A 55,693-nucleotide genomic window follows, 5' to 3' on the forward strand; every position below is an offset into this window, starting at 1 on the left:
TGGATGGGGTCGAGCGACTTCCCGGCGCTCCCGTGCGTCTTCACCTGGTCCGACGGGAGACCGCCGGTGGAACTACCGCGTGTCGATCCCGACGACTACGTGATCTGGATCGGCGCAGAGCAGCGTGATGTGACTGTTTTGGTCAGTCATTGACCAAAATGGTCACCTAGTGCTACGTTGTTGAGGTGCGCAAGACGTCGGGCGAGATCAACGACGACATCGTCGATGTGGCGGCCGGCGTCTTCGCACGGCACGGCTTCCGTCAGGCCACCGTTCAGGAGATCGCGGCAGCGGCGGGGTATTCGAAAGCCGCAGTGCTGAAGAGGTTCTCGTCCAAATATGCTCTTCAAGAGGCTGCGTTGGCGGCGGCCGCACGGGATGTCGGCGAACTTCATGACGCGCTTCGCGGCATGCCGCGAGGCGCGGCGCGCGACAGGGCGGGTATCGAGTACCTGGTGGACCTGAGCGCGCGGCGCCCCGGAGTGGTGGCGCTGGCGTTGAGTGCGGTCAGTGTCACCAACGACGCCGAGGTCACCAAGCATCTACATGTTCCGGTGGTCGATCGCATCTTCGCCGCGTTCGGGGCCGAGGCGACCGACCTTCCCCGAGTCCTTCGGCTGACGGCGGCGTTCGGCGCGTTGGCGGTCACCACGTTGGCGCTCGGCCACCTTCCCGTTCACGAGACCAGGGGCGAGGTCATCGCGATCTGCTGCGCGACTCTCGCGACGCCGACTACGCCGTCCTGATCCGCCGGGGAGCGGGGCCGACACCTCGCTCGAACCGGCCTCCATTTCGAGCGACCCCTTCGGAGAATCATGAAGTTCGATCCACGCGCCCCACGTCCGTCATTCTTCGGGGGACGACCGGCCTCCTGGTCCGACCTCGCTGACATCGCGATCATCGGAGAGGAGCGTTCATGAACATCACCGTCATCGGCGCCGGCGTCATCGGGATCTCCTGGTCGGCTCTCTTCCTGGCCAACGGCCACACTGTGACCGTCTACGACGTCGCCGACGATGCCCCACAACGGGTCCGGGACGGGATCGCCCAGTGCGAGCCGACCCTCCGGTCGCTGGGCTACGACACGACGGACATGACCGCGCGGTTGACGTTCTGCGACGACCTGGACGAGGCCGTCCGCGAGGCCGATGTCGTGCAGGAGAACGGCCCCGAGCGGCGCGATTTCAAACGCCGCCTCTGGGCGCAGGTCGAGAAGGCGGCGAAACCCACTGCGCTACTACTGTCGTCGAGCTCGGGTATGACGGCGACCTCGCAGTCGGCGCTGATGACCGACCCTGGACGCATGTTGATCGGCCATCCGTTCAACCCACCGCACATGATCCCGTTGGTCGAGGTCGTGCCGGGGGAGAACACCGCACCGTCGGCGGTCGACGAGGCGATGCGGTTCTACGCGGCGCTCGGCAAGACCCCGATTCGGCTCCGGCGGGAGATACCGGGTTTCGCCGCGAACCGGCTGCAAGCGGCGCTGTTCAAGGAATCGGTCGCGCTGGTCCGTGCGGGCATGGTCACCGTCGAGGAACTCGACGAGATCGTGGTCAACTCGATCGGGCTGCGGTGGGCCACCGCCGGTCCCTTCCAGTCCTTCCACCTGGGCGGCGGACCGTCTGGCTTCCGGGGCTACCTCGACCACTTCGCCACAGGCGTGCAACTGCTCTGGCTGCATGCCGCCACCAGACCGGTCGTCCTGACCACGAGGCTGAAGAATCGGCTGGTCAGGCAGATCGACGACTCGTTCGGCGCCCGTCCGATCCAGGAACTCGAGGCCGAGCGCGACGCGAAGCAGCTGGCGGTGCGCGCCGCACTCGCGCCGCATCCGCGTTCCGGTGACGGAGATGGTGACCGTTGAGCGAGCTCGACGGCGTTCCGCGACCGCGCCCCGCACGACACGTAATGTCATAATGTAGATTATCGGCATTGATGCACCCAGCGCGATCCGGTTCGCCGGCGGGACGTCGTCGTACGGATTGTCCGTTCTCAGTCTTGGTGACACACTCTCACTCGAGTTGACGCATCCGCGTGATCCCTCTCAACTTCTCGACGCATCTGGGTGTGGTTCTCAGGTTGGTGACGTAGTCACCGGCGTGCCCACATGACTCCGGGCGCGGTTTGGTCTACGTTCGGTGCATGCAGGCGCTGCCGGCTACGACCTCTCTGGTTGGATCCATGTCTGCCACAATGCGCGATTCTGTCACTGTGACGTATCTGCAGGCGGATGGTTCCCGTGTTTGCGCGTCGTTGTCCAGTTTGGCGGATTCGGGCGCGTACGGGTTGCAGAGTGTTCGACGCCCTCGGTCGTACAAGGGGCAGCGGAACTTCACCGGTGAGTGGTGGTCTACCACGATGGGCGCTCAGATCGCCTTCGAGTCGTGGGTCGAGCGCGACTGGTTGATGGTGTTCGACCAGGCAGCGGACGTCGTCGAGATCGTGAGCCAACCTTTCGAATTGTCTATCATCGCTGATGGTCGGCGGGTTTCGCATACTCCCGACTTCCTGGTGCGCCAGTACGGGGGCGGACTGTTGGTCGTCGACGTGCGGCCCGATGAGAGGGTCGACCAGCATTCGGCGGCGGTGTTCGCTGCGACGGCAACGTGTTGCGCTGACGTGGGCTGGGACTATCAGAGAGTCGGTACCGTCGACGAGATCGTTGCGGCCAATCTGCGGTGGCTCGCCGGGTACCGGCTCCCGCGATGCCGAGACGAGAATGTTGCTGCGACCGCGATCGCCCAGTTGGCGAACGGGCCGATGCCGATCCGGGTTCTTGCCCGCTGCCTGGGGGCGCAGATGGCAGTGCTTCCGACGGTGTTTCACCTCATATGGATTGGTGCGATCACGGCAGCCACGGTGGACCAGCAGGTCCTTGATCTGGACAGTGTGGTTTCCGCCGCGGGTGGCGATAGGACATGAGAGCCGGTGATCGCCAGATCCGCATGGGCAGCCGCGTGCGGTTCCGCGATCATGTGTACGACGTGGCGGGCACCGACGGATCATCGGTCTTCCTGACTGGCGTCGGTGGCGCGGCGCCGCTCACGATTTCCGCGACGGACCTATTGGTCGACAGGACGTTCTCGCTGGAGTCCGCCGAAGGTCGCCCGATCGCACCGCCGGCGTTGTTCGACCTTCTGCCGGTGGATGTGCGTGATGTCGCGCGGGATCTCGAGCGCCACATCACGGAGGTCCTCGACGGTGTTCCGCTCGGTTCACCGGCGGGGACGCGACCGCGTCCAGGGTATGACGTTACGTCGACGACATTGCGTCAGCGAGAGATGGCCAAGGTCGCTGAGCTCAAGGCCGCTGGCGGTCCGGTGACGTCGCTGCGGATGCTGCAGCGACGCCGGACCGCGTATCAAGCGCGTGGGGTTCTCGGCCTCGTGGACCGCCGGTCGCTGCAGCGGCGAAACCCTGCGGGGCGCACTGATCCACGCGTGATTGATGCATTGCTGCGCGTGCTGGAAGCGAACACGCACGGTTCGTCGGGCACCGTCGATCGAATCCGGCGAGCGGTAGTGCGCGACCTCGAGGAAACCCACCCTGGCGAGAGCGTGCCGGTGCCCTCGATGCAGACGTTCTACCGGATGTTGAGCCGGCTTGCTGAGGGACGCCACGCGACGGGCTCCGCCCGAACACGACGAACGTTAGCGCAGCAGCCCGACGGGCCGTTCAGCACCGTCAGGGCGATCCGTCCGGGCGAGCTCACGCAGATCGACTCCACTCCCCTCGACGTCGCGGTGATCCTTGCCGATGGGGTGATCGGGCGGGTTGAACTGACCGCGCTCGTCGATGTCGCGACGCGAACCATCGGCGCTGCAGTGCTGCGCCCGACGACGAAAGCCGCCGACGCGGCCTTGCTCCTGGCCCGGGCGATGACTCCGGAACCGATGCGACCAGGCTGGTCTGAGGCTGTGCGGATGACGCACTCGGCGTTGCCGTACCACCACCTCGTGGAGATCGATGAGCGGCTACGTGATGCCGCCGCACGACCGGTGATCGTCCCTGAGACGATCGTCTTCGATCACGGCAAGGTGTTCGTCTCCGATACCTTCAGGTCGGCGTGCCGAACCTTGGGGATCAGTCTGCAACCAGCGCATCAGGACACTCCGACGGACAAGCCGATCGTCGAGCGCACCATCCAGTCGATTGGCACCCTCTTCGCGCAGCATGTTGTCGGGTACCTCGGGTCGTCCGTCGAACGCCGCGGTCGGACGGCCGAGCAGGACGCGGCGTTCACGGTCCTCGAGCTGCAGAACCTCCTCGACGAGTGGATCGTGACCGGTTGGCAGAACCGCCGTCATGACGGGCTACGGAACCCGCTGGTGGCAGGTGAGGTCCTCACCCCGAACGAGAAGTACGCCGCGCTGCTGTCGGTTGCCGGGTACGTCCCGGTGCCGCTGTCCGACGACGACTACATCAGGCTGCTGCCTACCTGTTCTCGGGTGATCAACTCGTACGGAATCAAGATCGATCACCGAATCTACGACTGCGAGCAACTCAATCCACTGCGCAGGCAGAAGTCGCCGATAGGTGCGCTCAATGGGCGGTGGCTGATCCACTACGACCCGTACGACGTGAGCCGAGTGTGGATTCGCACCCCAGAGGACGATGCGTGGATCACCGCGTACTGGCGCCAATTGCACGCTGCACCACAGCCCTTCGGTCGCGACGCGTGGGAGCACGGACGAAGGATCGTCGCCGACCGCGGCGCGAAGGTCACCGAGCAGGCGATCACCGAAGCCGTCGACTCAGTCCTCAACCGCGCAGCCACACCCGACCGTAGTCCCGGCTCAGGCCGCAGACGACGCCGCGACGCCCGGATTGCAGCACGAACCACCGCCACCACCAAAGCGCAACTGGTCCCGCTCCCCTCACCTGCAGCCGCACCTCCTGCCCGCGCGAAACCGACGCTCGACGACGAAGAGGACGAAGTCGCCGACGTCATCCCACTTCCCGTCTTCGACCCCGAAAGCGAAGCGAAATCATGGTGGTAGCCGACGACGATCCCGGCGCGGAAAATCGCCGCCTCCCCACCGTGACCCTGGACGGCTGGCGTCAATTCGTCCAAGAGAAGCCCGCGACACTAACTCTGTCTCCACGCGCGGACATCGACGGCATGGACATTGCCGACCGGGAGGCCTACGACGAGCGGCGCATCGCCTACCACTCCGAGCTGGTCGTGGTCGAGACCGCTCAAATGCGGGCGATCATCAACCGGGGCCGGATGCTCACCCTGCTCAATCAGCGTGAGATCAGTGCCCGCCGCTCACTGATAGTCGACGGCCCGTGGGCCAGCGGTAAATCCACGACCATCAAGATGCTGGGAAAGGTCCACGAGCAGACTGTGCGTCGCCGCTGGCCGGGCCAGGACCGGATCCCGGTCGTCTACATCACCACTCCGCCGAAGGGATCACCACGCAAACTAGCGAGCGAGTTCGCACACTTCCTCGGCATTCCCAGCCGCGCCCGATTCAACACCAGCGACATCGCCGATGCCGTCTGTCACGTCCTCACCGAGGCCCGCACCGACCTGGTGATCGTCGATGAGATCCATAACCTCAACCTGGCCACTAGCGCCGGCGAGGACATGTCCGATCACCTGAAATACTTCACCGAGCACATGCCCGCCACGTTCGTGTACGCGGGCATCAATGTTGAACGCTCCGGGTTGTTCACCGGTGTTCGCGGCAAACAGATCTCCGGACGTTCGGTGCTGATGCGCACGGGCACCTTCGCCTGTGATGACGAATGGCGCGGCCTGGTCGCCACCCTCGACACCGCCCTGCGCCTCTACGAACACGCCCCCGGCACACTGACCCGCAATGCGAAGTTCCTGCACCGCCGCACCGGCGGCAGTATCTCCAGCCTCTCGCAGCTGGTCCGCTCGGCGGCGTTGACGGCGATCATGACCGGCAGCGAAGCCGTGACCCGGCAACTCCTCGAAGAAACGCCCGTCGACCACGCCGCCGAGCAGGTCACCCCTCGCGACGAGCGCCCGGCACGATGATGATCGCCGGCCGCCCACTGCAAGTAGTTCGTAGGCTGCCACGCACCACCCCGCCGTTCCCTGACGAAGTCGTCCTCAGCTACCTGAGCCGCCTCGGACAGATCAACAGCTTCCCCGACGGCCTTCTGATGAGCCTGTGGATCACCGAGAATGATCGGCAGACCGCGCTGATCTCAACTCTCAGTGGCTACCGCATCCCGGTCCTACAATGCGCCCTGCCTGAGCTTCGCCTGAAGTCACCACAGATGATGGGTCCGTCCTGGTACACCCATGCTCCGTGCTACCGATGCGCCGCCCGACGAGCACCCGGACAGAGCGTCAACGCATGGCACCGGCGGAGGGTTCGCCTGTGCCCCATTCACTGGGTCTGGATGGGAAACAGCCGCTACCCCCTACTGACCGGCCGCAGACCCGATATCCACGCCGCCTACCGCCGCCACCGACGCCTCGAAGCACGATTCGGTCGACAAGCTACCGAGACGGCCTTCACCGCCGCGAGCAACATCGTCACCAAATGGGCGGAGATGAACGTCCTCGTCCTCCCGTCTTCGGAAGACCTTCCTGCCGCGCCCGCCACGGGCACCGCATCACCCCGCGAGAAATGGGCTACACGCGCCAGCGCGCACCAGTACCCCGCAACAGTGGCGCTCACAGCACTACTTGCCGATCCGGCATGGACCGAACAAGCTCTCGCCGCGCGAACGTGGGACCAGTTGCGGCCCACCTTCGCGCACCTGGTCAGCGTCAGTTACAACCCCGAAGGAATGAGTGATCCATTGCACCGCTGGCGCAGAGACGCCCGCGACCAGCAATACTTCTCCGTACCCTAAGCGTCTGAAATCTTTCGATCAGCTTCGTTCAACATACGCTTCATCGCTGAGCGACGGCGAACGGATAGGTCCTGCACCTGCAGGCGCAATACCTGGTGCGCAGTAAATGACGCCCAGCCGTACGCGTTCACGAGTATTGCCGCCGCCTCTTCGATATCATTTGCGCCGTCCACGAGGGCGCAAACCTCTGCCCAATGATCGACCGCATACAAGACGCCTTCAGCTATCTGCTTCTGGCCCTGCGGCGAGCTTGCAATACCTTCAGATGGCATTCCTAGTCACCTTTCTTGATCGCTTCTAGGCGTCCTATCACGGCGTGGGGATGCCGTCAGCGTTGGTTCGCCACACTGGCGATTGATATGTCAACTGCTTCGGGATACGTAAACCTACGCCGTGCTCGATAGCTTCCTGCTGGCCGGTGCGAATAATGAAGTTGATCTTCACGAACTGCTCCTGATTAGGAGGGAGGTCGCTTACATCGGAGGTGAGAATAACTTCGCTGCGGGTGTCGTAATGCGGCGTGCAATTCGGGAATCGCCCAACCACTGAATCGAACCACAGTCGCTCGTCCCGTTTTACCTCACACATGTAGCTCGCATTTGCGGGCTTGTACACATCGAATCCCGTTCCCTTGTCGGTCTTAAGCTCACCCCACAGAAGAACTTCGCTCGTGAATGCCGTCAACGAGGCGGTAAGGTCAATGTTCAGCTTGTCATACTCAGTACACCCTCCTCCCTTGCAAGTGACCATCGACTCCGTTGCATCTACGATCCAACGGCGCGTCTCGTCCCACCCGCCTGCAAATAGGGGCGCCGGAGGTGCGGATTCGACCTTCAATGCTGCGTCGAGTTCAGCGTTGCGCGCCGTGCTTCGCTTGTCACGGTTCTTCTGCACGAAAGCGCGAGCTACATCATTCCTACCGGCTCGTACTGCCGACTTGACTAGAGATGTCATCGGCTCCTCGCCTTGAGCCACGATCCCTGATATGCACTCGCCTGCCAGGGACTCGGCTTCAGAACATGAGATCCTGGGATCAGGATCCGCTGATGCTACGGGAGGCGCGACGACGGCTGCGACGGCCACGAGACAGGGCGTTGCAATAAGTGCCAGGGTCAGGCGCGGCGTGACTATTCGTTGCACTGAACTTCTCCCTAGATGATCGATTCGAATTTCGAGAATGGCTGCCTGTGAGTCTGCGAATCTCATCGCACGGTCAAAGCTCCGATTTGCTCGCCGGACTCAGACACGATCGGGAGGCTGGTCCCGGAAGGTAGCCCCTTAGAAATTCTGGCGGACGATACATACCCGAGCTTACCGTCGTCAGTGAATGCGGCCACAAAGTCGGGCTCGTTGGGGCTACCTTTAGAATTGTCATGCGGTCCGTATGTCTTCCCGTTAACAGTGGACGTGCGGTCGGGAATCTTGGCTGATGCTGCAGTCAGCCCGCGTGCGGACGAGCCGCCCGCGTAGTTGATGGGGTTCGAGGGGAAGGTTGGGTACTCGAATACGCCCGCATTGGAGGTATGGACCTTGACAAATCCGTGACTGTTGTAGGATCCGCTACCGCAGTCCGCGTTGGTCGACACCTCCTGGGATGCGGACCACGAAGGATTGAAGGTGTACCCGACCGCTTGGCAAAGGGCTCCGCTCTTGAAAAGCCTTGGAGCCGACGCGATCTTGTTGGGAGCGACATCCTGGCCGCTGGTCGACCAGATCTTGGTTCTTGCTACGATCCCCGAATCGTTGCTGACGGAGGAGTTATGTAGATAGACCACACCCTCATGGATGCTCGTTGGTCCGGTCCATCCGGCTACGGTTTCCGCCCAAGCGAGATTGGGCGTTGCCGACCAGAGTAAGATGCCGAGCGTTGAAGCCGCGGTCACGGCTCGTGTCCTTGAGTTCATAAAGCTCTCCCCACTGTTCTATCGAGTAATTACCCATGCGTCACGAGCGTAACCCGCTGGCAATGGACTTGCTCGAAATCGGCAAAAGACAATGCCTCTAGCGGTAATGACTGGTAAAGTAAGCTTACTGCGACGCTGGTGGTGCTTCTTTGTTGGCGGCGTTGCGAAGAACATCTTCGCCCCACGACATCAGGCCTTCACGTCTGCACCCGACGTGTGCTCGTCGAGGAGGTCCCGGGGTTTCGGCGGGGCGGCGGAACACGACTCGGCTGTGTACCCAGATCGGTGTGAAGTCGGCGAGATCGCCCGATCGATGGTTGAGGTCGCGGCGTCGCCGCATGTGTCGCGGCCGACCGGGCGCGCCGTGTTCGTCGAGCTCGCCAGTACGGTAGCGCCGGCTACGGTGCTAGAGATCGACGAGACCTGCCGCGGCAAGCCCCGTTGGATCCGGGAGGCGATATCGGACAGTGGGTGCGAATCGATCCATCGGATACCCGGCCTCGTCGACCTCGGCGGCGATCAGGCCTGCTCGGAACGGACCACGAAGACCGCGCCGTAGAGCGTGGCTCGCCACCCGGCCGACCCAGTGATGCCGGTGCCCGCCGCTAGGCTCGGGACGTGCTCGAACACTTGGTCCACCCGCCCGCGGGAATACTCGCACTTGAGGCCCTGCTGATCTCCGGCGCCGGTGACGTGCTCACGCCGAGGGGCACTACGCCGTGAGTGACGTCAACGCGAACTCAACCGCAACCGAACCTAGAAATTCCATGGTTTGCGTCAAGTAAGTTGAGAAATTCTGCGCCCGCCACTCTCTCAATCGATCTGACGCATTGCAGGTCACGCCCCATGCGGTGCGTCAAGTCGGTTGAGAAGGGACACGGATGTCGCGGTGAGCTGCAATTGCCTCGTCCGCGCCTGAGCCGGTGCCGCTTCCATGACTCGAGGTCCGCGGCATTTCGGCATCCCCGTTCGACGGTGCCGTGCTCGGCGATCGGATCGCACGCCCGGTCGTGTGCGACGGCCATCGTGCCCCGTTTCGTACGTGCACGCCTGCTTCTTATCCTCACGGCACGGCCGTATATACGTCACAGTGACGTATATACGGGCGTTGGGCTGGTCGTTCCCGGGTGCCGCCTCGCCGCTCACCCTGGCCAATGCGAGCTCGCGGAGCTCGACCCGCCGACCGCGGCCGGTTGTTCGGTCGGGCGTCCCCCTCAAGCGCGGGCGCCAATACTTTTCATTGCGAACGATCATTGCAGTCGCAAGTATTCTTCTCCTACTCTTGTGACGCGTGTGACCGCACTGCCCGGAATCGATGTGGTGGGAATCGCCGGTTCGCGGGTCGTGATTGAGGAGGATCTGATGGGACGGCATCGTCAAGTAGAGGTGGCGCAGGCGTACCGCGCGGATGTTTCGTCGGCGGACACCGACCAGTTCAGCCTTGTCGGATTGAATCTCGATCGCCCGATGCCGGCGCTCGCGCGTTCCGATACGCGCCAGATGGCCATAGATTCCATATCCCGCATGATTGATTTGATTGACATGATCGATCATGCGCCGGACCAAAACGCCAGGCGTGCAGTGCATCGCGGATCGCTGGTCAATTTTCGTCAGATCGCCTCAGCTGGTTCGCGTTTCGCGCACGCAGCGGCATCGCGGGTGCGGCACGCCGGTGGCGGGCGGCACCGGCTGTCGGTGGGCGACGGATCCGACACGCGGCCGCCGGGAAGAAACATTAACCATCGGTGGGCGGATGACGCTATTGTTAACCGCATGACCGACACCATCACCAAAGAAGACCTGTCCGTCCTCAAGCGCGCCCAAGAACTCGTTCGCAAGCACGACGAGGAAGTCCGTGCCAAGAAGGTCGAGCGTGAGGGGCGCGTGCGTCAGACCGCGTCGCTGATCGCGACCTACAGTGCCGATTGCTCGCTGCGTCTGGCGGAGCTGCTGGACTTCTCCGAGAAGGACGGCCCCGTCGACAAGATCAAGTGGCAGCTGTCGAGCTCGGGCGAGAAGCTCATCTCGTTCAACCCCGAGGACAACGACCTGATGGTCGACGTGCATCGGATGCCGATGCTGGTCACCGATGTCGAGGGCTACACCGTCGGCGTGCAGCACCTGCTGGGCACCGATGTGTACCTGTTCGGGCTCACCGACGGTGACGACAACTGGAGCGGCTTCGAGGACCTCGAGGGCTTCGGCCGCGCCACGCTGACGCCGGGTAACCGCTACAAGGCCGGCGAGGTCTCGCTGTCGCAGTACAACAACTGAGTCGTACTCCCCCACAGTCCGCTTCCGAAGTCGAGCACGCCACCGCGGTGTGCTCGACTTCTTCGTTACTCTGGTCCGGTTGCCGCCACGATGTCATCAGGAGCGTTCATGTCGCAGCCCGTCCCGCACGTCGCCGACACCCACGAGAAGATCCGCGTCCACGGTGCACGCGAGAACAATCTCAAGGACGTGAGCATCGAGCTGCCCAAGCGCAGGCTCACCGTCTTCACCGGCGTTTCGGGATCCGGCAAGAGCTCGCTCGTGTTCGGGACGATCGCGGCCGAGTCGCAGCGCATGATCAACGAGACCTACAGCACCTTCGTGCAGGGATTCATGCCCACGCTCGCGCGACCGGACGTGGACGTCCTCGACGGGTTGACCACAGCGATCATCGTGGGCCAGGAACGCATCGGGTCCGATCCGCGCTCGACCGTCGGCACCGCGACGGACGCCAACGCCATGCTCCGGATCCTGTTCAGCCGCCTCGGGACCCCGCACATCGGCTCCCCGCAGGCCTACTCCTTCAACGTCGCGTCGGTCAGCGGTGCCGGCGCGGTCAAGCACGACAAGGCCGGCCGCGAGGTCAAGGAGCGGGTCAGCTTCAGCATCACCGGCGGGATGTGCCCGCGGTGCGAGGGGCGCGGGAATGTCAGCGACATCGACCTCACCGCCCTCTACGACGACACCAAATCGCTCGACGACGGCCCGTTCACCATTCCCGGCTACAGCATGGACGGCTGGCAGGGCCGGATCTACCGCGGCAGCGGCTTCTTCGACACCGCCAAGCCCATCGCGAAGTACACCAAGCGCGAGCTGAACGACCTGCTCTACAAGGAGCCCACCAAGATCAAGGTCGAGGGGATCAACCTCACCTATGAGGGCATCATCCCCAAGATCCAGAAGTCCTTCCTGTCCAAGGACGTCGACGCCATGCAGCCGCACGTGCGGGCCTTCGTCGAGCGCGCCGTGACCTTCGCCGTGTGCCCGGAGTGCGACGGTACGCGGTTGTCCGACCTGGCCCGCTCCTCGAAGATCAACGGCGCGTCGATCGCCGACTGCTGCGCGATGCAGATCAACGAGCTCGCCGGGTGGCTCCGCGGCGTGCAGGAGCCGTCGGTCGCGCCGCTCCTCGAGAACCTGCAGTTCACCCTCGACTCCTTCGTCGAGATCGGGCTCGGCTACCTCTCCCTCGATCGACCCGCGGGCACGCTGTCGGGCGGCGAGGCGCAACGCACCAAGATGATCCGCCACCTGGGCAGTTCGCTCACCGACATCACGTACGTCTTCGACGAGCCGACCATCGGCCTCCATCCGCACGACATCGCCCGTATGAACGACCTCCTGCTGCGCCTGCGGGACAAGGGCAACACGGTTCTCGTCGTCGAGCACAAGCCCGAGGCCATCGCGATCGCGGATCACGTCGTGGATCTCGGCCCCCGTGCCGGCACCGCCGGCGGCGAGATCGTCTTCGAGGGCACCGTCGAGGGGCTGCGGAAGGCGGACACGCTCACCGGACGCCACCTCGACGACCGCGCCCGTCTCAAGGCCGCGGTGCGGGCACCGTCGGGCGTGCTCGAGGTGCGCGGCGCGACCGAGCACAACCTCCGCGACGTCGACGTCGACGTACCGCTCGGCGTGCTCGTGGTCATCACCGGCGTCGCGGGTTCGGGGAAGAGTTCGCTGATCCGCGGCTCGATCAGCCCGCGCGAGGGCGTGGTCACCGTCGACCAGACCCCGATCAAGGGCAGCCGGCGGAGCAACCCCGCCACCTACACCGGCCTGCTCGACCACATCCGCAAGGCCTTCGCGAAGGCGAACGGCGTCAAACCCGCTCTGTTCAGCGCGAACTCCGAGGGAGCCTGCCCCGCGTGCAACGGCGCCGGGGTGATCTACACGGATCTCGGGATCATGGCGGGCACGTCCACCACGTGCGAGGAATGCGAGGGCAAGCGCTTCCAGGCGGCGGTCCTCGAATACCACCTGGGCGGCAAGGACATCAGCGAGGTGCTGGCGATGCCCGTCGCGGAGGCGCTCGGCTTCTTCGGCGAGGGCGAGGCGAAGATCCCCGCCGCGCACAAGATCCTGGGACATCTCAGCGATGTCGGTCTCGGGTACGTCAGCCTCGGTCAGCCCCTCACGACTCTCTCGGGCGGTGAGCGCCAGCGGCTCAAGCTCGCCACCCACATGGGCGACAAGGGCGGCGTGCTCGTCCTCGATGAGCCCACCACCGGTCTGCATCTGGCCGACGTCGAACAACTCCTGGGCCTGCTCGACCGCCTCGTCGACGCGGGCAAATCGGTGATCGTCATCGAGCACCATCAGGCGGTGATGGCCCACGGCGACTGGATCATCGACATCGGTCCCGGGGCCGGGCACGACGGCGGACGGGTCGTGTTCGAGGGCGCACCGTCGGATCTCGTTGCGGGACGGACGTCCCTGACCGGGGAGCATCTCGCCGCGTACGTCGGGGCCTGACGGTCCCGGAAGGTCCGGGCCGACGGTCCGCTGACAGCGACCGCACAGCGGGTTCGCATACGATCGGTGCGTGGCCATCACTGAGAACCGTCGCACCACCGGCATCCTGCTGCTCGTCACCGGAGCGCTGGGCCTGCTGGCCTCGGTGACCCTGACGATCGACAAGATCAAGATCCTGGAGGACCCGAACTTCAAGCCCGGGTGCAGTATCGACCCGACGATCTCGTGCGGTTCGGTGATGAACTCGTGGCAGGGTTCGCTGTTCGGATTCCCGAACCCGCTGATCGGCATCGCGTCGTTCTCGGTGGTGATCGTGGCCGGCGTGCTCGCGCTCGGCGGCGTGGCTCTCCCCCGCTGGTTCTGGACCGGGCTCGCGCTCGGCTCCACTGCGGGCATCGCGTTGATCGTGTTCCTGATCTACTCGAGCCTGTTCGAGATCCACGCCCTGTGCCTGTGGTGCATGCTCGTCTGGACGATCATGCCGATCGTGCTGGCGACCTCCGTCGCCGCGGCGCTCGGCGCGAAGGCCACCCAGCAGGTCCGTCAGTTGCTCGCGGCCCTGGTGCTGCTCTGGTACATCGTGGTCATCGCGCTGATCGCCGTCGAGTTCTGGGACTACTGGAGCAGCAAGTTCTGAGCCGTCAGTTCCACGTGTCCTCGAGCATGCGCGGCTTGCAGGCCTGGTAGGCGCCCAGGCCGAGCACCACGAGGCAGCCGAACAGCATCGCGAACGGGGCCGTCCAGCCGTGCGTGGCTTCGTGCAGCAGGCCGAAGCCGAGCGGGCCGGCGCAGGCGGCGAGGTAGCCCACGCCCTGCATGAACCCGGACAGCGACGCCGATCCGGCGCCGGTGCGGGTGCGCAGGTTGACGAGGGTCAGTGCCATCGGGAAGGTCGTCGGACCGAGGCCAGCGGCGATCACCCACAGCCAGGTCAGCGTCATGGGTGCGAGCAGCAGGCCGAGGAAGCCGACCACGAAGCAGCCGAGGAATGCGATGACCAGTGGGAACGGGTTCTCCATCCGCACGCACAGGCCGGGGATCACCAGAGTCGCGATGAAACCGACGCCCGAGAACAGCGCGACCATGTTGCCGCCGAGTGCGGCGCTGCCGCCCGAGTCGGACAGGATGGTCGGGATCCAGGTGAACATCGAATAGGTGCTCAGCGAGGTCATGCCGAACATCGCCGCCGCGCCCCAGGCCAGCGGGGAACGCCAGATCCGTCCCCGGGGCTCCGCGATCTGCTCGGCGCTGACGTCGTGCACGTCGTGGCCGCGCCGCGCGAGGACGATGCCCAGCCACGGCAGGAACGCGGCGATCGGGATGATCGCCCAGATCGCGAGCGACGCACGCCACCCGAACGCGTCGGCGACCGGCACCGCCGTGAGCGCGGGAACCATCGTGCCGAGCTGGACGAAGGTCAGGTACGCGGTGCTGAGCACCGCGACATTGTCGGAGAAGTAGCGCTTGACCAGCGGCGGTAGCACGACGTTGCCGATGCCCATGCCCAGCAGGGCCAGGCAGGAGAAGCCCAGCAGGCCGAGGGTGCCGCCGACGAAGGACCGGACGCCGATGCCGATCGCCGTCGCCACCACGGCGATCAGCGTGGTCCGCTCCAGACCGATCCGGTTGGTGAGCAACGGCGTGACGATGCCGGCGGCCGCGAACATCGCGGTCGGGAGCATGCCGAAGACCCCGATGACCGTGGCGCCGAAGTGCAGGTCCTCGCTGATCTGCGTGAGCAGCGGGGTCAACGACGTGACGGCGGTGCGGAGCGTCAGCGCGAACAGCACGATCGCGAGCAGTACGAGCAGTCGCCCCTGCTTCACGGATCGCACCATGCTCTGCTCGGCCTCCTGAGGCTCGGTCGCGATGCTGGTCATTCGCCCTCCTTACGGTCCCTGAAATCATAGGATGAATGGATCAATGACGGCAAGGCGGTTTCCGTGCGGATAGGATGACTGTGATGCAACCGGTACGTAGGCAGACCTTGATAGCCCAGGTCACAGAACAGCTCCGTGGCGAGATCGCCAGCGGACGGTGGCCCGTGGGCGGTCGCATACCCACCGAGACCGAACTTCGCGAGCTCACGGGCACTGCGCGCAACACCGTGCGCGAGGCAGTTCAGGCGCTGGTCCACGCGGGAATGCTGGAGCGGCGCCAGGGTTCGGGCACTTACGTGCTGTCGGCCTGCGCCACCTCGACGCTGGGCGACTACTTCTCCGCGGCGCGCGACACGGACCTGCTCGAGCTGCGCGAGGCCCTCGAGGTGACGGCGGCCGGGTTGGCTGCGGAACGCCGCGACGAGGACGACGTGGTCGAGTTGCGTCGTCTGCTCGAGGAGCGCAACCGCATGTGGTCCCCCGATCAGGTGGCCCCGGGCTCGGAGCGGGCGGCGATCGTCGCGGACCTCGCGATGCACCGCGGCGTGGTCGCCGCCAGCCACAACGCGATCTATCTCGAGTTCTACGACTCGCTCGTGCCGGTGCTCCAGGAGCACCTGCAGGAGTTCCCCGTGGGCTCCGCGACCTCGTACGAGTGCGCGCACATCGCGGTCATCGATGCGGTCGCCGCCGGGGACGCGCCCGCGGCCCGCGCTGCCGCCCGCGAGTTGCTCGCCGAGGTCCGCCTCCGCGAGCGCTGAGTCATACCCCTACCCCTCTGGGGTATGCTGCCCGCGTGCGGACGATGCGGAGTAGGACGACGGCGATGGCCTTCGCCGTCGTGCTCGGCTTCGCGGTCCTTCTCATGCATCAGGGCGTGATACCGATGGGCCACACCGCCATGGCCGCCATGTCGCACGGCTCGCCCGATGCTCCTGCCGATGTCGCTGCCGTCGCCGGGCCGTCCGTCCATCACCAGACAGTCGAGAAGCCGTCCGTCGACGCCGTCCACGATCACCACGCGCACGACTGCGCCGGCACCGTCGTGGTGCACAAGTCCGTCGGGGCGCCCTCCCTCGTCGCCGTCCTCCCCCTGTCCGACGGTACGCCGGACACCGGCCCGGCCGACCGGGCCGCCGTCGCGCGCGGTCCCCCGCCGTGGACGGTCCTCGACCTCTCGCAACTCTGCCTGCTCCGCGTCTGATGGACGCCCGCGCGCGGCCCCGCGCCGCGGCGCGCTGACGCGACCCATCACACCGATCACCCGAGCAGATTCGAGGAACCACCATGACCACCAACCGCATCCGCATCGCTACCGTCCTGTCCACAGTCGCCGCCGGCGCGACCCTTCTCGCCGCGTGCGGCACCGACGCCTCGTCGGACGCCGCGCCGTCGAGCTCCGCCCAGGCGGGCGCCGCGGCCCATGCCGGTCACGGCGGCGGGTCGGCCGCGTCGTCGAGTGTCGCGGCGAACGCGACCTTCAACGACTCAGATGTCGAGTTCGCGACGATGATGTACCCGCATCATGCGCAGGCCGTCGAGATGGCCAAGATGGTCGAGGGCAAGGGCGCGCGACCCGAGGTCGTCACGCTCGCGGCCGAGATCCAGCAGGCGCAGCAGCCCGAGATGGACGCCTTCACCAGGCTGCTCGCCCAGTGGGGCAAGCCCGCGCCGAGCGCGTCCATGGAGCACACCATGGACGGGATGATGACGGCGGACCAGATGCAGAAGCTGGGGACGCTGCGCGGCGCCGACTTCGACCGCGAGTGGCTGACGATGATGATCGCCCACCACAAGGGCGCGATCACCATGGCCGACGCCGAGATCGCCAAGGGTGTGAACCCGGAGAACCGGAAGATCGCCGAGGCGATCAAGGCCGGTCAGCAGGCTGAGATCGTGCGCATGGAGAAGTTGCTGTAGTCCGTTCGGAGGAATTCTCGGCCGGTCGGGGCGATCTGTTTCCTGTCGCGTCAGGAAACGTGCACAATCATCACGTAGTGGTACACCTCAGTACTAGTTATTTGATGAAAGTGAATGATCATGGCGTCCAGACACAGGCGCCCCGCCGCCAGGCCCTTGGCTTTCGGCGCTGCGGGAGCCGGACTCGTCGGTGCACTCGTCCTGACCGGCCCCGCCCCGGCGGCGTTGTTCAACGCCGTCGCGAACACCGTGATCGTGGTGGGTGGGAACAGTGATCCCACCAGCCAGGTCGAGTGGGATCGGATCAGCGGCACGTACACCGGCGATCCGGCCGCCGTGAAGCTGATCAGCTACCCCGCCGATGTCGGTGTGGGTATCCCCGGCCTGCCCCCGCTCAGCCTGGCGGGCCGGGATACCTACGCCGGATCCGTCGACAAGGGTTCCGACTCGACTGCGGCCGCGATCAACGACGCCAGGGCGAACAACGGCGACGTGACGGTGTACGCGCTGTCGCTGGGCGCCGACGTGGTCGGCGTCGCACTGGTGAAGGCCGGCCCGAGGAAGGCAACGGACGGAAAGCTGACCGTCGTCGAGGCCGGCGGTCCCAGCTTCGTGAACTCCGGCATCTGGAACCTCGCGCCGCCCTTCATTCCCGGACTGCGCAACGGGCCGGTCCAGCAGGGGCCCGCGGGATCGGGCGCCGAGGTGACGAGCATCTGCATCAAGGGCGATTCCATCTGCGGGCTCGGCACCAATCCGATCACCGCGGCTTTCTACTTCCTGCCCGGCTTCGACCTGCACGGCAAGGACTACACGGCTGAGAAGATCGGCAAGTACTCCCCCGAGACCGGCGGCATCGCGTACACGCCCGGCGCTCAGGGGGAACATCCGACGTCGTCCAAGCCCACCACGATCAACGGGCACCCCGGGACCATCGACACCTACGCCGACGGCACCGTCAAGAAGACCTGGGTCGAGGACGGCACCACCTGGGTCGTCATCGACACCGGCGAGAACCCCTGGGGCCGGCTGTTGCGCGCCAACGGGCTCGCCGTGCCGAAGGTCTTCGACACGGTCCTGAACCAGCTCATGCCGGTACCCGAGCCCGGCGCGCCCGGTCCACTCACCCGCCCGGCCTTGCTCGCGGACCTGATCGCCGCCGTCCCGACGGTGACGGCGGACCCGTCGGGCCCGCAGACGGCGCGGCACGCCCTCGACACGCCCGGCACCGTCCCGCTGACCACGATGCTCGAGCCGACTGTCGGCGACGACGGATCGACGAAGAGACTCTCACCCGTGCAGAGCCGGTTGAACCCGGAGCCTGCGAAACAGGAGCCGCTGAAGAACGAGCCGGTGAAGAGCGACCCGCTCCCCCAGCAGAACCCGGGTCAGAACGAGGTCCAGAACGATCAGCAGGAGAACCAGCTGCCGGTGACCCAGAACGAGGCGCCCGCAGAGCCGCCTGTCCACGAGGTCGAGCCCGTGGATCCGCCGGACGCCTCGACAGCGCCAGAAGCCCCGGCGGCCCCGGCGGTGGAGACGGCACCGTCGGGCACGGATCCGACGCCGGCCTCCCCCGCCGATCCGGTCGAGCCCGCTGCGGCCCCCGAGGTCCCGGACGCGGCCTAGCCGAAGACCTCGCCGTAGAGCTCGGCGATCTCGGCGGCGTCGGGCACCCGCGGGTTGTTGCCCGGGGAGCCCGACGCCAGGGCCTGCTCGGCCATGAGCGGCGTCAGTTCGTCCCACCGCGCCCGATCGATGCCGTACTCGCGCGGCGTGGGCACGGCCAGGTCGGCGCAGAGCTGCTCGATGGCCCCGACGAGGGCGAGCGCGAGGGCGTCGTCGGAGTCGCCGGACAGGCCGTAGGCACGGGCGCAGGCGGCGTAGCGCGTCGGTGCCGCGCCCACTGAGAAGCGCATCACCGCGGGCAGCAGCATCGCGTTCGAAAGGCCGTGCGCCACATGGAAGTGCGCGCCGATGGGCCGGCTCATGCCGTGCACCAGCGCGACCGAACTGTTGGAGAACGCGACGCCCGCCTGGGTGGCCGCGAGCATCATGGCCTCCCGGGCGCTGCGGTCGGCACCGTCGGTGTACACGGCCCGGATGCTCCTCGAGATCGTCGAGATCGCGGTGAGGGCGAAGCCGTCGGCGAACGGATTGGCCCTGCGGCTGACGTACGCCTCGATCGCGTGGGTGAGGGCGTCCACGCCCGTGTCGGCGGTGAGCCGTGCGGGCATCGACAGCGTGAGCTCGTAGTCGACGATCGCCGCGATCGGGAGGAAAGCCGGGCCCGGGCACAGCATCTTCTCGTCGGTGGCACTGTCGGTGATGATGCTGAACTGTGTGGCCTCGCTGCCGCTTCCGGCGGTGGTCGGGATCGCGATCACCGGCAGGGCCGGCCCGACGGTGACCGTGGGCGCCTTGTAGTCGCGCATCGTCCCGCCGCCGACGGCGAGCACGGCGAGCGCCTTCGCGGTGTCCAGCGGGCTGCCGCCGCCCAGGCCGATCACGCAGTCGGCGCCATGCGCGCGAACCACGGCGAGGCCGGGATCGAGGGACTCCGTCGTCGGGTCCGGCACCGTCCCGTCGAAGACCGAGACCGCGCATCCGGCGTCCGTGAGCGCCGACACCAACCGCGCGACGGTGCCCTGACCGCTCAGGAAAGCGTCCGTCACCACCACCGGCCGCGAGAATCCGAGGTCCCGGACCAGGCTGCCGGAGTCGGCGAGCGCGCCGCCTCCGACCGCGAGCCGGCGAGGAAGTCCTATCTGCGCTGCAGTCATCCCATGAACGTACCTAGACTCCTCCTCATGGCTGAGCAGATCGGCGAAGGCACACACGAATTCGAGCCGCACCACGACGCGGTCGGCGACCGGTTGAACTGGCTGCGAGCCGGCGTCCTCGGAGCGAACGACGGCCTGATCTCGACCGCGGGCATCGTCATCGGCGTCGCCGCGGCGACCGGGGAGTCGTCCGCGATCCTCACCGCAGGCATCGCCGGCCTGACTGCCGGTGCCGTGTCGATGGCGCTCGGCGAGTACGTCTCCGTGAGCACGCAGCGCGACACCGAGGTGGCTCTCATCGCCAAGGAACGCGCGGAGCTGCGCGAGATGCCCGACGACGAGCTCGCCGAACTCGAGGGGATCTACCGCGCCAAGGGACTCTCGTCGGACACCGCGCGGCGCGTCGCCGAAGAGCTGACCGCGCACGATCCGCTGCAGGCGCACCTCGATGCGGAACTGGGGATCGACGAGGACAACCTGACCAGCCCGATCGCCGCGGCGGTCTCGTCCGCGATCTCGTTCAGCGTGGGGGCGGCGATCCCCATCCTGGCCTCGCTCGTCCAGGCGCAGCGGATCCTCGTGATCGTGGTGGCCGTGCTCGTGGGTCTCGCCCTGACCGGGTACGTCTCCGCGCGCCTGGGCGACGCCGATGTGCGACGCGCGACCGCCCGAGTGGTGGTCGGCGGGCTGATCGCCATGGCCGTCACCTACGCCGTGGGTAAGCTCCTCGGCACCACCGGAATCGCCTAGGAGGCCCCTCGTGATCGCTCGCTTCGGACAGCTCTCGCCCCGCATCGCCGAGACCGCGTGGGTCGCGGACTCCGCCACGGTGATCGGCGACGTCGAGCTCGCCGACGGCGTGGGCGTCTTCTACAGCGCGGTGGTCCGCGGCGACATGGCCACGATCTCGGTGGGCCGCGACAGCAACGTGCAGGACGGCGTCGTCATGCACGCCGATCCCGGCGTCCCGCTGACCGTCGGCGAGCGGGTCTCGATCGGCCACAACGCGGTCCTGCACGGCTGCACCGTCGGCGACGACGTGCTCGTCGGCATGGGTGCGACGGTGCTCAACGGCGCCGTGATCGGCGCGGGCAGCCTCATCGCCGCCAACGCGCTCGTCCCGCAGGGCATGGAGATCCCGCCCGGTTCGATGGTCGCGGGCGTCCCCGCGAAGGTCCGACGGGAGCTCAGCGACGCGGAGCGCGCCGGCATCAGCGCGAACGGCGGCGCCTACGTCGAGCTGACCAAGGCGCACGCCCGCGAGACCGGCGCGATCTGATCGTCCGGTCGGGCTACACGCCCGCCCACACCATGGTCGCGCCGGAGTGCCCCGCGGCGATCACGCCCCAGATGCACGCGGCCACCGCCAGCGTCGACAGCACGCCCAACACGATCGCTCCGACGCGCGAGGACAGCACCGTCGCACCCGAGAACCGTGCGGCGACCACCGGGCTGGATCCGGCCCACACCAGCACCGCGAACACGAGCAGGCCCAGCGACCAGAGGAAGGTCGCCGTGCCCTGCGTGGAGTGCTCCTCGATCTGGGAGCGCATCCCCTCCATGGAGGGCCGCTTCTCCAATTGCTCGCCCGACTCCTTCGCGAGGTAGCAGGCGCCTGCCGCGACCAGGGCGAACACCGGCAGACCGGCGCCCAGTCGGGCACGGGCGGCGGGCCACCATGCGGCGAAGAGCAGCGCGAGCGCGGCCAGGGGAAGCAGGACCACGGCGCCGTGGACCAACAGTGGATGAGCGGGAATTCCCGCGATCTCTGTGAGCACGTCGTCATGCTGGCAGAGTGGACGCCGTGACGCAGTCAACTCAGCCAAGCTTCTGCCCCACGAGGCGCGCCGTCCTGGCGGCACTCCCCGGTATCGCGATCCTGCCCGTCGCGGTGGCCTGTGGAACGTCGTCGAACTCCGGGGACACCTCGTCGGGCTCGACCCCGGGGACCACGACCGGCGCCGGGAACGGTGGAGCCGCCAAGGTCGCCGTCGATCAGGTCCCGGTGGGCAACGCCGTCGTCATCGCGGGCCCCAAGCCCTATGTCGTGGCCCAGCCGACCGCGGGGAAGTTCGTCGCCTTCGACGCGTCCTGCACGCACCGCGGCACGACGGTCGCCGCGAGCGAGGGGCTCACGCTGGAATGCCCGGCCCACGGCAGCAGGTTCGACGGTGCCACGGGTGCCGTCGAGAGGGGCCCCGCGGCCTCCCCGCTCGCCGCGGTCCCGGTGCGTCGCGAGGGCGACCAACTGCTGGTCGGGTGATAGATCTGGACCGTGAAGCTACCGCGGGGTAGCATTGCGGACAACCGTTATTGACTCGGTCTCAGTAGGCAGCCGCTACGGGGCCGTCACGACTGAAACGAGGTGGCTCCCGTGGCCAATCCCGAGGCGATCTACAAGGACGTGCTCATCGTGGGTGCCGGGCTCGCCGGCATCGACACGGCGTACCGCGTCTCCAACGAGGTGCCGCAGTTCAGCTACGCGATCCTCGAGCAGCGCGCCGAGATGGGCGGCACCTGGGACCTGTTCAAGTACCCGGGCATCCGCTCCGACTCCGACATCTTCAGCCTGAGCTACCCCTTCCTCCCGTGGAAGGGCACCAACCGCCTCGCGAGCGGCCCCGAGATCAAGGCGTACATCGAAGAGGCGGCCGCGAAGTTCGGCATCGACAAGAACATCAGCTTCAAGACCAAGGTCGGCACCGTCGACTTCGACACCCGCACCGACCTGTGGACCGTCACCGCCGAGCGCGACGGCGAGCCGGTCGTGTACACGTCGCGGTTCCTCGTCGCCTGCACCGGCTACTACAACTACGACGCCGGCTACGAGCCGCCCTTCCCCGGTATCGACACCTTCCAGGGCCAGGTCGTGCACCCGCAGCACTGGCCCGAGGACCTGGACTACAAGGGCAAGAAGGTCGTGGTCATCGGCTCCGGCGCCACGGCCATCACCCTCATCCCCTCGATGGCCGACGACGTCGAGCACATCACCATGCTGCAGCGCTCCCCCACCTACGTGCTGCCGGTCCCCAACGCCGACCCGCTGACGATGTTCGGCGCGAAGGTGCTGCCCGCGGCCGTCTCGCACAACATCACGCGCAATGTCAACGCCGTGATCAACGTGGGCCAGTACGTGCTGGCTCGGTCGTTCCCGAAGACCTCGCGCAAGTTCCTGCGCAAGCTCAACCAGAGCCTGCTGCCCGAGGGATACGACGTCGACGTGCACTTCAAGCCCAAGTACGAGCCGTGGGACCAGCGCCTGTGCGTCGTGCCGAACGGCGATCTGTTCAAGACGATCCGCGACGGTAAGGCCGAGGTCGTCACCGACACGATCGACACCTTCACCGAGAAGGGCATCCGCCTGGCGTCGGGTCGCGAGCTCGAGGCGGACATCGTCATCACGGCGACCGGCCTGCAGTTGCTCGCGTTCGGCGGGGTCGAGGTCAATGTCGACGGGGCGCCGATCAAGCCCAACGACAAGTTCGCGTTCGGCGGCTACATGCTCGAGGGCGTGCCGAACTTCGCCTTCATCATCGGCTACACGAACAACTCGTGGACGCTGCGCGCCGACATCTCGGCCCGCGGCATCGCGCGTCTGCTCAGCCACATGGTCATCAAGGGCTACACGCACGTCGAGCCCGAGGTCGGCGGTCAGGTGCTCACCGAGCACCCCGCTCTCGACCTCAGCTCCGGCTACGTGCAGCGCTCGCCCGACGCGATGCCGAAGGCCGCCACCGAGCAGCCGTGGATGATCCGGCACAACTTCGTGCTGGACTCGCTCGACTACCGCCGCTCGCGGGTCGATGCGCCCGAGCTGAAGTTCGGCACCACCCCGGCACCGTCGAAGGCCGGCGTCTAGTCCCCGCAACGCGAAGAACCCGCCCCGGATGCTTCCGGGGCGGGTTCTTTCGTCTCACGGACGCTCAGGAGCCGGGGGTGTAGGTGCCACCCACGGTGTTGCGCACCACGATCGGCGAGCCGATCGGGAAGTTGTCGTAGAAGTACTTGCCGTTGGCGGTGCTCACGTTGAGGCAGCCGTGGCTGGCGTTGGACACGCCCTGCTGGTTCACCGACCACGGGGCGGCGTGCACGAAGATGCCGCTCCAGGACATGCGCGTGGCGTACTCCACGTAGGTGCGGTAGCCCTCCGGCGAATCGACCGGGACGCCGTACGTGGACGAGTCCATGTACATGTCGCGGAGCTTCTCCATCGTGTAGTACGTGCCGTTCGGCGTGGGGTGCTTGTCGGTACCCATCGACGTGGGCATCGTCTTGACGACCTCGCCGTTGTGCCAGACGGTGATCTGCTTGGTGTTGTCGTCCGCGAGCGCGACCCAGCCGGTCTTCGTGGCGACCGGCGGTGCCGGGTTCCCGGCGGCCGGCTCCGTGGTCGACGCACTGCTCGTCGAATCGCCCGACGGCTTCGGCTTCGGCTTCGACGGCGTGGGAGCCGCGCCCGCGGCAGCCGTGGCAGCGGTGGCCGCGACGAGCGCTGCGGCGGCGCCGGCGCCGAGACGGGCGAACCCGCGGCGCGAGACGCCGGTGGCGCCCAGGTGGCGGTCAGTCATCGTTGTTCCTCCTGCGGTATCAAGCCTTGCGCACGATTCTACGGGTTCCTACGCCCTGGTGAAGAAATCCCTGAACCGGAGCTGAGGATCACACCGCCCGCGTTCAGCGCCCAGTGGGTCACAAATCCAGGCCACCACCTGCGGGTTCGTCGGACGAGGGTGTCCAGGACCGCCCCGAATGCCGTTGTGACGACGATTGTCGGAAATACGGGGTCGTGCGCCGCCCGCGCGGCCCCGACATGCCACAGTCCGAATGTCAGCGGACCGCCGATGACACCCGCCGGCCGCCCGAACGCCGCCTCCAGAGCGGGCGTCAGGGCGCCGCGGAAGAGGAGCTCCTCGGGCAGCGCGGTGCCGAGCGGGATGTCCACGAACGCCCACTTCATCCGGTTCGACGGTGCCTCCCTCGCCACGGGCTCGACCAACGCGAGCCCGCCGCCGGCCAGGACGACACCCACGGCGACGCCCGGCACCGTCGGGACGACGAAGCGGGCGAGCGCCGCGTCCGCGAGGCAGAACCCCAGCGTGGCCGCGGAGCGCGCGTCGCGGTCCCAGCCGTACCTGCTCGCCAGTCGCGGCAGAACCGCGTTGGACCATGCGACGGCGGCGCCGGCCGCCAGGACCGCAGCCCCGCGGGCGCTCACTGCATCGAGATCCACGAGCCCAGCGACTGGAACAGGCCCGCCGAGAAGAGCAGGTCCGAGCCGTACTTCGCGGGATCGCGCGAGGCGTCCTCCTGCAGCGCGTGGCTGACACCGCGCAGCCGCACGTAGTTCGCGTGCGTCCCGGTCATCACGTCGGCGAGGTCCTGGACGGCGCCGCAGTCCACCGCGATGTCGGCGTCGGAGCAGGAGATGATGTTGTGCTTCTGCGGTGGCAGGGCCATCGCGCTCTGCAGCGGGTCGGGCGCGCCGGCGGGCAGGTTCCCCAGGACGGGCTCGATCAGACCGATCGGCACTGCGCCGCGCCCCGTCCTCCCCGATCCCAGCGCGAGCGCCAGCGGCGCTGCGGAGCCGTGTCCCACGGCGAGCAGCCGGTCGTCGCCGAGGCCCGCCTTGTCCGCCAGGGCGGACAGGGCCTTGCCCGCGCGGTCGAGCTGTTGGGCGTAGTCCGGCACGGCCGACGGCGCACCGTCGAACCGCAGGGACGCGACGCCGAGCTGGGCGAGCATGACCGACAATTCCTCGGCCGCCACCTGACCCGCCTTGTCGGGCCCCGCGAGGATGAGGGCGGCGCGCAGCCGTCCCGGCGAGCGGGGCGCGACGTAGACGGCGCTACCGGCGTCGACGGGCACCTGGACCGCGGATTCGCTCCAGTCGGCGGGCAGGGCGCCGGGTGCGGGCGGGGCCGGTGGGACGGAGACGACGGGCGTGGCCGCGTCCGTGGAGCAGGCACCGACGGCGAGCAGCACCGCCGCGATCACCGCGGCGATCCGGATCCGGGCGGGGGTCATCGACTGCCTCTCGTTCGTCGTGCAAGTGTCGTCCGTGCTCGGTCAGCGCAGGCGTTCCGCGGCGCGCGCGGTTTCCACGAGACGGTCCGCGAGCTCGGCCAGTTCGTCCATCGGGGCGCCCTCGGCGATCGCGGTCCGCACGTCCTCCGCCGCGCATCTCACCTCGAACATACGCTCCCCCACCGCCTCCGCCTCGTCCGCGGTGAGCACCACGGAATCCTCGGGCAGCGCCGTGCCGGCGAGTGTCAGGCGCGCCTCGTAGGCGCGCTGCCGACACGACCGGCGGCAGTACTTGCGGGTCCGGCCCGGCCCCTCGGAGACGACCTCGCGGCCGCACCAGGCGCAGGCCGCGGACCTGCGGCGGCGGGAGGTGCTCATAGGACTTCACTCCGGTAGGCTGGGAATGTTCGGCGTAGGCCAGATGTTGGGAGAAGCATGGCAGATCGAGTTCTACGGGGCAGCCGCCTGGGTGCGGTGAGCTATGAGACGGATCGGGACCACGACCTCGCTCCGCGCCGCATCGCGCGGTACCGCACCGATAACGGTGAGGAGTTCGACGTTCCGTTCGCGGATGATGCGGAACTCCCCGGTACCTGGCTGTGCAAGAACGGCCTCGAGGGCACCCTGATCGACGGTGTGGCGCCGGAGGAGAAGAAGGCGAAGCCGCCGCGCACCCACTGGGACATGCTGCTGGAGCGGCGGTCCGAGGGTGAGCTGGAGGAGCTGCTCAAGGAGCGGCTGGACCTGCTCAAGGCGCGTCGCGGCAAGTAGCCGCAGGGATCCATCGCACGAGAAACGGGCGGCCCCGGAGTGATCCGGGGCCGCCCGTTTGTGTTACTTGTCAAGTTAGAAGGCGCGCTACTTGCCCAGTAGGCGCGCAATCTTGCGCTTGCGCGCCCGGTAGCCCCACTTCGGCACCAGGGTCGCGGCCTCCTTGACGATCGACCCGCTCATCTTCGAGTCGCCGATGACGCGCTCGGTGAAGGTGATGGGTACCTCGACCACGGTGAAGCCCGCCTGCACGGCGCGCCAGGTGAGGTCGATCTGGAAGCCGTAGCCCAGCGACTCGACCTGGTCCAGGCCGAGGCCCTCCAGCGTCTCGCGGCGGAAGGCCTTGTAGCCGCCGGTGATGTCCCGGATGCGGGTGCCGAGGATCACCTGGCTGTAGACATTGCCGCCGCGCGAGATCAATTGGCGCGACAGCGGCCAGTTCACAGTCTTGCCGCCGCGCACGTACCGCGAACCGATCACCAGGTCGGCCCCGGCGTCGATCGCGGCGAGATGCCGTTCCAACTGCTCGGGGGCGTGCGAACCGTCGGCGTCCATCTCCACGATCACGCGGTAGTCGCGCTCGAGGGCCCACCGGAATCCGGCGATGTACGCGCCGCCGAGACCGTTCTTCTCGGCGCGGTGCAGGACGTGGATCCGCGGGTCCTCGGCGGCCAGCGAGTCGGCGAGGTCGCCGGTCCCGTCGGGGCTGTTGTCGTCGACCACGAGCACGTCGACCTCGGGCTGCGCCTTGTGCAGCCGGCCCACGATGAGCGGCAGATTCTCCAGCTCGTTGTACGTGGGGATGATCACCAGCGTCTTCGACGACGGCGCTGACGGCTCGCTCATGCAGATTCCTCGGTCCGATTCAGGGGCGTGTATCGGAGTCCATCGTGCCTTATCGCGATCGCGATACCGCACAGGGCCACCAGGAGCAGCACCACCTCGCCCCAATCCCCCAGCCGCGCGGCCGGGGTGAGGCCGCCGCGCAGCCGGATCGTCTCCACGAGGTGCGCGTTCGTCCAGATCGAGGTCTGCGCCGCGACCTCGCCGTCGGGGCGGACGAGCGCGCTGACGCCCGTCGTCGCGGCGACCACGACGTCGCGGTCCAGCTCGACGGCCCGCACCCGGGACATGCCGAGCTGTTGGTAGGTCATGCCCGTACGGCCGAAGGTCGCGTTGTTGGTGGGCACCGTCAGCACCTGCGCGCCGCCCAGCACCGATCCGCGCAGCGCCCGGTCGAAGGCGACCTCGTAGCAGGTCGCGACGCCGAGCGGCACCTCGTTCGGGTGCACCACACCCGTGCCGGTGCCGGGCGTGAAATCGTTCGCCAGATCCACGTAGTCGCTGAACATCCGGAAGAAGCCGCGCATCGGCATGGTCTCCCCGAAGGGCTGCAGGATCGCCTTGTCGTGCCGTTCGAGTGCGCCGTTCGGGCCGATCAGGATCATGCTGTTGTAGTACTTGCCGGTCCCGTCGTAGTGGACGGTCCCGACGAGGATCGGGGCGCGGACGTCGGCGGCCGCCGCGGCCAGCCGTGCCGCGACCGCGGGGTCGCGCTCGGGCGAGACGTCGGAGCTGTTCTCCGGCCAGATCACCACGTCCGGCTGCTGCTGCCTGCCCTCCCGCACCTCCGTTGCCAGACGGTGCGTCTCGGTCAGATGGTTGGTCAGCACGGCCTCGCGCTGGGTCGCGACGTCCCAGCGCTGCTCGGGCACGTTCCCCTGGATCGCCGCTATGGTCACGGTCCGCCCGTCCGACGGTCCGCCCACGAACGGCCAGGCCGCCGCCGTCGCGATGCCGGTCAGGGCCACGGCCGCCACGGGCAGCAGGTCCGCCCGACGGTCCGCCCTGCGCACCAGGGCGATCCCCGCCGCGGCGAGGGACGCGCCGACCAGGGCGACCGCGAAGCTCAGGCCCGGCGCCCCGACGTACCGGGCGAGGGCGAGCAGCGGACCGTCGGCCTGGCTGAACGCGAGCCGCCCCCACGGGAAGCCCCCGAACGGGAAGGATGCGCGAGCCCACTCGGTGACGGAGAACGCTGCGGCGACCCACACGGGACCGCCCGGGACGCGCGCCACGCGGGTCGCGATGAGGCCGAACGCGCCGTAGTACAGGGCGCAGACGACGCCCAGCCCGATCCAGGGCAGGGCGCCGACCATCGAGTCGATCCACTTGAGCAGGGGAACGAAGAGGCCGACGCCGGCGAGGAAGCCGTAGCCGAAGCCGCCGCGCAGCGTCGGCCGCTCGCGGGTGGCGAGGACGGCGACCAGGGTCGCGACGCCGAGCGGTGCGAGCCACCACAGCCCGGCGGGCGGGAAGGCGAAGAACAGCGCGACGCCGGCGAGGAGGCTCGCGCCCGCGCGGAGCAGGACTCTCACGCCGCGAACACCGTCCGGCCGCCGACCACCGTGCGCAGGCACCGCGGCAGGCGGGCGCCCGGCGCGAGGTCGGGCAGCGGCGCGACGCCCGCGCGGGGGTCCGTCGACCAGCGTTGCACGGCGTCCGACGGTGCCCGCACCACCAGCTCGTCGGCGTCCCAGACCGCGAAGGTCGCCGGCGCGCCGGGGACCAGGGTGCCGGCCACGCCGTCGCGCACTCCCCCGGCCCGCCACGCCCCCCGGGTGGCGGCGGCGAAGGCGGCACGGGGGCTCACGGCGCTCCCCGCGGTATGGTGCTGCGTCGCGGCGCGGAGAGATCCCCACGGGTCGAGCGGGGTGACGGGAGAGTCCGACGAGAACGCGAGCGGCACCGCGTTCTTGGCGAGCAGCGCGAAGTCGTTGAGGGACGCGGCGCGCTCGACGCCGAGCCGGCGCGCGTACATGCCGTCCGCGCCGCCCCAGAGCGCATCGAACTGCGGCTGCATCGAGGCGTTCACACCCCAGTCGCCGAGCTTGCGCGCCTCGTCGGCCGAGACCATCTCGGCGTGTTCGACGCGGTGCCCGCACGACGCGACCCGCGGCCCGCCGAACACGTTGACCGCCGCCTCGAACGCGGCGACCACCCGCGCGACGGCGGCGTCGCCGATGGCGTGGAATCCGGCCTGGATCCTGGCCTCCGTGCAGGCCAGGACGTGCGCGGTCACCGTCTCCTGGTCGAGGTACGCCACGCCGTTGGACGGTGCGTCCGCGTACGGCGCGTGCAGCAGCGCGGTACGGCTGCCGAGGGAGCCGTCCACGAAGAGGTCGCCGGCCAGGCCGTCGGCGCCGGTGCGGTAGATGAGTGCGCGAGCGTGGTCGGCGTCGCGGGCCGCCTCGCCCCAATAGCGGCGGACGCGCACCCCGTGGTCGAGGGCGCTGACCAGGGTGAAGTCGCGTTCCCCTGCGATGTCCGGCCCGCCGCACTCGTGGACGGCGGCGATCCCGGCGGCGGCGGCCGCGTCGAGGGCCGCACGCTGCGCCGCGGTTATCTGTGCGTCGGTGAGGGCGGCGCTCGCGGCGGCGCGGACGGCGTGGTGCGCGGCGGCGGTGAGCGGACCGTCGGACGAGTAGCCCTCGAGGTCAGGCAGGCCCGGGACGAGGGCCCGCAGTGCGGTGCTGGCCTGGGCGGAGTGCTCGTCGACGCGGGCGGCGTAGATCACGCGGTGCTCGTCCAGGTCGGTGCGCTGCAGCGGCCGGTCCCAGACGGTGTCGTCCCAGCCGCGGGCGATCACCGTGTCGCCCGGGGCCGCGGCGAGCGCGGTCCGGACCGCGTCGTGGCCGCCGCCGAGGTCGGGGCCGGTCAATGTGAGCCCCGTGGCGGTGAGATGGACGTGCGTGTCCACGAACGCGGGGGCGACGAAGGCACCGTCGAGCGCGGTGACCGGCAGGTCCGGGTGCAGCGCGCGGGCGGCGCGGTCCTCCCCGATCCAGGTGATGACGCCGTTCTCCACCGCGATCGCGGTGGCCGAGGTGGACGTGGGCGTGTAGATCCGCCCGCCGACGAGCAGTTCGGTGGTCACGGAGGACCAGTCTGCTACGCGGGCGGCAGCTCGCGGAACCCGGGCCGGGGGCCGGGGCCGCCCGGGCCGGTCACGTCGACGATCGGGCCGTCGGTGCGCGCCGCGCCGGACACCACGTCGCCGTCGACGACGGTGCCGAATCCGCGGGGCTGCCCCGCGAGCACGGTGACCAGGCCGGATTCCTCCACGAACGAGGCGACGCGCTTGGCGCCGACATAGGCGACCACAGGGCGGACCACCGCGCGGACCGGCTTGACCAGGAGGAGCAGGCCGAGCGCCGTGCTGACCACGCCGGGCACGGCGAGGAGGAAGACCGACGTCGCGAGGATCGCGGTGTCCATGAGGGCCGGTCCGGCGGACCGCTGACCGTCGAGCGCCTCCCCGAGGTCACGGAGGACGCCCGCGGCCGTCCGTCGCAGCATGAGTACGCCGATTGCCGTGGCGGCGATCATCACCAGTAGAGCCCAGCCGAAATTCAGCCAGGCCACCAAGCCGGCGAACGCCGCGATCTCCACGACGATGTAGGTCAGGAACGCGAAGAGCTTCATGCCCGTACAACGGCCGGAGATGTCCGAAAGTTCCCCTCCTCCTCGAATTGAACACCGTTATGGGGGGAGAACCTGCAGGTCGGATTCTCCATAACGGTGTTCAATTCGAAGGGGGTCAGCGGTCCTCGAGGTCGCCCTCGGTCTCCAGATAGGTCTGCTGGAGGGCGGCGAGGGTCTCGGGGTCCGGGGATTTCCACAGCTCGCGCTGCGAGGCCTCGAGGAGCCGCTCGGCGATGCCGTGCAGGGCCCAGGGGTTGGACTCCTCCATGAACTTCCGGTTCTCCGGATCGAGGACGTAGTTCTCGGTGAGCTTCTCGTACATCCAGTCCGCCATGACACCGGCGGTGGCGTCGAAGCCGAACAGGTAGTCCACCGTCGCGGCCATCTCGAAGGCACCCTTGTAGCCGTGCCGCCGCATCGCCGCCATCCACCGCGGATTCACGACGCGGGCGCGGAAGACGCGGTTGGTCTCCTCGCTGAGCGTGCGGGTCCGCACGGAGTCGGGTCGCGTCGAGTCGCCGACGTACGCCTCCGGATCGGATCCGGTGAGGTGGCGGACCGTCGCGACCATGCCGCCGTGGTACTGGAAGTAGTCGTCGGAATCGGCGATGTCGTGCTCGCGGGTGTCGATGTTCTTGGCCGCCACCGCGATCCGGCGGTACGCTGTCCGCATGTCGTCGGCCGCCGGCGCGCCGTCGAGCCCGCGGCCGTAGGCGTACCCGCCCCACGCCGTGTAGACCTCGGCGAGGTCGGCGTCGCTGCGCCAGTTCTTGGAGTCGATGAGCTGCAGCAGGCCCGCGCCGTAGGTACCGGGCTTGGAGCCGAAGACGCGCGTCGTCGCCCGTCGCGCATCCCCGTGCTCGGCCAACGCCGCACGGGTGTGCGCTGCGACGAAGTTCTCCTCATCCGACTCGTCCAGTGGGGCCACCAGCTGGACGGCGTCGTCGAGCATGGCCACGACGTGCGGGAACGCGTCGCGGAAGAAGCCCGAGATCCGAACCGTGACGTCGATGCGCGGGCGACCCAGCTCCTCCAGGCCGATGACCTCCAGGCCGGAGACGCGGCGGGACTGCTCGTCCCAGACCGGGGTCACGCCGAGCAGCGCCAGCACCTCGGCGATGTCGTCGCCGGCGGTGCGCATCGCGGACGTGCCCCACACCGACAGGCCGACGGACTTCGGGTACTCACCGTGCTCGTCGTGGTAGCGCGAGACGAGCGAGGAGGCCAATTCCTGCCCCGTCGCCCAGGCGAGCCGTGAGGGCACGGCCTTGGGATCGACCGAGTAGAAGTTGCGCCCGGTGGGCAGCACGTTGATCAGGCCGCGCAGCGGCGAACCCGACGGTCCCGCGGGCACGAAGCCGCCGTCCAGGGCGCGCAGCACGTGGTCGATCTCGTCGCCCGTGCGACGCAGGCGCGGCACGATCTCGGTCGCCGCGAAGTCGAGGATCTTCGCCACCGCGGGGTCGTCCGTCAGCGCCGCCATGCCCGACGGTGCCCAGTCCACCGCCGCGGCGGCGACGACGAGCTCGCGGGCGCGGGCCTCGAACTCATCGGTTCGCGCCTTCGAAGCGGTCCCGTTCTCCTCCAGGCCCAGCGCCTCGCGCAGACCCGGCGTGTGCACCGCGCCCGCCCACATCTGCTTGGCCCGCAGCATCGCCAGCACGAGGTCCGTCTCGACCTCGCCGCCGGGCGCCCGACCCAGGATGTGCAGGCCGTCGCGGATCTGGACGTCCTTGATCTCGCACAGCCAGCCGTCGACGTGCAGGATCATGTCGTCGAAGGAGTCCTCGTCGGGCTGATCCGTGAGCCCGAGATCATGGTCGAGCTTCGCGGCCTGCAGCAGCGTCCAGATCTGCTGCCGGATCATCGGCAGCTTCGCCGGGTCCAGGCTCGCGACGTTGGCGTACTCGTCGAGGTGCTGCTCGAGGCGGGCGATGTCGCCGTAGCTCTCGGCCCGGGCCATCGGCGGGATCAGGTGGTCGACCAGCACGGCGTGGGCGCGACGCTTGGCCTGCGTCCCCTCCCCCGGGTCGTTGACGAGGAACGGGTAGATCAGGGGCAGGTCGCCGAGCGCGGCGTCGGTGCCGCACGCGGCGGACATGCCGAGCGTCTTGCCGGGCAGCCATTCGAGGTTGCCGTGCTTGCCGAGGTGGATCACCGCGTCGGCGCCGAAGCCGTTCTCGCGGTCCGCGACCCAGCGGTAGCTGGCCAGGTAGTGGTGGCTCGGCGGCAGGTCCGGATCATGGTAGATCGCCACGGGGTTCTCGCCGAACCCGCGGGGCGGCTGGACCATCACCGTGAGGTTGCCGAACCGCAGCGCGGCGATCGCGATGTCGCCGGAGCCCGTCGTGAACAGCGCGCCGGGCGCCTCGCCCCAGTGCTCGGTCACGGCGTCGCGCAGTTCCAGCGGGAGCGTGGCGAACCAGGCGCGGTAGGTCTCGGGGTCGACGGTGACCTCACTCCCGTCGAGCCGCTCGGCGGAGAGCCAGTCGGGGTCCTGTCCGCCGCGGGCGATGACGGCGTGGATGAACGCGTCGGAGTCGTCCGCCTCCAATCCTGGAATCGCGGACGGCTCGCCGATGTCGTAGCCCGCCTGCGCGAATCGACGGATCAACTCCAGAGCCGACTGCGGCGTGTCCAGGCCGACGGCGTTGCCGATCCGGGCGTGCTTGGTCGGGTAGGCCGACAGCATGAGCGCGATCCGTTTCTCGCCGTTCGGGATCGAGCGCAGCCGCGCGTGGCGCAGGGCCAGGCCCGCGACGCGGCCGGCGCGCTCGGCGTCGGGCACGTAGGACGGGAGGCCGTCGTCGCCGATCTCCTTGAAGGAGAAGGGCACGGTGATGATGCGGCCGTCGAACTCGGGGATCGCGACCTGCGTCGCGACGTCGAGCGGGCTGAGGCCGTCGTCGCTGGACTCCCACTGCTCGCGGGAGGTGGTCAGCGCCAGCGCCTGCAGGATCGGGATGTCGAGGGCGGCGAGCCGACCCACGTCCCACGACTCGTCGTCACCGCCCGCGGCCGCACCGGCCGCGTTGACACCGCCCGCGGCGAGCACCGTCACGACCAGCGCGTCGAGGGTCGCGAGTTCGGTGAACAGCGCGTCGTCGGCGGCGCGCAGGGAGGCACAGAAGATCGGCACGGCCGTGCCGCCGCGCGACTCGATCGCCGCGGCGAGCGCGTCGATGTAGGCGGTGTTCCCGGCCAGGTGCTGGGCCCGGTAGTAGAGCACGCCCACGCGCGGCCCGGCGGAGACGGCCGGTCGAGGGACGATGCCCCACTGCGGCGCGGTCACCGGTGGCTCGAAGCCCTCACCGGCCAACAGGACGGTGTCCGAGAGGAAGTTGTACAGCTGTGCCAGATTCTCGGGACCGCCCTCGGCCAGGTAGGCGTGCGCCTGCGTGGCGACGCCGGCGGCCACCGTCGAGGCCTCCATGAGGTCGGCATCGGGCGACTGCTCCCCCGAGACCACGACCACCGGCTTGCCGCTCGCGGCGAGGGCGTCGAGCCCGTTCTCCCAATAGCGGCGGCCGCCGAGGATGCGCACGACGACGATGTCGGCACCGTCGAGCAGGCCGGGCAGGTCGAGGTCGACGCTGATACGTGCGGGATTCGCCCAGCGGTAGTCGGCGCCACTCGCCTTCGCGCTCAACAGATCGGTGTCGGACGTCGACAGCAACAGGATCATGTAGGCGACCCTATGTCACCGCCTCCGGTCACCGTCCGGGCAGGCGCGGTCAGAGCACGGCGCCGTGCATGATCACCGCCGCGGAGGCGTCCCCGATGTCCGGTACGTCGGCGTCGGCGGCGTAGGCGACGGTGCTGGCCGTCTCGATCCGGACCCCGTCGGAGGTGGACACGACACAGTCGACCTCGAACAGATCGATGCCCGCTTTCGTGATCCGGTCGGTGATCCGCGCGCCGAGGGAGACCACGTCGCCGATGCGGAGCGGCACGAGCTGCCGGACGGTCTGCGCCACGTGGAGCACGCGGCTCAGGTCGAAGTCCTCGATCACGTCGGCCATGAGCTTCGCGGCCGCCTTGAACACCGGGTCGGCGACGATGAGCGGCGGCACGGGCGTGTCGTGCGCGATCACCCGACTGTTCGCGTATGCCACGTGCGGCGACCGGGTGGCGCGGGCGTAGGCCCGTACGCCCTCTGAGTCGACCGCGTAGCAGTCGTCGAGCCAGAGGGTGTAGTCGCCACGAGTCATTCGGCGACTGTAGCGCCCCGCACCGCGTCCGGACGGGCCATCGTCAGGTCGAGCAGCGCCGTCATGGACAGGTAGACGTCCGTGAGCGGGTAGATGTCGCGGGCGGCCCGGGCGCGTGCGACGGCGCCCTCGATCGAGCTCATGAACACCGACGCGAAGACGAGGGCGGCCTGCTCCTCGACGCCGTAGTCCACGAGTGCCGTGGCGAAGCGGCGTTCGCACTCCGTGTACGCGGCGGTGGCCGCGTCCTGGACCCGGGGCGCACCGTCGGCCAATGCGGCCGCGAGGAGGGGGCACCCGACCTGGAACTCGGAGCGCACGAGGACGCGCTTCCACAGCTCGATGAACCGGCCGATCCACTCGTGCGGCTCCCCCTTGCTGGTGGCGGCGTCGATGTAGCGCAACAGCCGCCGTCCGGCGAGCGAGGTGGAGGCCTCCACGAGTTCGGCCTTACCGCCCGGGAAGTACTGGTAGAGCGAGTTCTTCGACGCCTGCGACTGCGCCGTCAACTCGGCGAGCCCGGCGTCCGCGAAGCCGTGGCGGCCCACCAGGTTCAGGGCGGTGTTGACGAGGCGGACCCGGGGACGCGGGCGCGGCTTCGGGGCGGTCGACATCGGGCGCGATCTCTCCTCCGGGCGATGAGTGAACAACGAATCGCTGTTGACGAATGTTGCCACACGGTGTGGCGGCGCTTGTTTGAACCGCTCGGTTCATGTTACCAATGACGGGTCGATGAACCGAATGGTTCATCTGCGCCATCCCCCTCGAACGGAGTCGTACACGCATGACCGCCCCCGCCCGGATCGCCCCTCCCGCCCCCGCTGAGCAGTCGAACGTCAGCTACCTCGGGATCGGCGCCTACCGTCCGCGGCGCGTCGTGCCGAACTCCGAGATCGTCGACAAGATCGAATCCAGCGACGAGTGGATCAAGACCCGCTCGGGCATCGAGTCGCGGCACTTCGCCGAGGACGACGAGACCATCCTGGAGATGTCGGTCAAGGCCGCCGAGCGCGCCGTGAAGGCCTCCGGCATCGACCCGGAGCAGATCGACTGCGTCATCTCCGCCACCAACACGCGCCTCGAGCTCGGGCCCTCGCTCGCGCCGCAGATCGCGAAGGCGCTGGGCAAGGTCGGGATCCCCGCCTTCGACATCACGGCCGGTTGCTCGGGCTTCACCACCGCCGCCGCCGTCGGCGTCGACCTGATCCGCGCGGGCACGGCCAAGTACGTCGTGGTCGTGGGCGTCGAGCGCCTGTCGGACCTCATCTCGCCCGAGGACCGCACCTGCGCGTTCATCTTCGCCGACGGTGCCGGCGCCGCCGTGCTCGGACCGTCCGACGAAGTGGGTGTCTCCCAGGTCTCGTGGGGCGCCGACGGCGACTTCACCACCGCGATCTACCAGGACAAGGACTTCGGCACCTACTTCGACGAGGTGCACGCCTTCCGCGACGACACCTCGACCGAGGCGCCCGTCCGCCCGTTCCTGCGGATGGAGGGCCGCAAGGTCTTCCGCTGGGCCGCCACCGCGCTGCTCCCCGCGTGCCAGGAGGCGCTCAAGGTGGCCGGCCTGACGTCGAAGGACATCGACGTCTTCGTGCCGCACCAGGCTAACCTCCGCATCACGCAGGTGCTCATCAAGGCGCTCGAGCTGCGCGACGACTGCGTCGTCGCCGAAGACATCGTGACCACCGGCAACACCTCCGCGGCGTCGATCCCGCTCGCCATCGAGGAGCTGCTGCGCACCGGCAAGGCCAAGCCCGGGCAGACCGCCCTCGTCATGGCCTTCGGTTCGGGCCTCGCCTACGCCGGCCATGTCATCACGCTGCCGCCGGTGCACGTCGAGGACTGATCGCCCTGCCGCCGAAGGAACCCGACGCCTGCCCGGGCGTGCTCAGGCCGCACTCGGCGGCCGACGGTGCGCTCGTGCGGGTGCGCCTGCCCGGCGGCCGGATCTCCCCCGCCGCGCTGCAGGAACTCGCGGAGCTCGCCGGTGAGAACGCGCTCGAACTGACCTCGCGCGGCAACGTTCAGCTGCGCGGCGTCGTCGATCTCGACGCCGCGCGGGAGCGCCTCATGGCCACCGGGCTGCTTCCGTCCGACAGTCACGAGCGGGTGCGCAACATCGTCGCCTCTCCCCTGTCGTCCGACGTGCGCGACACGGCCGCGCGACTCGACGAGGCGCTGCAGGCCCGCCCCGAGCTCGCAGAGCTCCCGGGCCGCTTCCTGTTCGCCCTCGACGACGGGACCGGCGATGTCGCCGCGCTGGCCGCGGACGCCGAAATCCGCGACGGAGTGGTGCACCTGGACGGCCACCCGACCGACCTGCCCGCCACCGCCCCGCACCTGCTGGACGCAGCGCAGGCCTTCCTGGACGTGCGGGCCGATGAATGGCGCATCCGGGACCTGCCCGACGGTGCCCGGCGCATCGCTCGGGCCCTGGGCGGCCGCGTGACGGGGCCCCGGGACGTCCCCGAGCCGCCGAACCCGCCGCCCGTCGGATGGTTCGACCAGGCGGACGGGACCGTCGTGCTCGGGGCCGGCGTCCCCCTGGGCCGCCTCGATCCGCGCACCGCGCAGTTCGTGGCCGCGGTCGACCATCCGATCACGATCACGCCGTGGCGGACCCTGTACCTTCACGGCCTCGACGAGGGCGCGGCGGAGACCGTGGTCCGGGTGCTCGCCCCGAGGGGCCTGATCTTCGACGCGAACTCACCATTGCTGCGAGTCAGCGCCTGCGTCGGTGATCACGGGTGCGCCCGGGCACAGGGCGACGCGCTGGCGCACGCCGCGGAATTGGCGGGCACGATCGGCGACGACGAACGCGTCCACGTCGTGGCCTGCGCACGCGGGTGCGGCGCACCGTCGGGCGAACACCGACGGGTGGTCGTGCGCGACGGGGCCGACGACTAGGCTTCCCGGGTGCACGACTACCTCACCGACGGCGCCGAGATCTATCGGCGATCGTTCGCCACGATCCGCGCGGAATCCGATCTCTCCGGCCTGTCCGGCGCCGCGGAGACGGTGGCGGTCCGCATGATCCACGCCGCGGGCCAGACCGATCTCGCGCGCGACATCCGCGTCTCCGACGGTGCCGTCGCGGCCGGTCGCGAAGCCCTCCGCTCCGGCGCGCCCATCCTCACCGACGCGAACATGGTGGCGCACGGCGTGACCCGCACGCGTCTTCCCACCGACAACGCGGTCACCTGCCTGCTGCGCGACCCGCGCGTGCCGGACCTGGCCGCCGAGCTGGGCACGACGCGCAGCGCTGCGGCCGTCCAGCTGTGGGGCGAGCGGCTCGACGGTGCCGTGGTCGCCATCGGTAACGCCCCGACGGCCCTGTTCCACCTGCTGGATCTGCTGGCTGCGGGAGCCCCGAAACCCGCGGTGGTGGTGGGCATCCCGGTCGGGTTCATCGGCGCCGCCGAATCCAAGGACGCGCTCGTCGCCGAGGCGGAGGATCTCGGCGTCGAGTACATCACCGTGCTGGGCCGCCGCGGCGGCAGCGCGATCACGGCCGCCGCGCTCAACGCGCTGGCGCGGGAGGAGGAGCTGTGACGGGGATCCTGTACGGCGTGGGCGTGGGCCCCGGCGACCCCGAGCTGGTCACCGTCAAGGCGGCGCGGCTCATCTCCGAGGCCGACGTGGTGGCCTATCACAGTGCGCGGCACGGCCGTTCGAACGCGCGGGCCTGCGCGGCGCCGTACCTGCGTGAGGGGCAGATCGAGATCCGGCTCATGTACCCGGTGACCACCGAGACCACCGATCACCCCGGCGGCTACCGCGGCGCGCTGGAGGACTTCTACGCCCAGGCCGCCGAGCAGCTCGCCGAGCACCTCACCGCCGGACGGAAGGTCGCCCTCCTCGCCGAGGGCGACCCGATGTTCTACAGCTCGTACATGCACATGCACAAGCGGCTCCGGGACAGGTTCGAGTGTCTCATCGTGCCCGGCGTGACCTCGGTGAGCGCCGCCGCGGCGGCGACGGGCGTCCCGCTCGTGGAGGCCGACGAGGTGCTCACCGTGCTGCCCGGAACCCTGCCCGAACCCGAGCTGCGTCGCCGGCTCGCCGATACCGACGCCGCCGCGATCATGAAGCTGGGCCGGACCTTCCCCACGGTCGACGGTGCGCTGCACGCCGCGGGCCGCGCCGACGCGGCCTGGTACGTCGAGCGCGCGAGCCGCGCCGACGAACGGGTCCTCGCACTCGGCGACGTGAGCGCCGCCGACGTGCCGTACTTCGCGACGGTGCTCGTGCCCGGGCGGATCAACGCGCCGGGCGCACCGTCGACCGCGCGCGGCGAGGTCGTCGTCGTGGGACTGGGACCCGGCGACGAGGCGTGGACCACCCCGGAGGTCCGGCACGAGCTGGCCGAGGCCACGGACATCGTCGGCTATCAGACCTACACGGACCGGGTGCGGCCCGGCCCCGGCCAGCGGGTGCACGCCTCCGACAACCGGGTCGAGGCGGAGCGGGCCCGGCACGCATTGTCGTTGGCCGCGAACGGCGCCCGGGTGGCGGTGGTGAGCTCCGGCGACCCCGGTGTCTTCGCGATGGCCTCCGCCGTCGCGGAGGTCGCCGCGGACCCCGACTTCCACGACGTGCCCGTGCGCGTCCTCCCCGGGATGACGGCGGCGAACGCCGTCGCCAGCCGAGTCGGCGCTCCTCTGGGCCACGACTACGCCGCGATCTCGCTGTCCGACTACCTCAAGCCCTGGGAGGTCATCGAGCAACGGCTGCGCGCCGTGGCGAGCGCGGATCTCGCCCTCGCCGTGTACAACCCCGCCTCGAAGACCCGGCGCGAGCAGCTGGTCCGGATGCGGGAGGTCCTGCTCGAGGTCCGCGCGCCCGAGACCGTCGTGGTGATCGGCCGCGCCGTCGGCTCGCCGGAGGAGACGCTGACGGTGACCACTCTGGGCGAGCTCGACCCGGAGCAGGTCGACATGCGGTGCCTGCTCATCGTCGGGTCCTCGCGCACCGAGGTCACCGACCGCGCCGCCGGCCGGATCGTGCACACGCCGCGCAGGTACTGACGCCGGGCCGGCAGGTCCGCCGGCGATGGCGGACCGTCAGGCGGAGGCAGCAGCGAGCCTGCGGAGCGCGAGCTCCGCGTAGACCGCGGCGCCGTCGCCGAGCACGGAGTCGTCGAAGGCGGCGTAGGCCGAGTGATTGTTCGGGGCCTTCTCCGGATCCGCACCTGCAGGCGTCGCGCCCAGCATGAGGAAGGCGCCGGGCACCTCGTCGAGGACGCGGGAGAAGTCCTCCGAGCCGCTGAGCGGGCGCGGCCACCAGGCGAAGTTCTCCTCGCCGACGGCCTCGGCCACGGCGGTCGCGGCGAACTCCGCCTCGGCCGCGTTGTTCATCGTCACGGGATACAGGTCCTGCCAGTCGATGTCGACGTCGGCGCCGTGTGCCGCCGCGATGCCGCGACACACCCGGAACAGGCCGTCCCGGACCGCTTCGTGCGTCGCCCCGGAGAAGGTGCGGACGGTGACCTCGAAGGTCACGTCCTCCGGGATGACGTTGTTCTGCGTACCGCCGTGGATCGAGCCGACGGTGAGCACCGCCGGGTCGCCGATGTCGATGCGGCGGGTGATCATCGACTGCAGCGCGAGCACCATCTCGCAGGCGATCGGGACCGGGTCGACGGCGTGGTGCGGCATCGAGCCGTGGCCGCCGTGGCCCCGGACGGTCACCTTCACCGCGTCGGACGCGGAAAGCATCGCGCCGGCCCGGGTGCCGAACTGCCCGGCGGGCACCGCCGCGCTCATCACGTGCAGCCCATACGCGGCGATCGGCCGGCTGCTCGAGGCCTCGAGCACGCCCTCCTCGACCATGAGGCGGGCGCCGTCGTAGCCCTCCTCGCCGGGCTGGAACATGAAGACCACGTCACCGGCCAGTTGATCGCGGCGGGCGCTGAGCAGGTGGGCCGCGCCGGCCAGCATGGTGGTGTGCAGGTCGTGGCCGCAGGCGTGCATATCGCCGGTGGCGGAGGCGAAGTCGAGGCCCGTGCGCTCAGCGACCGGGAGGGCGTCCATATCGCCGCGGAGGAGCACCGTCGGGCCGGGGCGGCCGCCGTGGAGCACGGCGGTCAGGGAGGTGAGCTGCTTCCCGGGGGTCATCTCCAGGGGCAGCCCGCCGAGGAAGTCGGCGACCTTCTCCTGCGTGCGCGGCAGCTGCAGACCGAGTTCCGGGTGGGCGTGCAGGTCGCGGCGGAATCGCTGGAGCTCATCGAGCATCTGGGTGGCGTCGGCGCGGGTGGTCATCGGGTGGCTCCGTTCGAGTCGGTGGAGAGGGCATCGGTGAAGGTGCGGGCGCGGACCGCGGCGAAGGTCCCGGCGAGGCCGATCACTGCGACTGCGGTGACGTAGAAGGGCAGAACTGCGTAGCCGCCGTTCTCGTGCAGCCATTCGGCCAGCAGGGGGAAGGTGCCGCCGAAGATCGCGACTGCGGCGGCGGTGACGATGCCCCCGCCGACGGCGCGCAGGGCGGTCGGGAACAGGAGGCCGCCGTACACGTTCGTGACCATGAGCATCGGTGCGACCATGACACCGAGAATCAGCGCGGTGACCCAGAAGGGCAGGACGTGCGAGCGCATCGCGAGGATCAGCGGGAGAGTCAGCACGATCTGCAGGATGTAGCCGGTGCGCAGCACCTTCAGCGGGCCGATCCGGTCGGCGAGAGCGCCGAGTGAGAGCATCGCGACCAGCACGACGGCGAGCACGATCGTCATGAAGCTCGACGCCGAGGCCTTCTGCGCCGCACCGATGTTGTCGGCGTACACGGGCAGGTAGACGAGCGCGAAGTAGAAGGGCACCGTCGTCGAGATGGTGAACGCGAGCAGGGCGAGGCAGGCCCAGCGATGCTCCCGGAAGACCGACGAGATCGGCGGGCGCTTCGTGCCGTGCTCAGCGGACATCTTCTCGAAGGACTCGGTCTCCGGTGCGAAGGACCGGACCCAGATCGCGAGCAGGCCGATGAGTGCGGCGGCGATGAAGCCCCAGCGCCAGCCGCCGTTGCTGAGCCCGTCCTTGCCGAACACCGCGTACATCACCGCGATCGTGCCGAAGGACAACAGTGATCCGATCACGATGCCGCCGTACGAGATCGCACTGAATCGCCAGCGGCTGTCGCGGGGCGCGGCTTCGGTGACGTACGCCGCGACGGTCGGCGTCTCGCCGCCGTACGCGAGGCCCTGGACCAGGCGCAACAGCACCGCCAGCACGCCGGCCCAGACGCCGATCATGGACGCCGAGGGGAGCAGCGCGATGCCGAGGCTCGCGGCGGCGATGAGACTCATGCTCAGGGTCAGGCCGAGGCGGCGACCGTACTTGTCGCTGAACCGCCCGATGACGACGCTGCCGATCGGCCGGGCGAGGAAGCCGACGGCGAAACCGGCATAGGCGGCGAGCAGCTTGCCGCCACCCCCGCCGAAGACCGTGGTCGCGAAGAACGGCGCGAGGACGGCGTACATGTTCCAGTCGTAGGACTCGACGATCGAGCCGACGGTCGATGCCGCCAGTTCCTTGCGTGAGCGAGCGCGACGCGGAGCCGCCGCCTTCTCGAGTTGAGTGGTCACGGTCGCTGGTCCTTCCTACTGCCCGCCGGTGCGGCGGTGGCTCAATAGTGGTGACCGCGCTCACAATGCCGATGATCTGTGGGACTATCGCCGTCATGGAGGCCGATGATCGGAGAATCGTCGCATTGACCGAGCTGGAGCGGAAGATCGTCAACGCGCTCCAGATCCACCCTCGCGCGTCCTGGACTCTGATCGGCGACGCGCTGGGCATCGATCCCGACACCGCCGCGCGCGCGTGGGCCGGCCTCACCGCCTCCGGTCGGGCGTGGATGTCTGCGCACCCTGGGTTGGGCGGCCCCGGCTCGCCCCTCATCGCGTTCATCGAGGTCAACTGCCGTGCCGGCTCCGCCGACGCAGTGGCGCAGGAGCTGGTCCCGAAGCCGCGGGTACTCACCATCGAGCACACCTCGGGCGGCCGGGACCTGTTGCTCACCGTCCTCGTCGTCGATCTCGTGGCGCTGTCGAGGCTCCTGCGCGACGAACTCGGCGCGACCGACGGGGTGATCGGGACCAGGGTGCACATCGTCACGACCGCCCGGACCGACGGTGCCGACTGGCGCCTGCGGGCCCTCGACGCGGCCACCGCACGGCGTCTCGCCGCGGACCGTCCCGCCCTCGAGATCCGGCCCGAGCGCGCCGACCACCGCGACCACGACCTGGTGACGGAGCTCCTTCGGGACGGCCGAGCCGGATTCACGGACCTCGCGGAGCGGACCGGCATGTCCGTCTCCACCGCCCGGCGGCGCGCCCACCGCCTCCTGGCGTCCGGCGCCGTGGTCCTGCGCTGCGAGGTGGCGCAGCCGCTGAGCGGGTGGCCGGTATCGGGCAGCATCTGGTGCCGCGTACCGCCGGCCCGGCTCGACGCCGTCCTCGCCGGGATGGCCGGCGTGCCCGAGGTCCGCGTCTGTGCCGCGATCACCGGCGGCCCGACCAACATGTTCGCCTCCCTCTGGCTGCGCTCGGCGGGAGACCTGCAGCGGCTCGAGGCGCAGCTCAGCGAGCGCGTGCCCGACCTGGAGACGGTGGATCGGGCGGTCGCGCTGGTGCACATCAAACGGATGGGGCGGGTCCTCGACGACGACGGGCGAGCGGTGGGGCTCGTGCCCGTCGCGGTGTCGTGATCGCCCGCGGACTATCGTCGAAGCGTTCTTGCGATGGCTGCGACGATGGGTGAAGAGATGGCGAAGGCGTACTGGATCGCGTTCTACCAGGAGATCAAGGACCCCGAGAAGATGGCGGCGTACTCCGCGATCGGCGGCCCCGCCATCATCGCGGGCGGCGGCCGGTTCATCGTGCGCGGCCAGGCGGCCGTCGCGTACGAGGCCGGAAAGATCGAGCGCACCACCGTGATCGAGTTCGACAGCCTCGAGCAGGCCGTCGCCACCCACGACTCCCCCGCCTACCAGGAGGCCCTTGCCGCCCTGGGCGACGGTGCGGTCCGGGAGATCCGGATCTGCGAGGGTTCCTGACGCCCCGAGGAACAGCCGCGACGGTGGCGGCGTTGCACGGGGCATGGCTTCCAGCGAGTTCGACCCCCGCGCCCTGATCGCCACCAGCCGCATCGGGGTCCTCGCGACCCTGCGAGCGAACGGCATGCCCCAGCTCTCGCCCGTGACGACGGTGTACGACGCGGGCGCCGACCGGATCCTGGTATCGATGACAGCAGGCCGGGCCAAGGAGGCGAACCTCCGGCGCGATCCGCGGGCGGCCGTCGAATTCACCAGCGCCGACGGCTACACCTGGGCCACCGCGGAGGGTGCCGCCGAGCTGATCGGCCCGGGCTCCGACCCGAACGGCCCGGAGGTCGACTCCCTCGTCGACTACTACCGTCGCGGCGCGGGCGAGCATCCCGACTGGGACGAGTACCGGGCCGTCATGGTCGCGGACCGTCGAGTCCTGCTGATCCTGACGATCACCCACGTGTACGGCGCCAAGCTGCGCTGAGAGGCGGTCGCTCGGTCCGACTATCCGTTCTGTTCGAATTCAAGGGCGAATCGCGTCACGGCCTCGGCCGCCGTGACGCGCCCGGCCGTGGCCAGGTCGAGATTGTCCAGTGACGCGTCGTGTACCGCTGGGTCGCCGGCGGCGACGCAGTCCTCGACGACGTGCACGATCAGGCCGAGATCGGTGCCGTGCCGGGCCGTCTGCTCGACGGTGAGATTCGTCGCGACGCCGGTGATGTAGATCGTGTCGATGCCGTGCTCCGCGAGCCAATCCGTGGCCGGACCCGCCAGGCCGGACAGGCGCTGGTTGTCGTACACCGCGGTCGGCTGGTCCGCCATGATGTCGATGATCCGGGCACCGTCGGACTCGGGGCGAAAGGCCTCCTGTGCGTCCCCGACGGCCTGCATGAAGCCGGTGTTGCGGACCAGCTCGCCCTCGTCCTCCGGAACCGTGAACCGCGTGAAGATCACCGGAATTCCAGCTGCCAGTGCCAGGTCGTGGAACGCCGCGGCGCGGTCGACGACACCGGACTCCGCCACGGGACCGGCCAGCATGGGGCCGAAGAAGCCCTCGGGCTCGATCACGTTCACCTGCCAGTGCAGGGCCAGGACTGCCGTACTCATGCGCCGATCATGCACGCCCTCACGGCAGGGTGTGCAGGAAGTCCGCGACATCGGCTGCCCACACCGTCGCCTCGGGCGGGGTGAAGATGTGGCCGGCACCGTCGTACTCGATGACCCGTGCGCCCCGGACGGTGCCGAACTCCCGCTCGATGTCCGGTGGGATCAGCCTGTCGCCGCCACCGACGACGACCAGAGTCGGGACGGCGATCGCGGACAGCAGACCGGTCACGTCCACGCGGCCGGCGAGCTCCATCTGCTCCGGAGCGCCCGGAGGAATCGCGGCACGGACGTCGGCGATGATCCGTTCCGCATCCTCGGGCGAGAGGCCGCGGAGTTGCTCGTCGGTCGAGCAGGCTCGGAGGACGTACGCCGCCAGTTCCGGGGCGCCGGCCGCCGCGAGGGCGCGGAAGGAGTCGGTCGCGGCCCGCACGCGCACGTCCGCGCGGGCGACCCCCACCGTGAGTATCAGGCCCGAAACATGCTCGGGATGGCGCAGGGCGGCTGTCACAGCGACAGCGGCGCCGAGTGACAGGCCCACGACCGGGAAGCGATCGGCACCGCTGCTCACCCCGGCGGCGACCACGGCGTCCGCGAGGGCATCGAGTTCGAGCGGGGCGCCGGATCGGGGTGTGTCACCGGAGCCCGGCCAGTACGGTCCGACGAACCGTCGCTCGCCGATGCCGTCGATCAACGGCGCGAAGTTCTCCCGCACACCTCCGCCGGCGCCGTGGGCGAGCGCCACGACGGGGCCCTCTCCACCACCGTCGACGACCTCGTACTGGGAACCGGACAGGATCTGTGCAGCGTCATCGGAATGCATGGCCCCAGTCTGTGGGTTGACACCGGTGTGAAGGTCAAGACCGAGATGCTGATCGGCGAGTTGTCCGAGGTCACGGGTGCGAGCGCACGCTCGCTCCGGTACTACGAGGAGAAGGGGCTCCTGACGTCGAGGCGCACCCCCGCCGGCTATCGCGTCTACGACGACGGCGCGCCGCTGCAGGTCCGCCGGATCCGCGGCCTCCTCGACGCCGGCTTCGACACGGACTCGATCGGCGTCATCCTCCCCTGCGTGCGGCACGAGCGGACCGTCGAACTGTGCCCCACCATCGAGGCAACGATGCGTGCCACTCTGGCCCGCCTGGACGCCGACCTGGACGAACTCGCACGGCGGCGCTCGGCCGTCAGCGCCCTGCTCGCGTGAGCAGCCGGGCGCCGATCAGCGCGACCACTGCACCCGGCAGGACGTTGACCAGCAGGATCGGGAACTCCTCGCCGAAGGAGTAGCCGTGGGTCATGCCGACGATCATGTTCGCGATCATGGCGAGGATCCACACGAGGACGAACGCTGCGGCGGCGCGCTGCGCCCCGACGCTCCGCACCGCACGCCCGACGGCGAGGAACGCCACTGCGAGGACGATGCCGACGGCGACGATGATGATCGTCCGCACGGCGGTCAGCCCTCGCGAATGGTCATGGAGGCGAGCCTGTCTCCCGCGACGACGAACGCGAACGAGCTGAGGCCGTTGGCGTGCGTGCTGCGCCAGTCTCCGATCACGGTCACGGTATCGCCGTCGATGGTGACCCTCTGGGGCGTGAGAACGCCCTTCGCGCCGATGAATTCGTTCGCCGACCACCCCTGCATCGCCGCGCGGTCGCCGAACACGCGACCCCAGTCGTCGATGAAGCCGTCCGCCGTGAAGGCGTCGAGGAACGCGGTCTCGTCACCGGCGTTCACGACGTCGATGAATTCGGCTACCGGGCTGGGGATCTCGATGCTCGTCATGCGCGTCTCCTGGTTCGTCGTCGGGCGGGACGTTGCAGTCCCACATCAACCATCGTAGGGGCCACGGTCCGCGCGTGCCGCTCGAATTCCGGGGCGATCCACAAGCTCCTGTTGTGGATCAGAGCCCGGCGACGAGCCGTGCGTACACCTCGGCGGCGGTCGGCACGGTCGGGACGCCGTCCGGGCGGGAGGGCCGATCCACGACGATTACCTCCAGCCCGAGTTCGCGGGCCGCGGCGAGCTTCGCGGACACCAGGTCGCCGCCGCTGTTCTTGGTGACCAGGACGTCGATAGCGTTCTCGCGCAGTAGGGTCCGTTCGGACTCCGGAGTGTAGGGTCCTCGGTCGCGGAGCAGCACGTGCCGGCGCGGCAGCGGGCCCGACGGGGCGTCGACCACGCGGACGAGGAACCAGTGGTCGCCGAGCGCCGCGAACTCGCCGACGTCCTGCCGCCCGGTCGTCAGCAACACCCGGGCGGGCGCCCGCTCGGCGAGTTCGGCTGCTGCGGCGGGCACCGTCGGGACGACGGTCCAGCGGTCGCCGGGCGCGCGCGACCACGGCGGTCGGACCAGGGCGAGAAGCGGCACCCCGGCCCGCTGGGCGGCCTCCGCCGCGTTGCGGGAGATCGTCGCGGCGAAGGGGTGCGTCGCGTCCACGAGCACGTCGAAGTCCTCGAGAAGCTCCGCCAGGCCCGACGGTCCGCCGAACCCCCCGATCCGCGTCTCCCCCACCGGCAAGCGCGGATTCGCGACCCGGCCGGCGAGCGAGCTGAGGACCTCGAAACGGTCGTCCTCGTGCAACAGGCGGGCCAGTTCCCGGGCCTCGGCCGTGCCGCCGAGCACCAGCACCCGGGTCAATGGCTCGCCCCGGGAACGCGCAGGCGGCGCGCCGAGTAGAGGTAACTCTCCTCGAACTCCGCCGGCGCCAGCACTTTTCCGACGAAGATCACCGCGGTCTTGGTGATGCCCTCCTCCGCGAGCCGCCGCGGCAGGTCCGCCAGGGTGCACCGGACCACCCGCTCGTCCGGGCGGCTGGCGAAGGCCACCACCGCGACCGGGCAGTCGGCGCCGTAATGCGGGGTCAACTCGTCGGCGATCGCCTGCGCGCGGTGGGCGGCGAGATGCAGCGCGAGCGTGACGCCCGTGCGGGCGAGGGAGGTGAGGTCCTCCCCCGGCGGCATGTCCGTCGAGAGTGTGGACACGCGCGTGACCAGCAAGGACTGTCCCACGCCGGGCACCGTCAGCTCGCGGCGCAGCGACGCCGCCGCGGCGGCGAACGCGGGGACACCCGGCACGATCTCGTAGGGAACTCCCGCCGCGTCGAGCCGGCCCGCCTGCTCGGTGAACGCCGAGTACAGCGAGATGTCGCCGGAGTGCAGCCGCGCCACGTCCAGGCCGGCGGCGTGCGCGGCGACCAGCTCGCCGACGATGTCCGGCAAGGGCATCCGCGCCGTATCGACGAGCCGCGCGCCCGGCGGGCAGCGGTCCAGCATCTCCTGCGGCACGAGGGATCCCGCGTACAGGCACACCGTGCACCGGGCCAGCAGATCCGCGCCACGTAACGTCAGCAGGTCGGGTGCGCCCGGTCCCGCACCGATGAAGTAGACGGTCACGACGACTCCTTGACGTAGGCCCACTGCACGATCGGGCGGCGTGGCTGCCACGCCGTCCCGGCGCCGAGCGCCGCGAGATCCGACACGGCGTAACTGCGCAGCTCACCGCCGAACCGGTTGCGCAGCAGTGCCACGAGCGACTGCCCCTCGACGGTGACCGTGTTCGCCACCAGTCGCCCGCCCGGCGGCAATACGCCGACGCACGCCGCGGCGAGGTTCTCGGTGAGGCCGCCGCCGATGAAGATCGCGTCGGGCACCGGCATCTCCGCGGTCAGCTCGGCTGTGTCGCCGACGACGAGTTCGAGGGGGACGCCCGCGCGGGCGGCGTTGCGCGCCACCCGTTCCGCGCGGTCGGTCCGGCGTTCGACCGCAGCGACGGAGCCGCCGCCGGCCAGCGCCCACGAGATGCCGACGGAGCCGGAACCGGCACCGAAGTCCCAGATCCATCCGCTCGACGGCCGCAGCGCCGCCACCGTCAGCGCGCGGATGTCCGGCTTGGTGATCTGGCCGTCGTGCTCGAACTCGAACTCCCCGTCGGAGACACCCGGGGCGACCGGGTCGATCGCAATCACGTTGAGGTCGTCCACCCGCAGCGACCGCCGGTAGGTGCGCACCTTCTCCCGCGGCCCGCCCAGCTGCTCGAGGACGGTCATCGTCGGGCTCGGGCCGGCGTCGTCCAGCAGGTCGGCCAGCTGCGCGGGGGTGGACCCGGATTCGCTCAGCACGATCACGCGGCGGCCCGCGCGGACGGCCCGCACGACCGGGGCGGGGTCCCGCGCGACCGCGGACACCACGACCACCTCCTCGGCCGGCCACCCCAGCCGGGCGCACGCCAGTGCGAAGGACGACAGGTGCGGCAGCACCCGCAGTTCGAGGTCCGGCCGACGCCGCGACAGCGTCGCGCCGACCCCGTAGAACATCGGGTCGCCGCTCGCGAGCACGTGCACCCCGTCGGACAGGTCGTCGAGGGCGGGCAACAGCGGTGACGGCCACGGGCGCCGGTCGGCGGTGACCTCGCCGGGCAGGTACTCGAGGTGTCGCTGCGCCCCGTGGATCGTCGTGGCACTCTGCAGCTCCCGACGCGCACCGTCGGTGAGCCCGGCCCAGCCATCCGCGCCGATGCCGACCACCGTCACCGTCATCGGGGCATCCGGCGCCAGAGGGCCTGCGGGACGAACCGTAGCCCCGCGTAGAGCGGGCGCAGCACGCCCGGAATCCACACTGCCCGACGGCGCCGACGTAGCGCGTGCACTGTCGCCTCCGCGACCTGCGGGGCCGTACGGCTGAACGGCGCCTGCTGCACGCCGGACGCCATGAGGTCGCGCGTCATCGCCCCGACGATGAACCCCGGCCGCGCCAGCAGCACCCGGACGCCGGAGCCGTGGAGCGCGTCCGTGAAGCCCTGGACGAAGCCGTCGAGGCCGGCCTTGGTGCTGCCGTAGACGAAGTTGGCCTTGCGCACCCGCACGCCGGCCACCGACGAGAAGGCGATGATCGCGCCCCGCTCGCCGTCTCGGGGATCCTGCGCGCGCAGCAGCTTCGCCAGCCCCAGCAGGATCGATACCTGCGCCACGTAGTCGGTCTGCGCGATCTGCACCGCGTGCTGCGGGTCCTCCTCAGCACGCGTCTGATCGCCCAGGATCCCGAACGCGACCACTGCCACACCGATCCGGCCGAACCGATCGGCCACCTCGGCGAGGAACGCGGCGTGCTCGTCGGTGCGGTCCGCGTCGAAGGCGATCGGGAAGACGCCGGTCGCGCCCGCCTCGCGCAGCAGGGCGATCTGCTCGTCCAGGTATTCGGGGCGGCGCGCGGCCAGGATCACGTCCCGCCCGGGGGCGAGGCGCCGCGCGACCTCGCTCCTACCGCCCAGGAGGAGCACCGCACCGTCGGGAATCCTGTCCGCAGTCACCGGACCAGACTACGGTGGGGCGGTGCCCGAACTGAACGCCGACGCCCTCGCCTTCGTCACCGAGCGGCACCTCGCCTCGCTCGCCACCCTGCGCGCCGACGGCACGCCGCACAGCGTCGCCATCGCCTTCACCTACGACCCCGCCTCCGGCGTGGCGCGCGTGATCACCTCGGGCGACAGCCAGAAGGCCCGCAACGCGGCCCGGGGCGGGTACGGCGCGCTCACGCAGGTCGACGGTGCGCGGTGGCTCACCCTCGAGGGCCCGGCGCGGGTGCTGGCCGACGCGGAGTCGGTCCGCGACGCCGAAGCCCGCTACGCCGTGCGCTACAAGCCGCCGCGGGAGAAGCCGAAGCGCGTCGTCATCGAGATCGAGGTCGCGCGGGTGTTGGGGTCGAGCGGCTTCCGCGGTTAGCGCCGCGCCGGCAGGCCGCCGTCCATGTCCTCCAGCGAGCGTCCCTTGGTCTCGGGGACGAACCGATAGACGAAGATCAGCGACAGCAGTGCGAACAGCGCGTACAGCCCGTAGGCGAGGGACAGGTTGCCCTCCATCTTCGGGAAGGTGACGGTGATGGCCCAGTTCGCGGCCCACTGCGCCGCAGCAGCCAGCGAGAGCGCCGCGCCGCGGATGCGGTTGGGGAACATCTCGCCGAGCAGCACCCAGACCACCGGGCCCCAGCTGACGCCGAAGAAGATGACGAACAGGTTCGCGGCGATGAGGGCGATCACGCCGACCGCGCCCGCGAGTGAGGGCTTACCGTCGGCCCCGATGACCGCGGTGCTGAAGCAGAGCGCCATGGTCGCCAGCGAGACCGCCATGCCGATCGAGCCGATGAGCAGCAGCGGTCGCCGGCCGATCCGGTCGACCAGCATGATCGCGACGATGGTCACGATCACGTTGACGATCGAGGTGAAGACGCTGATCTGATTGGACTGGGACTCCTCGAAACCCACCGCCTGCCAGAGCATGTTCGAGTAGTAGAAGATCACGTTGATGCCCACGGCCTGCTGGAAGATCGACAGCAGGAGGCCGACCCACACGATCGGATAGATGCCGCCGCCCGGCTTCACGAGATCCCGCCAGGAGTGCTTCTCCTCGCCGGCGAGGCTCTCCTCGATGCGGGTGACCGTGATGTCGAGATTCTTCTCGCCCAGCAGCATCGTGAGCACGGTGCGGGCCTCCGGGATCCGGTGCCGGGAGACCAGGTAGCGGGGCGACTCGGGGATCATCGTGGACGCGACGCCGTAGACGACTGCCGGGATCGCCATCACCAGGAACATCCAGCGCCAGGCCTCCATGCCCAGCCACAGGTCCTCGGACGCGCCGCCCGTGAGCGAGGCCAGCAGCCAGTCCACGAGCAGCGACAGGAAGATGCCGACGACGATCGCCATCTGCTGCAGCGACCCGAGCCGCCCGCGGATCCGGGCCGGTGAGACCTCGGCGATGTACGCCGGGGCGATCACCGACGCCACGCCGACGCCGATACCGCCGACCACGCGGAACAGGATCAGCATCCAGGTGTGCGTGGCGAAAGCGCAGCCCAGGGCGCTGATGAAGAACAGCACCGCGGCGATCTGCATGACACGTAGGCGCCCGATCCGGTCCGCAATGCGGCCGGCCGTCATGGCGCCCGCGGCGGCGCCCAGCAACGCGGAAGCGACCGCGAAACCGAGAGCGTAGCCGTGTATCTCGAACCGCTGCTCGATCGCCTTCGTCGCGCCGTTGATGACTGCGCTGTCGTAGCCGAAGAGCAGTCCGCCCATCGCGGCCACGATCGCGATCTGGACGACCCGGCTGCTGTTGCCTTCGCCCTCCTCGAAGATCGAAGGGCCGTCGGACGTGGTACCGCCGCCGTGCGTCATGGAACCTCCCGGTGAGCTCCTAGAGGATCGTCAGGCCGTGGGAACGGGTGTTGACCGGCTCGCAGCCCTCCTCGGTGACGATCACGATATCCTCGATCCGCGCTCCCCACCGGCCACTGAAGTAGATTCCCGGCTCGATCGAGAACGCCATCCCGGCTTGGACCGGAAGGTCGTTCCCCGCAACGATGTACGGCTCCTCGTGGACCGACAGCCCGATGCCGTGGCCGGTGCGGTGCAGGAAGAACTCGCCGAGGCCCGCTGCGGCGAGCACATCGCGCCCGGCGGCGTCGATCGCCTCTGCGGTGACCCCGGGCCGCACGGCTTCCACGGACGCCCGCTGCGCACGCTCGAGCAGCGCGTACTGCTCGGCGATCTCCGGGGCGGGCTCGCCCAGGGCGTAGGTGCGGGTGCAGTCCGAGTTGTAACCCGAGGCCAGCGGGCCGCCGATGTCGACCACCACGACATCGCCCGCCTCGATCACGCGGTCGGAGACCTCGTGGTGCGGGTCGGCGCCGTGCGGTCCCGATCCGACGATGACGAACGCCGCCTCGGTATGCCCCTCTTCGACGATGGCGGCGGCGATGTCGTCGGCGACCTCGCGCTCGGTACGGCCGGCACGGAGGATCTGGGGTACCCGGGCGTGCACCCGGTCGATCGCCGCGCCCGCGGCGCGCAGCTCGTCGAGTTCCGCGGGGTCCTTGACCATCCGGAGGCGGCGCAGCACGTCCGTCGCCAAGTGCACTTTCAGACCGCGGTCCAGTAGGGGCACGAGGTGCAGCGCGGGCAGGGCGTCCGCGACGGCCACCGTCGACGCGCCGGCCAGGAGATCCAGGACGAGGGCGTAGGCGTCGTCGCCGTCGACCCAGTCGAGGACGGCGAGCTCGACGCCCGCCGCGCCGAGGCCCGGTACCGCGGAGTCCTTGAGAATGGCGAGCTCGAGCCGCGGAACCACCAGGCCGAAGCCCGAATCCGTGACGACGAGCGCGGTCAGGCGCTCGAAGGACTCGCTGACGATGCCGGTCAGGTACGCCAGGTCGGGGCCCGGAGTGATGACGAGCGGGGTCCCCGCCGCCGTCGCGAGCTGCTGGGCCTTGAGGAGACGGGTCGCGTACACCTGGGAAGGGAAGTGGGTCATCCCCCGATTGTGACACCATGCTTCCCGTGACGAACGACGCGCGCCCTCTCATGCTGCTCGACTCCGCCGGGCTGTGGTTCCGGGCCTACTACGCCATCCCGGACAAGGTGAAGGCCGCCGACGGGCGGTCCGTGAACGCCCTGCGCGGCTTCCTCGACATGACCTCGCAGCTGATCGCCACGCACCGCCCCGGGCGGCTCGTCGCGTGCCTGGACCTCGACTGGCGGCCCGCCTTCCGGGTGGAGCTGCTGCCCACGTACAAGACCCACCGCGTCGCCGAGGACGGGGACGGCAGCGCAGAAGAGGTGCCCGACACCCTGTCGCCGCAGGTCGACATGATCCTCGAGGTGCTCGAGGCGGTCGGGATCGCGACCGGCGGCGCCGTCGGCCTCGAGGCGGACGACGTGCTCGGAACTCTCGCCGCGCGGGAGAAGGCCGACCCGGTGATCGTGGTCTCCGGGGACCGGGACCTGCTGCAGGTGGCCGACGATGCCGCCCCCGGCGTGAAGTGCCTCTACATCGGGCGGGGTATCGCGAAGGCCGAGATGTTCGGGCAGGCGGAGGTCGCGGAGAAGTACGGCGTGCCGCTGGACCGGGCGGGCGAGGCCTACGCCGAGCTGGCACTGCTGCGCGGCGACCCGTCCGACGGTCTGCCCGGTGTGCCCGGCATCGGCGAGAAGACCGCCTCGAAACTGCTGCTGCAGTACGGCTCCCTCGCGGCGATCCGCGAGGCCGCGGCGTCGACCCCGTCGCCGCTGGCGGCGCGGGCCGCGGCGTCGATCAACGCCTCGGCGGACTACCTCGACGCCGCATGGGACGTCGTGTGGGTACAGCGCGATGCGGACGTCGCGCTGTCGGGAGCGGACGAGATGCCCCGGAAAGCACGCGATCCGCAGCGCCTGGCCGAGTTGGCCGAGGAGCTGCGGATCGGAGCGCAGGTGGAGCGCCTGCTCGCGGCGCTCGCGGACTGAGATCAGCTGGGAGCGCCGACCTGGTACTTGCCGTCGCTGTCCTGGACGGTGACCTTGACCGTCTTCTGCTTACCGCCGATGGTGGCGGTGCAGTCGAAGGTCTCGCCGTCCTTGACCTTCACACCGTCGGTCTTGCACGAGACGTCGGTGGTGTCGGACTCGTTGTAGTTCTCCTTGAGGATCTTCGTGACGCCCTCGTTGACCTTGGCGTTGTCGAAGCTCTTCCCGAAGAAGGCGCCGGTGAAGTACCCGATGATGAGCACGAGCGCCACGATCACGATGATCGCCGCGGCGGCGAGGCCGACGATGAGGCCGGTCTTCGACTTCTTGGGGCCGCCCGGTACGGGCTGACCCGGCTGCCCGAACTGCTGCCCGAACTGCTGGCCCGCGAACTGCGCCGGCTGGCCGAACTGGTCCTGGCCGAACTGCGGCTGCTGCGGGTTGGGCTGCTGGTATCCCCCGAACTGCTGGCCCTGCTGCGGCTGCTGCTGACCGGGCCACTGGCCCTGGTACTGCGGCGCGATCTGAGTCTGATCACCCGCGGGCGCGCCGTAGGGCGGCTGCTGCGGGCCGCCGTACTGCGGCGAGATCTGCGTCTGGTCCTGCTGGGGCTGGCCGGGCTGCTGCCAGCCCTGCTGCGCCCACTGATTCGGATCCTGCGGATTGCTCATCGTCCAACTCCTCCCCTGTCGCAGGCCGAAGGCCGAC

At 69.4% G+C, this 55,693-nt stretch carries 58 protein-coding genes (1 of these 58 only partly in view); 29 read left to right on the forward strand and 29 right to left on the reverse strand.

Going from position 1 to position 55,693, the window contains the following annotated elements; genetic code table 11:
* From AXK61_RS00260 to AXK61_RS24655, 7 genes are all read left to right on the forward strand, one after another.
* Positions 1–153: the 3' portion of a hypothetical protein gene (locus tag AXK61_RS00260; RefSeq protein WP_156485506.1), read on the forward strand. It extends 219 nt beyond the left edge of the window; the window shows 153 of its 372 coding nt (coding positions 220–372); the start codon falls outside the window, past its left edge; its stop codon occupies positions 151–153.
* A gap of 32 nt (positions 154–185) precedes the next feature.
* Complete coding sequence (locus tag AXK61_RS00265) at positions 186–746, forward strand: TetR family transcriptional regulator (RefSeq protein WP_068743214.1); 561 nt, start codon at positions 186–188, stop codon at positions 744–746.
* A 170-nt stretch (positions 747–916) separates the two neighbouring features.
* Positions 917–1,867 carry a 3-hydroxyacyl-CoA dehydrogenase NAD-binding domain-containing protein gene (locus tag AXK61_RS00270; RefSeq protein ID WP_068743216.1) on the forward strand — a complete coding sequence of 317 codons (951 nt, stop codon included), beginning with the start codon at positions 917–919 and terminating at the stop codon, positions 1,865–1,867.
* Between the two features lie 329 nt (positions 1,868–2,196).
* A complete protein-coding gene (locus AXK61_RS00275; RefSeq protein WP_231855396.1) occupies positions 2,197–2,925 on the forward strand; it encodes a TnsA-like heteromeric transposase endonuclease subunit in 729 nt (242 codons plus the stop codon).
* Positions 2,922–5,003, forward strand: a complete 2,082-nt coding sequence (locus tag AXK61_RS00280) for a Mu transposase C-terminal domain-containing protein (RefSeq protein ID WP_068743217.1) — start codon at positions 2,922–2,924, stop codon at positions 5,001–5,003. Before AXK61_RS00275 ends, AXK61_RS00280 begins: the two co-directional genes overlap by 4 nt.
* Positions 4,994–6,016: an ATP-binding protein gene (locus AXK61_RS00285; protein ID WP_068743219.1), complete on the forward strand. Its 1,023-nt coding sequence runs from the start codon at positions 4,994–4,996 to the stop codon at positions 6,014–6,016. The genes AXK61_RS00280 and AXK61_RS00285 overlap by 10 nt, the downstream gene beginning before the upstream one ends.
* Positions 6,013–6,846 carry a hypothetical protein gene (locus tag AXK61_RS24655; protein ID WP_156485507.1) on the forward strand — a complete coding sequence of 278 codons (834 nt, stop codon included), beginning with the start codon at positions 6,013–6,015 and terminating at the stop codon, positions 6,844–6,846. The genes AXK61_RS00285 and AXK61_RS24655 overlap by 4 nt, the downstream gene beginning before the upstream one ends.
* Here AXK61_RS24655 and AXK61_RS24660 read toward each other — a convergent pair.
* Both AXK61_RS24660 and AXK61_RS24665 read right to left on the reverse strand, forming a co-directional pair.
* A complete protein-coding gene (locus AXK61_RS24660; RefSeq protein WP_156485508.1) occupies positions 6,843–7,118 on the reverse strand; it encodes a hypothetical protein in 276 nt (91 codons plus the stop codon). The two genes, AXK61_RS24655 and AXK61_RS24660, sit on opposite strands and share 4 nt — an antisense overlap.
* Positions 7,119–7,155: 37 nt before the next feature.
* Entirely contained in the window at positions 7,156–7,740 is a 585-nt protein-coding gene (locus AXK61_RS24665) for a hypothetical protein (RefSeq protein WP_156485509.1), read from the reverse strand.
* Positions 7,741–10,043: 2,303 nt separating this feature from the next.
* Here AXK61_RS24665 and AXK61_RS24670 point away from each other — a divergent pair.
* The 3 genes from AXK61_RS24670 to AXK61_RS00305 all read left to right on the forward strand — a co-directional run bounded on the left by AXK61_RS24670 (position 10,044) and on the right by AXK61_RS00305 (position 14,136).
* Positions 10,044–11,024 (forward strand): hypothetical protein, encoded by a 981-nt coding sequence (locus AXK61_RS24670; protein ID WP_156485510.1) that lies wholly within the window; start codon positions 10,044–10,046, stop codon positions 11,022–11,024.
* Positions 11,025–11,132: 108 nt separating this feature from the next.
* A complete protein-coding gene (locus AXK61_RS00300) occupies positions 11,133–13,499 on the forward strand; it encodes an ATP-binding cassette domain-containing protein (protein WP_068569700.1) in 2,367 nt (788 codons plus the stop codon).
* A 70-nt stretch (positions 13,500–13,569) separates the two neighbouring features.
* Positions 13,570–14,136: a vitamin K epoxide reductase family protein gene (locus AXK61_RS00305; RefSeq protein ID WP_068569698.1), complete on the forward strand. Its 567-nt coding sequence runs from the start codon at positions 13,570–13,572 to the stop codon at positions 14,134–14,136.
* 4 nt (positions 14,137–14,140) lie between these two features.
* Here AXK61_RS00305 and AXK61_RS00310 read toward each other — a convergent pair whose 3' ends face one another.
* Positions 14,141–15,379, reverse strand: coding sequence for an MFS transporter (locus tag AXK61_RS00310; RefSeq protein ID WP_068569696.1), 1,239 nt, complete (start codon positions 15,377–15,379; stop codon positions 14,141–14,143).
* A gap of 83 nt (positions 15,380–15,462) precedes the next feature.
* Here AXK61_RS00310 and AXK61_RS00315 point away from each other — a divergent pair, with 83 nt between their 5' ends.
* The 4 genes from AXK61_RS00315 (at position 15,463) to AXK61_RS00330 (ending at position 18,928) form a co-directional block, all read left to right on the forward strand.
* Positions 15,463–16,140: a FadR/GntR family transcriptional regulator gene (locus AXK61_RS00315; RefSeq protein ID WP_068569949.1), complete on the forward strand. Its 678-nt coding sequence runs from the start codon at positions 15,463–15,465 to the stop codon at positions 16,138–16,140.
* A 35-nt stretch (positions 16,141–16,175) separates the two neighbouring features.
* On the forward strand, positions 16,176–16,583 hold the full coding sequence (locus AXK61_RS00320) for a hypothetical protein (RefSeq protein ID WP_139057725.1): 408 nt from the start codon (positions 16,176–16,178) through the stop codon (positions 16,581–16,583).
* A gap of 83 nt (positions 16,584–16,666) precedes the next feature.
* Positions 16,667–17,299 (forward strand): DUF305 domain-containing protein, encoded by a 633-nt coding sequence (locus AXK61_RS00325; protein WP_068743223.1) that lies wholly within the window; start codon positions 16,667–16,669, stop codon positions 17,297–17,299.
* A 120-nt stretch (positions 17,300–17,419) separates the two neighbouring features.
* Positions 17,420–18,928 carry an alpha/beta hydrolase family protein gene (locus AXK61_RS00330; protein ID WP_197466708.1) on the forward strand — a complete coding sequence of 503 codons (1,509 nt, stop codon included), beginning with the start codon at positions 17,420–17,422 and terminating at the stop codon, positions 18,926–18,928.
* Here the strand turns inward: AXK61_RS00330 and AXK61_RS00335 are convergent.
* Complete coding sequence (locus AXK61_RS00335) at positions 18,925–20,082, reverse strand: iron-containing alcohol dehydrogenase (RefSeq protein ID WP_068743226.1); 1,158 nt, start codon at positions 20,080–20,082, stop codon at positions 18,925–18,927. The two genes, AXK61_RS00330 and AXK61_RS00335, sit on opposite strands and share 4 nt — an antisense overlap.
* Positions 20,083–20,109: 27 nt before the next feature.
* On the opposite strand from AXK61_RS00335, the gene AXK61_RS00340 reads away from it, so the two are divergent.
* On the forward strand, positions 20,110–20,832 hold the full coding sequence (locus AXK61_RS00340) for a VIT1/CCC1 transporter family protein (RefSeq protein WP_068743228.1): 723 nt from the start codon (positions 20,110–20,112) through the stop codon (positions 20,830–20,832).
* 10 nt (positions 20,833–20,842) lie between these two features.
* Positions 20,843–21,361 (forward strand): gamma carbonic anhydrase family protein, encoded by a 519-nt coding sequence (locus AXK61_RS00345; RefSeq protein ID WP_068743230.1) that lies wholly within the window; start codon positions 20,843–20,845, stop codon positions 21,359–21,361.
* Positions 21,362–21,374: 13 nt separating this feature from the next.
* Here the strand turns inward: AXK61_RS00345 and AXK61_RS00350 are convergent, their stop codons facing one another.
* On the reverse strand, positions 21,375–21,860 hold the full coding sequence (locus AXK61_RS00350; RefSeq protein ID WP_156485511.1) for a hypothetical protein: 486 nt from the start codon (positions 21,858–21,860) through the stop codon (positions 21,375–21,377).
* A 26-nt stretch (positions 21,861–21,886) separates the two neighbouring features.
* Here AXK61_RS00350 and AXK61_RS00355 point away from each other — a divergent pair, with 26 nt between their 5' ends.
* Together AXK61_RS00355 and AXK61_RS00360 are read left to right on the forward strand one after the other, a co-directional pair.
* The gene (locus AXK61_RS00355) at positions 21,887–22,345 is read left to right on the forward strand and encodes a Rieske (2Fe-2S) protein (RefSeq protein ID WP_068743524.1); all 459 of its coding nucleotides are present in this window, start codon (positions 21,887–21,889) and stop codon (positions 22,343–22,345) included.
* A 111-nt stretch (positions 22,346–22,456) separates the two neighbouring features.
* On the forward strand, positions 22,457–23,941 hold the full coding sequence (locus AXK61_RS00360) for a flavin-containing monooxygenase (RefSeq protein ID WP_068743234.1): 1,485 nt from the start codon (positions 22,457–22,459) through the stop codon (positions 23,939–23,941).
* A gap of 64 nt (positions 23,942–24,005) precedes the next feature.
* Here the strand turns inward: AXK61_RS00360 and AXK61_RS00365 are convergent, their stop codons facing one another.
* Genes AXK61_RS00365 through AXK61_RS00380 form a run of 4 tightly spaced genes read right to left on the reverse strand, consistent with a single transcriptional unit; the run spans position 24,006 to position 26,481 of the window.
* Positions 24,006–24,650, reverse strand: a complete 645-nt coding sequence (locus AXK61_RS00365) for a L,D-transpeptidase (RefSeq protein WP_068743236.1) — start codon at positions 24,648–24,650, stop codon at positions 24,006–24,008.
* Positions 24,651–24,688: 38 nt separating this feature from the next.
* Entirely contained in the window at positions 24,689–25,309 is a 621-nt protein-coding gene (locus AXK61_RS25600) for a CPBP family intramembrane glutamic endopeptidase (protein ID WP_231855334.1), read from the reverse strand.
* Complete coding sequence (locus AXK61_RS00375) at positions 25,291–26,103, reverse strand: hypothetical protein (RefSeq protein WP_068569676.1); 813 nt, start codon at positions 26,101–26,103, stop codon at positions 25,291–25,293. The genes AXK61_RS25600 and AXK61_RS00375 overlap by 19 nt, the downstream gene beginning before the upstream one ends.
* Before the next feature lie 42 nt (positions 26,104–26,145).
* Positions 26,146–26,481 (reverse strand): hypothetical protein, encoded by a 336-nt coding sequence (locus tag AXK61_RS00380; protein ID WP_068569675.1) that lies wholly within the window; start codon positions 26,479–26,481, stop codon positions 26,146–26,148.
* A 57-nt stretch (positions 26,482–26,538) separates the two neighbouring features.
* Here AXK61_RS00380 and AXK61_RS00385 point away from each other — a divergent pair, with 57 nt between their 5' ends.
* The gene (locus tag AXK61_RS00385) at positions 26,539–26,874 is read left to right on the forward strand and encodes an RNA polymerase-binding protein RbpA (RefSeq protein WP_068569673.1); all 336 of its coding nucleotides are present in this window, start codon (positions 26,539–26,541) and stop codon (positions 26,872–26,874) included.
* 87 nt (positions 26,875–26,961) lie between these two features.
* Here AXK61_RS00385 and AXK61_RS00390 read toward each other — a convergent pair whose 3' ends face one another.
* From AXK61_RS00390 to AXK61_RS00420, 7 genes are all read right to left on the reverse strand, one after another.
* Positions 26,962–27,720 (reverse strand): polyprenol monophosphomannose synthase, encoded by a 759-nt coding sequence (locus AXK61_RS00390; protein ID WP_068569672.1) that lies wholly within the window; start codon positions 27,718–27,720, stop codon positions 26,962–26,964.
* Positions 27,717–29,252: an apolipoprotein N-acyltransferase gene (gene lnt, locus AXK61_RS00395; protein ID WP_068743526.1), complete on the reverse strand. Its 1,536-nt coding sequence runs from the start codon at positions 29,250–29,252 to the stop codon at positions 27,717–27,719. The genes AXK61_RS00390 and lnt overlap by 4 nt, the downstream gene beginning before the upstream one ends.
* Positions 29,249–30,811 (reverse strand): amidohydrolase, encoded by a 1,563-nt coding sequence (locus tag AXK61_RS00400; RefSeq protein WP_068569670.1) that lies wholly within the window; start codon positions 30,809–30,811, stop codon positions 29,249–29,251. The genes lnt and AXK61_RS00400 overlap by 4 nt, the downstream gene beginning before the upstream one ends.
* A gap of 14 nt (positions 30,812–30,825) precedes the next feature.
* On the reverse strand, positions 30,826–31,359 hold the full coding sequence (locus AXK61_RS00405; protein ID WP_068569668.1) for an FxsA family protein: 534 nt from the start codon (positions 31,357–31,359) through the stop codon (positions 30,826–30,828).
* Between the two features lie 115 nt (positions 31,360–31,474).
* Positions 31,475–35,044: a cobaltochelatase subunit CobN gene (cobN, locus tag AXK61_RS00410; RefSeq protein WP_068569667.1), complete on the reverse strand. Its 3,570-nt coding sequence runs from the start codon at positions 35,042–35,044 to the stop codon at positions 31,475–31,477.
* Positions 35,045–35,093: 49 nt separating this feature from the next.
* Positions 35,094–35,570: an FAS1-like dehydratase domain-containing protein gene (locus AXK61_RS00415; RefSeq protein WP_068569665.1), complete on the reverse strand. Its 477-nt coding sequence runs from the start codon at positions 35,568–35,570 to the stop codon at positions 35,094–35,096.
* Positions 35,567–36,184 (reverse strand): TetR/AcrR family transcriptional regulator, encoded by a 618-nt coding sequence (locus AXK61_RS00420; RefSeq protein WP_068569663.1) that lies wholly within the window; start codon positions 36,182–36,184, stop codon positions 35,567–35,569. Before AXK61_RS00420 ends, AXK61_RS00415 begins: the two co-directional genes overlap by 4 nt.
* A gap of 170 nt (positions 36,185–36,354) precedes the next feature.
* Here AXK61_RS00420 and AXK61_RS00425 point away from each other — a divergent pair, with 170 nt between their 5' ends.
* From AXK61_RS00425 to AXK61_RS00440, 4 genes are read left to right on the forward strand one after another with little or no spacing between them, the layout of a single operon-like run.
* Positions 36,355–37,419, forward strand: a complete 1,065-nt coding sequence (locus tag AXK61_RS00425; RefSeq protein ID WP_068743238.1) for a beta-ketoacyl-ACP synthase III — start codon at positions 36,355–36,357, stop codon at positions 37,417–37,419.
* A 38-nt stretch (positions 37,420–37,457) separates the two neighbouring features.
* Positions 37,458–38,480 (forward strand): nitrite/sulfite reductase, encoded by a 1,023-nt coding sequence (locus AXK61_RS00430; protein ID WP_068569659.1) that lies wholly within the window; start codon positions 37,458–37,460, stop codon positions 38,478–38,480.
* A 9-nt stretch (positions 38,481–38,489) separates the two neighbouring features.
* Positions 38,490–39,125, forward strand: coding sequence for a precorrin-8X methylmutase (locus AXK61_RS00435; RefSeq protein ID WP_068569658.1), 636 nt, complete (start codon positions 38,490–38,492; stop codon positions 39,123–39,125).
* The gene (locus AXK61_RS00440; RefSeq protein ID WP_068743242.1) at positions 39,122–40,600 is read left to right on the forward strand and encodes a precorrin-2 C(20)-methyltransferase; all 1,479 of its coding nucleotides are present in this window, start codon (positions 39,122–39,124) and stop codon (positions 40,598–40,600) included. The genes AXK61_RS00435 and AXK61_RS00440 overlap by 4 nt, the downstream gene beginning before the upstream one ends.
* Positions 40,601–40,636: 36 nt before the next feature.
* Here AXK61_RS00440 and AXK61_RS00445 read toward each other — a convergent pair whose 3' ends face one another.
* Together AXK61_RS00445 and AXK61_RS00450 are read right to left on the reverse strand one after the other, a co-directional pair.
* Complete coding sequence (locus AXK61_RS00445; protein WP_068743244.1) at positions 40,637–41,833, reverse strand: M20 metallopeptidase family protein; 1,197 nt, start codon at positions 41,831–41,833, stop codon at positions 40,637–40,639.
* A complete protein-coding gene (locus tag AXK61_RS00450; protein ID WP_068569653.1) occupies positions 41,830–43,146 on the reverse strand; it encodes an MFS transporter in 1,317 nt (438 codons plus the stop codon). Before AXK61_RS00450 ends, AXK61_RS00445 begins: the two co-directional genes overlap by 4 nt.
* Positions 43,147–43,241: 95 nt before the next feature.
* Here AXK61_RS00450 and AXK61_RS00455 point away from each other — a divergent pair, with 95 nt between their 5' ends.
* Genes AXK61_RS00455 through AXK61_RS00465 form a run of 3 tightly spaced genes read left to right on the forward strand, consistent with a single transcriptional unit; the run spans position 43,242 to position 45,090 of the window.
* Complete coding sequence (locus AXK61_RS00455) at positions 43,242–44,267, forward strand: Lrp/AsnC family transcriptional regulator (protein WP_197466709.1); 1,026 nt, start codon at positions 43,242–43,244, stop codon at positions 44,265–44,267.
* Between the two features lie 33 nt (positions 44,268–44,300).
* Positions 44,301–44,615, forward strand: coding sequence for a DUF1330 domain-containing protein (locus tag AXK61_RS00460; RefSeq protein WP_231855336.1), 315 nt, complete (start codon positions 44,301–44,303; stop codon positions 44,613–44,615).
* A 43-nt stretch (positions 44,616–44,658) separates the two neighbouring features.
* On the forward strand, positions 44,659–45,090 hold the full coding sequence (locus AXK61_RS00465) for a PPOX class F420-dependent oxidoreductase (protein WP_068569647.1): 432 nt from the start codon (positions 44,659–44,661) through the stop codon (positions 45,088–45,090).
* Positions 45,091–45,110: 20 nt separating this feature from the next.
* Here AXK61_RS00465 and AXK61_RS00470 read toward each other — a convergent pair whose 3' ends face one another.
* Both AXK61_RS00470 and AXK61_RS00475 read right to left on the reverse strand, forming a co-directional pair.
* On the reverse strand, positions 45,111–45,713 hold the full coding sequence (locus AXK61_RS00470) for a cysteine hydrolase family protein (protein ID WP_068569645.1): 603 nt from the start codon (positions 45,711–45,713) through the stop codon (positions 45,111–45,113).
* A gap of 19 nt (positions 45,714–45,732) precedes the next feature.
* Positions 45,733–46,533, reverse strand: a complete 801-nt coding sequence (locus AXK61_RS00475; RefSeq protein ID WP_082777764.1) for an alpha/beta fold hydrolase — start codon at positions 46,531–46,533, stop codon at positions 45,733–45,735.
* 27 nt (positions 46,534–46,560) lie between these two features.
* On the opposite strand from AXK61_RS00475, the gene AXK61_RS00480 reads away from it, so the two are divergent.
* Positions 46,561–46,914 carry a MerR family transcriptional regulator gene (locus tag AXK61_RS00480; RefSeq protein ID WP_197466710.1) on the forward strand — a complete coding sequence of 118 codons (354 nt, stop codon included), beginning with the start codon at positions 46,561–46,563 and terminating at the stop codon, positions 46,912–46,914.
* On the opposite strand, the gene AXK61_RS00485 is transcribed toward AXK61_RS00480, so the two are convergent.
* The 6 genes from AXK61_RS00485 to AXK61_RS00510 form a co-directional block, all read right to left on the reverse strand.
* Entirely contained in the window at positions 46,895–47,161 is a 267-nt protein-coding gene (locus AXK61_RS00485; RefSeq protein ID WP_068569643.1) for a hypothetical protein, read from the reverse strand. The two genes, AXK61_RS00480 and AXK61_RS00485, sit on opposite strands and share 20 nt — an antisense overlap.
* A gap of 5 nt (positions 47,162–47,166) precedes the next feature.
* Entirely contained in the window at positions 47,167–47,496 is a 330-nt protein-coding gene (locus AXK61_RS00490) for a nuclear transport factor 2 family protein (RefSeq protein ID WP_068569640.1), read from the reverse strand.
* 118 nt (positions 47,497–47,614) lie between these two features.
* Positions 47,615–48,352: a cobalt-precorrin-6A reductase gene (locus tag AXK61_RS00495; RefSeq protein WP_068569639.1), complete on the reverse strand. Its 738-nt coding sequence runs from the start codon at positions 48,350–48,352 to the stop codon at positions 47,615–47,617.
* Positions 48,349–49,107, reverse strand: coding sequence for a precorrin-4 C(11)-methyltransferase (gene cobM / locus AXK61_RS00500; RefSeq protein ID WP_068569637.1), 759 nt, complete (start codon positions 49,105–49,107; stop codon positions 48,349–48,351). Before cobM ends, AXK61_RS00495 begins: the two co-directional genes overlap by 4 nt.
* The gene (locus AXK61_RS00505) at positions 49,104–50,249 is read right to left on the reverse strand and encodes a bifunctional cobalt-precorrin-7 (C(5))-methyltransferase/cobalt-precorrin-6B (C(15))-methyltransferase (protein WP_068743246.1); all 1,146 of its coding nucleotides are present in this window, start codon (positions 50,247–50,249) and stop codon (positions 49,104–49,106) included. Before AXK61_RS00505 ends, cobM begins: the two co-directional genes overlap by 4 nt.
* Positions 50,246–51,019 carry an SDR family NAD(P)-dependent oxidoreductase gene (locus tag AXK61_RS00510; RefSeq protein WP_068743248.1) on the reverse strand — a complete coding sequence of 258 codons (774 nt, stop codon included), beginning with the start codon at positions 51,017–51,019 and terminating at the stop codon, positions 50,246–50,248. The genes AXK61_RS00505 and AXK61_RS00510 overlap by 4 nt, the downstream gene beginning before the upstream one ends.
* A gap of 22 nt (positions 51,020–51,041) precedes the next feature.
* Here AXK61_RS00510 and AXK61_RS00515 point away from each other — a divergent pair, with 22 nt between their 5' ends.
* Positions 51,042–51,431: a PPOX class F420-dependent oxidoreductase gene (locus tag AXK61_RS00515; RefSeq protein WP_068743250.1), complete on the forward strand. Its 390-nt coding sequence runs from the start codon at positions 51,042–51,044 to the stop codon at positions 51,429–51,431.
* On the opposite strand, the gene AXK61_RS00520 is transcribed toward AXK61_RS00515, so the two are convergent.
* Positions 51,428–52,879, reverse strand: a complete 1,452-nt coding sequence (locus AXK61_RS00520; RefSeq protein ID WP_068743252.1) for a sugar porter family MFS transporter — start codon at positions 52,877–52,879, stop codon at positions 51,428–51,430. The genes AXK61_RS00515 and AXK61_RS00520 overlap by 4 nt on opposite strands.
* Before the next feature lie 19 nt (positions 52,880–52,898).
* Positions 52,899–54,014: a M24 family metallopeptidase gene (locus AXK61_RS00525; protein ID WP_068743254.1), complete on the reverse strand. Its 1,116-nt coding sequence runs from the start codon at positions 54,012–54,014 to the stop codon at positions 52,899–52,901.
* A 17-nt stretch (positions 54,015–54,031) separates the two neighbouring features.
* Between AXK61_RS00525 and AXK61_RS00530 the strand changes: the two genes are divergently transcribed.
* Positions 54,032–54,985, forward strand: a complete 954-nt coding sequence (locus AXK61_RS00530; protein WP_068743256.1) for a 5'-3' exonuclease — start codon at positions 54,032–54,034, stop codon at positions 54,983–54,985.
* 2 nt (positions 54,986–54,987) lie between these two features.
* On the opposite strand, the gene AXK61_RS00535 is transcribed toward AXK61_RS00530, so the two are convergent.
* Positions 54,988–55,656: a DUF4333 domain-containing protein gene (locus tag AXK61_RS00535; protein WP_068743258.1), complete on the reverse strand. Its 669-nt coding sequence runs from the start codon at positions 55,654–55,656 to the stop codon at positions 54,988–54,990.
* Between the last annotated feature and the right edge of the window lie 37 nt (positions 55,657–55,693).

It is taken from the genome of Tsukamurella pseudospumae (assembly GCF_001575205.1).
GTDB classification, from domain to species: domain Bacteria; phylum Actinomycetota; class Actinomycetes; order Mycobacteriales; family Mycobacteriaceae; genus Tsukamurella; species Tsukamurella pseudospumae.

Excerpts from the sequence above, each read along its gene's own strand:
- AXK61_RS24655 (WP_156485507.1), top strand. The coding sequence starts at position 6,013 with ATGATGATCGCCGGCCGCCCACTGCAAGTAGTTCGTAGGCTGCCACGC.
- AXK61_RS24660 (WP_156485508.1), bottom strand. The coding sequence starts at position 7,118 with ATGCCATCTGAAGGTATTGCAAGCTCGCCGCAGGGCCAGAAGCAGATA.
- AXK61_RS00300 (WP_068569700.1), top strand. The coding sequence starts at position 11,133 with ATGTCGCAGCCCGTCCCGCACGTCGCCGACACCCACGAGAAGATCCGC.
- AXK61_RS00330 (WP_197466708.1), top strand. The coding sequence starts at position 17,420 with ATGGCGTCCAGACACAGGCGCCCCGCCGCCAGGCCCTTGGCTTTCGGC.
- AXK61_RS00275 (WP_231855396.1), top strand. The coding sequence starts at position 2,197 with ATGCGCGATTCTGTCACTGTGACGTATCTGCAGGCGGATGGTTCCCGT.
- AXK61_RS00310 (WP_068569696.1), bottom strand. The coding sequence starts at position 15,379 with ATGACCAGCATCGCGACCGAGCCTCAGGAGGCCGAGCAGAGCATGGTG.
- AXK61_RS00340 (WP_068743228.1), top strand. The coding sequence starts at position 20,110 with ATGGCTGAGCAGATCGGCGAAGGCACACACGAATTCGAGCCGCACCAC.
- AXK61_RS00520 (WP_068743252.1), bottom strand. The coding sequence starts at position 52,879 with ATGACGCACGGCGGCGGTACCACGTCCGACGGCCCTTCGATCTTCGAG.
- AXK61_RS00490 (WP_068569640.1), bottom strand. The coding sequence starts at position 47,496 with ATGACGAGCATCGAGATCCCCAGCCCGGTAGCCGAATTCATCGACGTC.
- AXK61_RS00335 (WP_068743226.1), bottom strand. The coding sequence starts at position 20,082 with ATGACTGCAGCGCAGATAGGACTTCCTCGCCGGCTCGCGGTCGGAGGC.
- AXK61_RS00535 (WP_068743258.1), bottom strand. The coding sequence starts at position 55,656 with ATGAGCAATCCGCAGGATCCGAATCAGTGGGCGCAGCAGGGCTGGCAG.
- AXK61_RS00525 (WP_068743254.1), bottom strand. The coding sequence starts at position 54,014 with ATGACCCACTTCCCTTCCCAGGTGTACGCGACCCGTCTCCTCAAGGCC.
- AXK61_RS00420 (WP_068569663.1), bottom strand. The coding sequence starts at position 36,184 with ATGTCGACCGCCCCGAAGCCGCGCCCGCGTCCCCGGGTCCGCCTCGTC.
- AXK61_RS00465 (WP_068569647.1), top strand. The coding sequence starts at position 44,659 with ATGGCTTCCAGCGAGTTCGACCCCCGCGCCCTGATCGCCACCAGCCGC.
- AXK61_RS00325 (WP_068743223.1), top strand. The coding sequence starts at position 16,667 with ATGACCACCAACCGCATCCGCATCGCTACCGTCCTGTCCACAGTCGCC.
- AXK61_RS00415 (WP_068569665.1), bottom strand. The coding sequence starts at position 35,570 with ATGACTCGTGGCGACTACACCCTCTGGCTCGACGACTGCTACGCGGTC.
- AXK61_RS00455 (WP_197466709.1), top strand. The coding sequence starts at position 43,242 with ATGGAGGCCGATGATCGGAGAATCGTCGCATTGACCGAGCTGGAGCGG.
- AXK61_RS00385 (WP_068569673.1), top strand. The coding sequence starts at position 26,539 with ATGGCAGATCGAGTTCTACGGGGCAGCCGCCTGGGTGCGGTGAGCTAT.
- AXK61_RS00280 (WP_068743217.1), top strand. The coding sequence starts at position 2,922 with ATGAGAGCCGGTGATCGCCAGATCCGCATGGGCAGCCGCGTGCGGTTC.
- AXK61_RS00445 (WP_068743244.1), bottom strand. The coding sequence starts at position 41,833 with ATGACCACCCGCGCCGACGCCACCCAGATGCTCGATGAGCTCCAGCGA.
- AXK61_RS00365 (WP_068743236.1), bottom strand. The coding sequence starts at position 24,650 with ATGACTGACCGCCACCTGGGCGCCACCGGCGTCTCGCGCCGCGGGTTC.
- AXK61_RS00530 (WP_068743256.1), top strand. The coding sequence starts at position 54,032 with ATGCTTCCCGTGACGAACGACGCGCGCCCTCTCATGCTGCTCGACTCC.
- AXK61_RS00470 (WP_068569645.1), bottom strand. The coding sequence starts at position 45,713 with ATGAGTACGGCAGTCCTGGCCCTGCACTGGCAGGTGAACGTGATCGAG.
- AXK61_RS00475 (WP_082777764.1), bottom strand. The coding sequence starts at position 46,533 with ATGCATTCCGATGACGCTGCACAGATCCTGTCCGGTTCCCAGTACGAG.
- AXK61_RS00505 (WP_068743246.1), bottom strand. The coding sequence starts at position 50,249 with ATGACGGTGACGGTGGTCGGCATCGGCGCGGATGGCTGGGCCGGGCTC.
- AXK61_RS00380 (WP_068569675.1), bottom strand. The coding sequence starts at position 26,481 with ATGAGCACCTCCCGCCGCCGCAGGTCCGCGGCCTGCGCCTGGTGCGGC.
- cobN (WP_068569667.1), bottom strand. The coding sequence starts at position 35,044 with ATGATCCTGTTGCTGTCGACGTCCGACACCGATCTGTTGAGCGCGAAG.
- AXK61_RS00375 (WP_068569676.1), bottom strand. The coding sequence starts at position 26,103 with ATGACCCCCGCCCGGATCCGGATCGCCGCGGTGATCGCGGCGGTGCTG.
- AXK61_RS00285 (WP_068743219.1), top strand. The coding sequence starts at position 4,994 with ATGGTGGTAGCCGACGACGATCCCGGCGCGGAAAATCGCCGCCTCCCC.
- AXK61_RS00270 (WP_068743216.1), top strand. The coding sequence starts at position 917 with ATGAACATCACCGTCATCGGCGCCGGCGTCATCGGGATCTCCTGGTCG.
- AXK61_RS00405 (WP_068569668.1), bottom strand. The coding sequence starts at position 31,359 with ATGAAGCTCTTCGCGTTCCTGACCTACATCGTCGTGGAGATCGCGGCG.
- AXK61_RS00390 (WP_068569672.1), bottom strand. The coding sequence starts at position 27,720 with ATGAGCGAGCCGTCAGCGCCGTCGTCGAAGACGCTGGTGATCATCCCC.
- AXK61_RS00315 (WP_068569949.1), top strand. The coding sequence starts at position 15,463 with ATGCAACCGGTACGTAGGCAGACCTTGATAGCCCAGGTCACAGAACAG.
- AXK61_RS00425 (WP_068743238.1), top strand. The coding sequence starts at position 36,355 with ATGACCGCCCCCGCCCGGATCGCCCCTCCCGCCCCCGCTGAGCAGTCG.
- AXK61_RS00460 (WP_231855336.1), top strand. The coding sequence starts at position 44,301 with ATGGCTGCGACGATGGGTGAAGAGATGGCGAAGGCGTACTGGATCGCG.